The organism is Bacteroidia bacterium (genome assembly GCA_023228875.1).
Classification (GTDB): Bacteria; Bacteroidota; Bacteroidia; order NS11-12g; family UBA955; genus JALOAG01.
In genome coordinates this window covers 115,344-173,014 of record JALOAG010000005.1, presented here as the reverse complement: position 1 = coordinate 173,014, position 57,671 = coordinate 115,344, and the positions used below count along the sequence as shown (strand labels likewise).

Annotated in this window: 45 protein-coding genes, 1 tRNA gene and 1 pseudogene (2 of these 47 cut by a window edge); 17 read left to right on the top strand and 30 right to left on the bottom strand. The window is 36.5% G+C overall.

The window, feature by feature from the left end:
- Positions 1 to 399 carry the 3' portion of a hypothetical protein gene (locus M0R38_07340; protein MCK9481555.1) on the top strand. It extends 180 nt beyond the left edge of the window, so only the last 399 of its 579 coding nucleotides appear in the window; its start codon lies beyond the left edge, outside the window; it ends in the stop codon at positions 397 to 399.
- A gap of 10 nt (positions 400 to 409) precedes the next feature.
- Here the strand turns inward: M0R38_07340 and M0R38_07335 are convergent, their stop codons facing one another.
- From M0R38_07335 to M0R38_07325, 3 genes are read right to left on the bottom strand one after another with little or no spacing between them, the layout of a single operon-like run.
- Complete coding sequence (locus tag M0R38_07335) at positions 410 to 2,728, bottom strand: hypothetical protein (protein MCK9481554.1); 2,319 nt, start codon at positions 2,726 to 2,728, stop codon at positions 410 to 412.
- Entirely contained in the window at positions 2,725 to 3,021 is a 297-nt protein-coding gene (locus M0R38_07330; protein MCK9481553.1) for an antibiotic biosynthesis monooxygenase, read from the bottom strand. Before M0R38_07330 ends, M0R38_07335 begins: the two co-directional genes overlap by 4 nt.
- A 2-nt stretch (positions 3,022 to 3,023) precedes the next feature.
- A complete protein-coding gene (locus tag M0R38_07325) occupies positions 3,024 to 3,779 on the bottom strand; it encodes an SAM-dependent chlorinase/fluorinase (protein MCK9481552.1) in 756 nt (251 codons plus the stop codon).
- A gap of 61 nt (positions 3,780 to 3,840) precedes the next feature.
- Here M0R38_07325 and M0R38_07320 point away from each other — a divergent pair, with 61 nt between their 5' ends.
- The 3 genes from M0R38_07320 to M0R38_07310 are packed head-to-tail and all read left to right on the top strand — an operon-like array spanning position 3,841 to position 6,397.
- Positions 3,841 to 4,830 carry a PhoH family protein gene (locus M0R38_07320; GenBank protein ID MCK9481551.1) on the top strand — a complete coding sequence of 330 codons (990 nt, stop codon included), beginning with the start codon at positions 3,841 to 3,843 and terminating at the stop codon, positions 4,828 to 4,830.
- A gap of 57 nt (positions 4,831 to 4,887) precedes the next feature.
- Positions 4,888 to 5,853, top strand: a complete 966-nt coding sequence (locus tag M0R38_07315) for a phosphoribosylaminoimidazolesuccinocarboxamide synthase (GenBank protein ID MCK9481550.1) — start codon at positions 4,888 to 4,890, stop codon at positions 5,851 to 5,853.
- A 49-nt stretch (positions 5,854 to 5,902) separates the two neighbouring features.
- Positions 5,903 to 6,397, top strand: a complete 495-nt coding sequence (locus M0R38_07310; GenBank protein ID MCK9481549.1) for a YkgJ family cysteine cluster protein — start codon at positions 5,903 to 5,905, stop codon at positions 6,395 to 6,397.
- 2 nt (positions 6,398 to 6,399) lie between these two features.
- On the opposite strand, the gene accC is transcribed toward M0R38_07310, so the two are convergent.
- Together accC and M0R38_07300 are read right to left on the bottom strand one after the other, a co-directional pair.
- A complete protein-coding gene (accC, locus tag M0R38_07305; protein MCK9481548.1) occupies positions 6,400 to 7,890 on the bottom strand; it encodes an acetyl-CoA carboxylase biotin carboxylase subunit in 1,491 nt (496 codons plus the stop codon).
- Positions 7,890 to 8,351, bottom strand: a complete 462-nt coding sequence (locus M0R38_07300) for a hypothetical protein (protein MCK9481547.1) — start codon at positions 8,349 to 8,351, stop codon at positions 7,890 to 7,892. The genes accC and M0R38_07300 overlap by 1 nt, the downstream gene beginning before the upstream one ends.
- 50 nt (positions 8,352 to 8,401) lie before the next feature.
- Here M0R38_07300 and M0R38_07295 point away from each other — a divergent pair, with 50 nt between their 5' ends.
- Positions 8,402 to 9,064 carry a hypothetical protein gene (locus M0R38_07295; protein MCK9481546.1) on the top strand — a complete coding sequence of 221 codons (663 nt, stop codon included), beginning with the start codon at positions 8,402 to 8,404 and terminating at the stop codon, positions 9,062 to 9,064.
- A 9-nt stretch (positions 9,065 to 9,073) separates the two neighbouring features.
- Here M0R38_07295 and M0R38_07290 read toward each other — a convergent pair whose 3' ends face one another.
- Together M0R38_07290 and M0R38_07285 are read right to left on the bottom strand one after the other, a co-directional pair.
- Positions 9,074 to 11,947, bottom strand: coding sequence for a gliding motility-associated C-terminal domain-containing protein (locus M0R38_07290; protein MCK9481545.1), 2,874 nt, complete (start codon positions 11,945 to 11,947; stop codon positions 9,074 to 9,076).
- Positions 11,948 to 11,954: 7 nt separating this feature from the next.
- A complete protein-coding gene (locus tag M0R38_07285) occupies positions 11,955 to 12,659 on the bottom strand; it encodes an FkbM family methyltransferase (protein ID MCK9481544.1) in 705 nt (234 codons plus the stop codon).
- Positions 12,660 to 12,751: 92 nt separating this feature from the next.
- Between M0R38_07285 and M0R38_07280 the strand changes: the two genes are divergently transcribed.
- The gene (locus M0R38_07280) at positions 12,752 to 13,645 is read left to right on the top strand and encodes a hypothetical protein (GenBank protein MCK9481543.1); all 894 of its coding nucleotides are present in this window, start codon (positions 12,752 to 12,754) and stop codon (positions 13,643 to 13,645) included.
- Positions 13,646 to 13,776: 131 nt separating this feature from the next.
- On the top strand, positions 13,777 to 15,681 hold the full coding sequence (gene dnaK / locus M0R38_07275; GenBank protein ID MCK9481542.1) for a molecular chaperone DnaK: 1,905 nt from the start codon (positions 13,777 to 13,779) through the stop codon (positions 15,679 to 15,681).
- 169 nt (positions 15,682 to 15,850) lie between these two features.
- Here the strand turns inward: dnaK and M0R38_07270 are convergent, their stop codons facing one another.
- Positions 15,851 to 18,463 (bottom strand): hypothetical protein, encoded by a 2,613-nt coding sequence (locus M0R38_07270; protein ID MCK9481541.1) that lies wholly within the window; start codon positions 18,461 to 18,463, stop codon positions 15,851 to 15,853.
- Between the two features lie 88 nt (positions 18,464 to 18,551).
- Here M0R38_07270 and M0R38_07265 point away from each other — a divergent pair, with 88 nt between their 5' ends.
- From M0R38_07265 to M0R38_07235, 7 genes are all read left to right on the top strand, one after another.
- Positions 18,552 to 19,349 (top strand): N-acetylmuramoyl-L-alanine amidase, encoded by a 798-nt coding sequence (locus tag M0R38_07265; protein MCK9481540.1) that lies wholly within the window; start codon positions 18,552 to 18,554, stop codon positions 19,347 to 19,349.
- Positions 19,350 to 19,403: 54 nt separating this feature from the next.
- The gene (locus M0R38_07260) at positions 19,404 to 20,372 is read left to right on the top strand and encodes an MlaD family protein (GenBank protein MCK9481539.1); all 969 of its coding nucleotides are present in this window, start codon (positions 19,404 to 19,406) and stop codon (positions 20,370 to 20,372) included.
- An 82-nt stretch (positions 20,373 to 20,454) separates the two neighbouring features.
- Positions 20,455 to 21,309 carry a flavin reductase family protein gene (locus tag M0R38_07255; GenBank protein ID MCK9481538.1) on the top strand — a complete coding sequence of 285 codons (855 nt, stop codon included), beginning with the start codon at positions 20,455 to 20,457 and terminating at the stop codon, positions 21,307 to 21,309.
- A 38-nt stretch (positions 21,310 to 21,347) separates the two neighbouring features.
- Positions 21,348 to 22,451 carry an anhydro-N-acetylmuramic acid kinase gene (locus tag M0R38_07250; GenBank protein ID MCK9481537.1) on the top strand — a complete coding sequence of 368 codons (1,104 nt, stop codon included), beginning with the start codon at positions 21,348 to 21,350 and terminating at the stop codon, positions 22,449 to 22,451.
- Between the two features lie 32 nt (positions 22,452 to 22,483).
- Positions 22,484 to 23,026, top strand: coding sequence for a hypothetical protein (locus M0R38_07245; protein MCK9481536.1), 543 nt, complete (start codon positions 22,484 to 22,486; stop codon positions 23,024 to 23,026).
- Positions 23,023 to 24,312, top strand: a complete 1,290-nt coding sequence (locus tag M0R38_07240; GenBank protein ID MCK9481535.1) for a hypothetical protein — start codon at positions 23,023 to 23,025, stop codon at positions 24,310 to 24,312. The genes M0R38_07245 and M0R38_07240 overlap by 4 nt, the downstream gene beginning before the upstream one ends.
- 27 nt (positions 24,313 to 24,339) lie before the next feature.
- Positions 24,340 to 24,413, top strand: a tRNA-Pro gene (locus M0R38_07235).
- Between the two features lie 656 nt (positions 24,414 to 25,069).
- Here the strand turns inward: M0R38_07235 and M0R38_07230 are convergent.
- The 9 genes from M0R38_07230 to rmuC form a co-directional block, all read right to left on the bottom strand.
- Positions 25,070 to 26,482, bottom strand: coding sequence for an MBL fold metallo-hydrolase (locus M0R38_07230; GenBank protein MCK9481534.1), 1,413 nt, complete (start codon positions 26,480 to 26,482; stop codon positions 25,070 to 25,072).
- Positions 26,483 to 26,549: 67 nt separating this feature from the next.
- Positions 26,550 to 27,740: an S-adenosylmethionine:tRNA ribosyltransferase-isomerase gene (locus M0R38_07225; protein MCK9481533.1), complete on the bottom strand. Its 1,191-nt coding sequence runs from the start codon at positions 27,738 to 27,740 to the stop codon at positions 26,550 to 26,552.
- A gap of 69 nt (positions 27,741 to 27,809) precedes the next feature.
- Complete coding sequence (locus M0R38_07220; GenBank protein MCK9481532.1) at positions 27,810 to 28,448, bottom strand: histidine phosphatase family protein; 639 nt, start codon at positions 28,446 to 28,448, stop codon at positions 27,810 to 27,812.
- Positions 28,449 to 28,538: 90 nt separating this feature from the next.
- The gene (locus M0R38_07215) at positions 28,539 to 29,261 is read right to left on the bottom strand and encodes a 3'-5' exonuclease (protein MCK9481531.1); all 723 of its coding nucleotides are present in this window, start codon (positions 29,259 to 29,261) and stop codon (positions 28,539 to 28,541) included.
- Positions 29,262 to 29,367: 106 nt separating this feature from the next.
- Complete coding sequence (locus M0R38_07210) at positions 29,368 to 30,249, bottom strand: DUF3108 domain-containing protein (GenBank protein MCK9481530.1); 882 nt, start codon at positions 30,247 to 30,249, stop codon at positions 29,368 to 29,370.
- A gap of 127 nt (positions 30,250 to 30,376) precedes the next feature.
- Positions 30,377 to 32,968, bottom strand: coding sequence for an ATP-dependent chaperone ClpB (gene clpB, locus M0R38_07205; protein MCK9481529.1), 2,592 nt, complete (start codon positions 32,966 to 32,968; stop codon positions 30,377 to 30,379).
- Positions 32,969 to 33,099: 131 nt separating this feature from the next.
- Complete coding sequence (locus M0R38_07200; GenBank protein ID MCK9481528.1) at positions 33,100 to 33,969, bottom strand: glycosyltransferase family 2 protein; 870 nt, start codon at positions 33,967 to 33,969, stop codon at positions 33,100 to 33,102.
- Positions 33,970 to 33,972: 3 nt separating this feature from the next.
- Positions 33,973 to 35,019 (bottom strand): asparaginase, encoded by a 1,047-nt coding sequence (locus M0R38_07195; GenBank protein ID MCK9481527.1) that lies wholly within the window; start codon positions 35,017 to 35,019, stop codon positions 33,973 to 33,975.
- A gap of 192 nt (positions 35,020 to 35,211) precedes the next feature.
- On the bottom strand, positions 35,212 to 36,549 hold the full coding sequence (gene rmuC / locus M0R38_07190; GenBank protein ID MCK9481526.1) for a DNA recombination protein RmuC: 1,338 nt from the start codon (positions 36,547 to 36,549) through the stop codon (positions 35,212 to 35,214).
- Between the two features lie 378 nt (positions 36,550 to 36,927).
- Between rmuC and yidC the strand changes: the two genes are divergently transcribed.
- From yidC to M0R38_07175, 3 genes are read left to right on the top strand one after another with little or no spacing between them, the layout of a single operon-like run.
- On the top strand, positions 36,928 to 38,766 hold the full coding sequence (yidC, locus tag M0R38_07185) for a membrane protein insertase YidC (protein MCK9481525.1): 1,839 nt from the start codon (positions 36,928 to 36,930) through the stop codon (positions 38,764 to 38,766).
- Positions 38,767 to 38,774: 8 nt separating this feature from the next.
- On the top strand, positions 38,775 to 39,320 hold the full coding sequence (locus M0R38_07180; protein MCK9481524.1) for a DUF4296 domain-containing protein: 546 nt from the start codon (positions 38,775 to 38,777) through the stop codon (positions 39,318 to 39,320).
- Positions 39,317 to 41,731, top strand: a complete 2,415-nt coding sequence (locus M0R38_07175) for a Smr/MutS family protein (GenBank protein ID MCK9481523.1) — start codon at positions 39,317 to 39,319, stop codon at positions 41,729 to 41,731. Before M0R38_07180 ends, M0R38_07175 begins: the two co-directional genes overlap by 4 nt.
- Positions 41,732 to 42,106: 375 nt before the next feature.
- Here M0R38_07175 and M0R38_07170 read toward each other — a convergent pair.
- From M0R38_07170 to M0R38_07110, 13 genes and pseudogenes are all read right to left on the bottom strand, one after another.
- Positions 42,107 to 42,723 (bottom strand): annotated as a pseudogene (locus tag M0R38_07170) (M48 family metallopeptidase).
- A gap of 109 nt (positions 42,724 to 42,832) precedes the next feature.
- Positions 42,833 to 44,839 (bottom strand): thiamine pyrophosphate-dependent enzyme, encoded by a 2,007-nt coding sequence (locus M0R38_07165; protein ID MCK9481522.1) that lies wholly within the window; start codon positions 44,837 to 44,839, stop codon positions 42,833 to 42,835.
- A 121-nt stretch (positions 44,840 to 44,960) separates the two neighbouring features.
- Complete coding sequence (gene murQ, locus M0R38_07160; protein ID MCK9481521.1) at positions 44,961 to 45,758, bottom strand: N-acetylmuramic acid 6-phosphate etherase; 798 nt, start codon at positions 45,756 to 45,758, stop codon at positions 44,961 to 44,963.
- Positions 45,759 to 45,811: 53 nt separating this feature from the next.
- Positions 45,812 to 46,528 (bottom strand): energy transducer TonB, encoded by a 717-nt coding sequence (locus M0R38_07155; GenBank protein MCK9481520.1) that lies wholly within the window; start codon positions 46,526 to 46,528, stop codon positions 45,812 to 45,814.
- 96 nt (positions 46,529 to 46,624) lie between these two features.
- Complete coding sequence (locus M0R38_07150) at positions 46,625 to 47,020, bottom strand: VanZ family protein (GenBank protein ID MCK9481519.1); 396 nt, start codon at positions 47,018 to 47,020, stop codon at positions 46,625 to 46,627.
- Positions 47,021 to 47,044: 24 nt separating this feature from the next.
- A complete protein-coding gene (gcvH, locus tag M0R38_07145) occupies positions 47,045 to 47,425 on the bottom strand; it encodes a glycine cleavage system protein GcvH (GenBank protein ID MCK9481518.1) in 381 nt (126 codons plus the stop codon).
- A gap of 59 nt (positions 47,426 to 47,484) precedes the next feature.
- The gene (accD, locus tag M0R38_07140) at positions 47,485 to 48,366 is read right to left on the bottom strand and encodes an acetyl-CoA carboxylase, carboxyltransferase subunit beta (protein ID MCK9481517.1); all 882 of its coding nucleotides are present in this window, start codon (positions 48,364 to 48,366) and stop codon (positions 47,485 to 47,487) included.
- A gap of 49 nt (positions 48,367 to 48,415) precedes the next feature.
- Positions 48,416 to 49,474 carry a class I fructose-bisphosphate aldolase gene (locus M0R38_07135; protein ID MCK9481516.1) on the bottom strand — a complete coding sequence of 353 codons (1,059 nt, stop codon included), beginning with the start codon at positions 49,472 to 49,474 and terminating at the stop codon, positions 48,416 to 48,418.
- 45 nt (positions 49,475 to 49,519) lie between these two features.
- A complete protein-coding gene (locus M0R38_07130) occupies positions 49,520 to 50,881 on the bottom strand; it encodes a dipeptidase (protein ID MCK9481515.1) in 1,362 nt (453 codons plus the stop codon).
- Positions 50,882 to 51,082: 201 nt separating this feature from the next.
- Positions 51,083 to 52,099: an HmuY family protein gene (locus M0R38_07125; GenBank protein MCK9481514.1), complete on the bottom strand. Its 1,017-nt coding sequence runs from the start codon at positions 52,097 to 52,099 to the stop codon at positions 51,083 to 51,085.
- The gene (locus M0R38_07120) at positions 52,100 to 54,118 is read right to left on the bottom strand and encodes a TonB-dependent receptor (protein ID MCK9481513.1); all 2,019 of its coding nucleotides are present in this window, start codon (positions 54,116 to 54,118) and stop codon (positions 52,100 to 52,102) included.
- A gap of 44 nt (positions 54,119 to 54,162) precedes the next feature.
- Positions 54,163 to 55,464: a T9SS type A sorting domain-containing protein gene (locus M0R38_07115; protein ID MCK9481512.1), complete on the bottom strand. Its 1,302-nt coding sequence runs from the start codon at positions 55,462 to 55,464 to the stop codon at positions 54,163 to 54,165.
- A 188-nt stretch (positions 55,465 to 55,652) separates the two neighbouring features.
- On the bottom strand, positions 55,653 to 57,671 hold the 3' portion of the coding sequence (locus M0R38_07110) for a carboxy terminal-processing peptidase (GenBank protein MCK9481511.1). The gene runs 93 nt beyond the window's last position; 2,019 of the gene's 2,112 nt are visible here — the last part of the coding sequence; its start codon lies off the right edge, out of view; it ends in the stop codon at positions 55,653 to 55,655.

The window sequence follows — 57,671 nt, the reverse complement described above, 5'->3', positions numbered from 1 at the left end:
AAGGCAATTGTCAACAAGAAAAAAGAATACTTGCTGAACAACACCCCCACTTGGAGCGCCTATCAACAATTTCTCGATTCTACTGCCAAACAAAAATATTCAGAAACTACTTTCCGATATAAGTTTTTGCTTTTCAAATCAGGACTCAACAAGCAATTTAAAAGGCTATTTAAGGATGCCAAGAATTCAAATATTAATCTTAAAAAGAGTGAACCAATACATTTCTTTTTAGAACAAGGAATTCATCCTGATTTTGACCGAGAGTTCTGCTACTTAAATTTAGAAATGAAAAGAAATGCAAAAGACAAAATTCGCATCCGAATTTTATTGTTAAAAATGGATGGCAATTGGTATTTTGCTGATGAACTCAGGCTGATTATAATTAAGAAAAAGAATTAAAAAAATTACCTTACTTCAAGTCAGGAGAAAACAGTACTACATTGTATGAGTATGTCTTTCCGTTTTTGAGTTTAATGGAAACAGTAAATTTTTGATCTTTCTCACTTTTATCTAATTCAAATTCCGGTGCAAATACTATTGTTGGCATTCCATACCCCTTTACTAATGGCTCTACCTTCACATTAACACTTTTGCCTGCACTATTAAACACCTTTACATCTGCTCCTTCCAAGTTATCAAAAATTGAAAAAGACCACTTAGAAAAACATAACATCTTGGGCGTATATCCGGCATTTGGATATGCAATAAAGTGTTCTTTATAGTATGTTGAATCAGACACATTCGTATTATCCATCACCCATAACACTTGGGATGACGCGCCTGCACCAAACCCCATATTTACAGCCAAGGGATACTGCAACCATCTGCGATTTCCTTGACTTGAGTTCTTATCTCCCATCAATGCTGTGATTGCCAAGGCAGGGTTATATTCTTTCACTAACAAACTCCTGTCTGCGCCTTCCCTTCCCAAATCTGTCAAACATCTAAGTCCATCGGCAGGCGTATGTGTGAGGTTCTTGTTTGCTTCAAATGTCAGTGCCGCAAATTGGCACTTTGTATTGAGATCCTTAGCAAAATAAACAGGCTTTGTTACACCTGAGACTCTTCTAAAATAATTTACTCGTTGTAAGACTCTTTCTAATACTTCATTGGACACGGTACCTGCTTCACAATTTGCTACGTACATATCTGTAACAAATGCAACTTCTCCTACTTTGGGTTCATTACCCCACCCTGCAATGCGAGAACCGTAGTAATTCATCTTAAAATCAAGATTTGCAAGGTTTTTCAACTTGACTTCATTTAGATATTTAGCATCTGCCGGAAATTCTGTCAATGTTTCTCCAAATATTGAATAAGCACGGAAAAAGTAACCATTCACTGCCAATGAATCAATAAAAGCAAACTTTAAATCTCTATAAATCTTTGTTACTTTATTTTTATTCTTGCCTTTCCTAATTTCACCCATCATTTCTTGAGCATAATCTAACCCCATTAAAGGCAATTGCATATATGACCATTTGGAAAGCATTTCAATTAATTGCATCTCATTTTCGCCCTTTCTGTTGGGACGTTTGTATTCAGAAAGCAACATGAGCACTGCAAAATCTTTCTTTCCAGCATTAAACTCCTTGTCAGCCATTGATAAATACTCCTTTCCGCTAACAAAATCTTTCTTTAATTCCTCACTAATCCACTTTTGACTCAACCAAGCAAATATCTCCTTATGATATTTACTTGTTACATAATCTAATACCTTTCTAAATATTTCTGCAGGCGTATCTCCAACGAACACATCAAACTTTTCAATTATATGTCTGTCAGCACGTTGTGCCCTTTGCATCCTGTCTAAAACAAAAATTCCGAGCAAAGAATCTGCATCCGCCACTACATTGTTATTCAGAGAATTTTTGAACAGATAAATATACAATGCATTCTCTTTGATAAGAAAAAATGAATCTGTTGGAAAATCTTGTAATGCTGCGCGAACTTCTGCCAAGTAATTGAGCGATGGAGGCAAATCCTTCACTCGAACTCTGTATAAACCGTATTTATTACCTCTCAAGAAATAATCATCAGGATACATTTCCAATCCCATTGAGATATAGATTCCGGCAGAGTCCCACTTCTTTTCTGCCATATAATATTCAGTCAAAAATCTAAACACTTTAAATTGTATCGGATTAACCTGTAAATTAGCTGAGAAGGTAGAAAAATTTGATTGCGCTACAGAGATAAAATACTCAATTGCTTCCGGTTTCTGCTCTTGATACCAATAACAAGACCCAAGATAAAATAATGCACTCGTATCATTGGGGTTGAATTTTACACTTAACTTAAAATATTGCTCTGCCTTGCTATATCTTTCTTGTTTAAAATACTTTTCACCTTCGGCATTATTCTCTCTTGCCAACTTCACTAAATAATCCTTATATATATTTTCAATCAAGCCTTTTTCATCTTTTTCCAATGCCTTTTGCGCTGCTTTTACTGACTCTTTTAATCCATCACTATATTTCTCAGATGTGGCGGGATTCTTAAACAAATAATACAAAGATTGGGATTTAAGCATTAATGCTTTTACATCTTTACTGTTTTTCTTTAATGCCTTTTCAGAATATCTCAATGCCTTTTCATATCTTTTTTCTTTGAGCGCCTTCTCAGCTTTGATATGCTCTTTTTGTTGAGCAAAAACAAAGAAGGGAACTAAGAACAGAAGCAAAATCACGCTCCTAAGGATAATTGTGAAGTTATAGTTGGTTTTCATAATGTTTCTTTTATAGGTTTGATTGTCCATGCTTGTGCATTTTCTGCAAACAATACTTTTGTCCTTTTCCAAGTGTTAATAAAAAGTTCGCTCTTGCGATAATTTTCCAAAGCAACTACATTATTCCACTCGCTTAGTGTGAACATGATATGCGGCATGTCATCTTCTGAAAATAATTCTACACTGTTACAGCCCTGCATCTTTAGTATATGAGGTCTTGCTTGATGAAATACATTTAAAAATTCATCAATCTTATCAGGCTGAAAGCTCATTTTAACTATCCGTTTTATCATAATTACACATTCCTATTTATAATCACACACTGTGTCCTGTGGAATCCAAACAATTGTTTTGCATTGCCAAATGTAACAGAAATCTCCAAGAATCCTGCCGCATTAAATATGGCTATTAATTCTCCTTGCTCACTTTTATAATAACTTTCAGTTATTCTATTAATTGCATCCATTTCAGTTACTCTAATTACAAACGGGCTGTTTCCAACAAAATCATAGAATTCCTTTTTAGTTAAATTCACAACTGCGTTTCCATACTTGTCAAAATAAGCATAAAAAGCTTGCATTGAATCTTTATTTATACGAGGAATTTTAAACAACTTTTGCGTAGGCAAGTTTATTTCAACAGCACTTGTCACAAAACTCCCGTCAAGGATTGTTTTAGCAATACGTGGATAAAGAGTTTCTAAAAATGTAGGTTCTTCATGTTTACCCAATCCATAATACACAACCTCTTCATTTTTGAGCACTTCAGGCAGAATCCCATTGTCCGGTGCTATATACCAATGATTGTTGCATTTTGCAACAATATGAGAAGTTGTTTGTTCATTTATTCCAATCAAGTGAATCACATTGCCATCAAATGTTTTATGTGTGGCAGCCAGTATAAAGATAGCTTGTTCCAAATTCCAAGATGCAATATCGTGTGAAATATCAACAATCGTAACTTCTCCCAGCGTTGCATACAGAATACCTTTCACTCTTGCTACATAGTGTGACCCGTTTCCAAAATCAGAAATAAGAGTAATGATGTTCACTAAAAAGAAAAGGATTAATTTTGGGGCAAATTTATTGGACACATTAAATAAAGGAGATAGTTTGCAAGAAAAATTAATAACCATTGAGGGCATTGAGCCACAGCGTATTTATGGCAGCAATGACTATGTATTAAACCTCATAAAAGAACTGAGTCCCAACATCAAAATAATCGGACGAGGCAACGAAATCAAAATTAATGGTGATAAAAAGGACATTGAGTCATTCGAAAAAAAACTCAATCTATATTTTTCTTTTTTAAAAAAAGAAATGAATGTGAGCGATTACCACATCCATGAGATATTTGGGGAGCATGACGAAAAATCAGATAACAAAAAGAACACTACATCCAAAACACACTCAAATCATCAACATCCACATGCTGTAATCATACTGTATGGCAATGATGCCAAACCGGTTATTGCAAAAACACACAACCAACAAAAGATGGTGGAGAGCATAGAACACAATGATGTGGTTTTTGCAGTTGGTCCTGCCGGCACGGGAAAAACATATACAGCTGTTGCTCTGGCTGTCAGAGCACTCAAGAACAAAGAGGTTAAGAAGATAATCCTTACCCGACCGGCTGTTGAGGCCGGTGAGAGTCTGGGTTTTTTGCCCGGTGATTTAAAAGAAAAAATTGACCCTTACCTCCGTCCGTTATATGACGCACTGGAAGACATGATTCCTCTGGATAAATTAAAAACTTTTCTAGAAAACAGAACCATTGAGATTGCTCCTCTTGCGTTTATGCGTGGACGAACACTCAACAACTGTTTCATCATCTTGGATGAAGCTCAAAACACCACAGATTTACAACTCAAAATGTTTTTAACCCGTATGGGAAAAGATGCAAAAGTAATTGTAACCGGAGATTTAAGTCAAATCGACCTGCCTCAAAAACAAAAATCAGGGCTCAAACGTGCAATTAAAATCTTGAATGATATTGAGGGCGTTAATATTATTCATTTGAATAACAAAGATGTACTAAGACATAAACTTGTTGTGGAAATTCTTAAAGCTTATGACAAAGAAGGAATTGTTGAAGGATAACAGTAAAGATATAAATTTGCACGCTCAAAAAAATCTAAACAACTAAAATTGACAAAAATGGCAACAGAAATAGATACCGAACTTATGGCAACTAATTTCTTTTTTAGAAACCAAAGTTCATTCTTCAGAGGAAAAGTTAGAGATGTATATACCTTAGCCGACAAATATATCGTGTTGATTGCATGCGACCGTATTTCAGCATTTGACAATGTTCTTCCAAAAGCAATTCCATACAAAGGTCAAATATTAACCCATATTTCTTCTTTCTTCCTTGACAACTGTAGTGCTATCATCCCAACTTGGAAAATATCTACTCCTGACCCAAATGTTACAATAGGATACAAATGTGAAGCCATACCGGTTGAAATGGTGGTGAGAGGATATTTATGCGGACATGCTTGGAGGGTATATAAATCAGGCAAAAGGATTATTTGCGGGGTAAAACTCCCTGAAGGGCTTAAAGAGAATGACAAACTTCCTCACCCTATTATTACACCTACGTTTAAGAACCATGCCGGTCATGATGAAGATGTTACTATGGAAGACATCTTAGAACAAAAGCTTTGCACAAAAAAACAATTAGAAAAAATGTCTGAAGCCTCTCTTAAACTTTATGAAAGAGGAACTCAATTAGCAGCAGAACGCGGACTTATCTTGGTAGATACAAAATACGAATTTGGAATTCATGACAAGAAAGTAATGTTGATTGACGAAGTGCATACACCGGACTCTTCGCGTTTCTTCTATTTGAATAGCTACGAAAAAGCACAAAAAGCAGGTCAACCTCAAAAGCAACTTTCTAAGGAGTTTGTGAGAGAATGGTTGATGGCAAATGGATTCTGGGGTGAAAAGGGACAACTTGTTCCTGAGATGACACCTGAGTTTGTGCAATCTGTTACTGACAGATATGTAGAAATGTATGAAACCTTTATTCAGACAAAGTTTGTTCCAAGAGATTATACCAATATTCAGGATCAAATTGAAAAGGCTATCAATGAAAGCATTGAAAAACTTGAGTTTTAATTGAACATTCCAATTGTTACTTATTGTGTTCAACACAGTTCATTGAGCAATGACTGACCTACCGGATTCCTATCGCAAACTCATAGAGGTTGCACATCAAAAAAAGAAAGAAAACCGGAAATGCTACCGTAACCTAAAGCGCAGAAAAGACTTAGATCTTATTTTCCACCCTTTACACGAGGAAGCATTTGAACATATTCATTGCTTGGATTGTGCTAATTGCTGTAAAACAACTTCACCCATTTTTAGAGATGTGGATATTGATCGGATTGCAAAACATCTTGGAATGCGTCCCTCAGATTTTACAGAAAAATATTTGCACATTGATGAAGATGAAGACTGGGTACTCAACTACGCTCCCTGCCCGTTTCTTGGTGTAGATAATTATTGCACGATTTACGAAGTAAGACCTAAAGCATGCAGAGAATACCCACATACTGACAGAAAGAATATCGCACAAATCCTTGACATCACATATAGGAATACGCTAATTTGCCCTGCAGTTGCAGAGATTACGGAAAAAATAAAAAAGGAGATTAAATAAAGCTATCCTTTACGGTTTTGGTACCATTTACTTGCCTCAGGCGCTTCTTGAGTATCGTATTGAGCAGATTGTGGCATTTGATAAACTTCGACAGCGGCAATAGAAGCTGCTTGCAATAAATCATTAGAAACTTCAGTTGTACTCAATTTATCCGGTGTGAAATTCTTGGCAATAAATGATGTATCAAAATCAGCATTCACAAAATCAGGATGGTTCATTACAAACTCACCAAAAGGCAATGTCGTAGCCACTCCATTAATTTCAAACTCATAGATCGCACGTTTCATTCGCTGTATGGCTAATTCTCTTGTTTCTGCCCACACTACCAATTTTGCAAACATATTATCATAAAAAATCGGAATACTCATCCCCTCTTCCACACAATCATCAACACGCACGCCAGGTCCCTTAGGAATTCTATATACACTTAATTGTCCAGTATCAGGCATGAAGTTCTCATAAGGATCTTCGGCACATACTCTTAATTCTATTGCATGTCCATTGATTTTTAAATCTTCGGGATTAAAAGAGAATCCTAAACCTGCTGCTATTCTAATTTGCTCTCTCACTAAGTCCAGCCCGGTAATCAGTTCGGTTACCGGATGCTCAACTTGCAAACGAGTATTCATTTCTAAAAAATAGAAATTCATATTGGCATCCAACAAAAATTCAACTGTTCCTGCACCTTGATAGTCGCACGCTTTCGTAACATTCACAGCAGCCTCTCCCATTTTTTTTCTAAGTTCCGGTGTCAAAATGCCCGAAGGAGCCTCTTCCACTAATTTCTGATGTCTGCGTTGAATTGAACATTCACGCTCAAACAAATAAATACTGTTGCCGTTTCCATCTGCCAATACCTGTATTTCAATATGTCGAGGTTTCTGCACATATTTCTCAATGAATACAGAATCATCACCAAATGAATTTCGGGCTTCACTTTGTGCCATTTGCAAAGCAGAGAGAAATTCTTCTTTATTATTTACTACCCTCATTCCTTTACCGCCACCTCCTGCTGAGGCTTTAATCAAGACAGGAAAACCAATTTCTATTGCAGTTTGTTCTGCTGCAATTGGGTCTGTAATAGCAGTATTGATACCCGGTACTAAAGGCACACCAAACTTAGCCACTGCCTGCTTACTGGCAATTTTACTTCCCATTAGTTCCATGCTTTCTGCTGATGGACCAATGAATGTAATCCCTGCCTCTTTTAATGCTCGAGCAAAGCCGGCATTTTCACTTAGAAATCCATATCCGGGATGTACGGCTTCTGCACCGGACTTTTTACATACATCTATTATTTTATCAATTCTTAAATACGATTCCGAAGAGGTGGCTGCACCTATACAGTAACATTCATCTGCCATCCTCACATGGAGTGCGTCTGCATCTGCTTCTGAATATACGGCAACAGTTCTAATTCCCATCTCGCGGCAAGTCCTAATGACACGCACCGCAATCTCTCCTCGATTTGCAATTAAGATTTTTGAAAACATTATTGAATGTTTGGTTTAACAAAGTCCAATGAATATGCTACTTTTTCTGATCTGCTGATATTATCATAACCGAAAATACCACCTGAAGCAAGGGCAACATAGACTCCGACATTTTTCAAACTTCTGAAAAGTGCATGGGCAAATGATTTATCTATGTCTTCTAAAACAGTCTTTACTTCTAATAATTTCTCTTTTACAAATACCTGATCTGCTTCCACATCTCCAATTAATTCATTCAACAAATCAGCCATTCTTGAAGCAGGATTTTTGATTTCTTGGTATAAAACACTCACATCATGTGATTCAGAAAAAGCCTTTATTTCTAAAGTCTGAATTGCTTTAATCTGTTCTTTTTGAGTAAAATGTCCGTCTGCGAGTCCAACCCACATGGTTACCCAAAAAGGTGCATCTTTGAGAATAGCTTGGTGCGTGTCTGATAAATTTTCGAAGGGAGTAATCATAAAAGTATTTCTATTATTTTGCAAGGCGCAAATTAAGGCAAAAAATCACATTGAAAACCCTTGAAAATTATACTAAATGGCTTTCCCTTGAAATTTCTCTCGAACTTAATTCGCGCAGACTTATACTTACGTCTGTTATGCAGGCTTTTGCGTTTGTTCTTGTATTTTATTACGGCATGGAGCATCCGCAAGGGCAAGATTGGTCGGTCTTTTACTGGCTCATCACGTTGATGGCGTCTGTGAGCGGGCTGAGTCGTAGTTTCTTGCAGACTCAAAAAGGGTTAAATTTGTATATTTATCAAATCATTGCACCAAAAGATTTCTTTGTGTTGCGCACTTTCAGCAATTTTATTTATATCCTAATGGTTAGTTTATTTGGAGCGATATTTTTGATTTTGTTATATGGTTTTACGCCTATTCCATTACTTCCGCTATTTACTTTGTCCATAGTGTGTTCTCTTGGTTTTGCAGCTATTTTCACTTTTACAGGCGCCATTGCATCGGCAAGTAATAATGCTGCCGTCTTATTGCCATTACTTTCTATACCATTGTTAATTCCGTTATTGATGGTTGTATTTACAGCTTCCAATGAGTTATTGACTGCTAATGCCGATTTAACTAATATTTTACAAGAATTGGCATTGATTACGGTTTTAGATATTCTTTACCTTTTGTCAGGACTCTTTCTCTTTCCGCATTTGTGGGGTGAATAGTGTGCGATTTTATCTCAACAAAGTAACCGTGCCGGAGGTAACAATAGCTTTATCTTCAAGGCTTATGTATCGCACAACATACATGTACACCCCTTCCTGACACGGAATGTCACTGTTGGTTCCGTCCCAACCAATATTTCGAGCATCTTCCGTTTTAAATATCAGACCTCCCCAGCGATTATAAACTTCTAATGTAATTTCAAATTTTACCCCTGTTGCTACTACTTTAAAGATATCATTATTCCCGTCATTGTTTGGAGAAAAAGCACTTGGAACATACACTCCTTCTTCGGAGTTATACACATCCAGTCTTTTGACAGAAGAATCTATGCAAGTAGAATCGATATTGTATGCAATCAGTGTTATATACAATCTTTCCTCACGTTCATAAATATGGTCAGGGTTAATGGCTGGCGAATGGTCAGAGAAATCTCCAAAATTCCATTCATAAGCAGCAGCAAAAGAACTCTTATTAATAAAGTGAATATTGCGTCCTGTACGCGCTATGGCAGGGAAAAAATCAAAATCCGCACGGGGTGTTTGTCTAACTAAAACAGCTGTTTGCAAGGTGTCTGAAAATTCACAAATATCACGGCTCACACTTAGTTTGTATATCCCTGACATGGCAGTGGTGGTATTTGGAATTAGTATGTCTTTCAATGTTGAACTAAAACCTGACGGACCTTTCCATTTGACTGCCAAACTACTATCTATATTAAGTACTTTGAGATTCAGTGGCTCTCCAGAACAAATAGGGCTATTTGACCTAATGGATACATTGCTCAAATCAGGATAAGGGATAACGTCAATATAAATCAAATCACTCTCGTTCTTGCATCCATTGCTGTCAATCAAGGTGAGTTTATACCAACCCGATTGTCCGGTTCTAATGCTGTCTAAATCAATCATATTTCGAAGGTTTGACGAGAACCCATGTTCGCCTTTCCATGAAAACTGTGTGCTTAGTGGCACAGTCGTTTTATTGCTGATGACAACATGGTCAAATTCGCAATACTTGGTAGCAGTAGAAGTAATAGAGGGCTTGTCGGGTAAGGGCAACAGAGACACTTTGATTTGTGCGGTATCGCTCAAACAACCGTTGCTGACTGAACGGTATTGTACGGAATACACAGCTTCGTCTGACTGAAATGTGGGATAAAAAACCAATGAATCGTCAATGCCAATAGCTCTTTTTGCACCTTTATCCCACGATACAGTATGAGCAAATCCGGGTTTATTTGTGATTTTTAAGATTAGTTTTTCTCCCAAACAAACGGGGAGATTGGAACTCACTGTGGGTTTGATGGGTTTGGAGGCGATAGTTATATAAACAGAATCTTTGCCGGAACCGCAAGCAGGGGCGGAAGTTGTGAATACATAGTAGCCTGCATGAACAGGCGATACATTGGGAATAACAATATTGAGTTGATTGGAAGTAAAGCCATTGGGACCTGTCCAACTAACGGTATTGGGGTCAAGAGTTTGACCATATAAACGGATTGTGTCGCCCTCGCAAAGTGCGGCTTTTTCGGCTGAAATATCTACTTCATTATTTTCGCCCTCAAAATTTGAGAAATAAGCATAGCGAGAACCACCTGCGGAATTTCTACCATTTAGTAATGCAAACTGAAAAGGGTGTGTTGTATTTCTGATTAAACTTCCTGCATTAGAAGGTACTGTGGAAGTATTGAAAGATTTTTTAGCGTATTTGTAAAGTCCTCCTGTATTGGGGACATTTGAAAAATCAGCAGGTATAAACAGAGTGCTGTTACCGTTTAACACAAAACTCCCCTCGCCACCGTTTTTTACTATCACAAACAAAAACAAATCATCAGCGGAAGGGCGTGTAAAACCATATTGCTTGATACATGAAAAGAACAAAGCTGGAATAACCGCTAACGAACCCTCACACCCCGTTCCCGTCAAATGAATTACATACGTTTTTTTTGTTGTTTGGATATAAATACAGTTGATAGTGAGATTGTATGTAAAGGTTTGTCCCTCATTCAAAGTTGCTACCGAAGTTCCGTTAATGACGACATTTGTATTGTCTTCCGTTGCCAAAATTGAAACTATGTCAAAGGGATTTAGATTTCCTTTTACCACAATATATTCTGTACCAGTATAATCAACAGGAACAAGTTGGTCGCCCGCCAAGTCCTGACAAGATGATATTAAAACCAAATCGTCTTTAATAGTTATCGCAATCGGTTTGTTTGATATTACCTTAGAACCACTCGGTTTTAAATTGCCTTGTTGAGAAGATGATCTTGCAGAAAATGTTTGCCCCTTGTTTAATACAACTGTAAGTGGGTTTCCTGCTGTTGCTCCCACAATATTTTGACTTGGTGTTATGGTAACAAATGTATTGTCTTCTGTTGCTACTATGTCAAAAGCAGCATAAGAACCGCTTGTACCGTTAGGATATACAGTTTGAAAAGGGATATAAAACTTAGTACCTAATGCCTTTTGTCCTTTTAGTGTGAAAATATCTGGGCTACAATATGTGCAAAAAGATTGGATAGAACTTACTACTTCATAGTAGACGCTCACAGGTTGTGTTGCTCTAATCCTTATTCCTTTGTTTAATACCTGATTGGGCTGGATATTTTCTAAATCGTTTATATAAGTCGTAACATCTTGTGTTAGAGTGTTATTTGCACCGATGTTGATCACATAAGGGGTTAATAGAGGATTAGCGGGAAAATCAATAGTAACGGTACTTGCAAAATTCTCAGTCGATATTCTGAAAACAATAGGTCTGTCAAAATCATATCCATAATTCAGAACCTCGGGTGCAACAAACCAAAAAAGGGTGTCAAATTGAGAGTATACCTTATTGATGTTAAGTATCAAAACAGCCAATAAAAGTATCTTCTTCATGTTGGTTTTATTTTTCGATTTTATTACTCACAAACACTAATGTCCTGTGGGTTTTTGCATAAATCTTGTAATCCTGCTTTTTAAGGAAATTCCAAACCTCTGATGATTGCAGATTTTCAAAGTCAAAATCCAAATCTTCCACCAACAACATATTGGGTTTATACTTCTCCCAATTATTGCTTTTCATTACCTCTAAATCCAATCCCTCAACATCTATGGACATTAAATCAATTTTCTGATTCTTGGGCAAATATTTGTCAAGTGCCGTTTCCAATCTCATTATGGGTATTTTTATAACTTTTATAAGTTTGTAAGGACTTTCTTTATCCCGGTCTTCTGAAACAGCTTTGTCAAAACTATTAATCGCTGGTTCATCAAACACATAAAAGTCTTTTTCACACTCTTCATTTCCAATTCCTATGTGGACTGTTTTATCTCTTCTTCGGAAGAGTTTAAACGCCCTACCGCTTGATACATTAGGTTCAAAGTTTAACCCTTTCCAACCGCTTTTATACAACAAATGAGTATTTGAAAACCTGATGGGATGATGTGCACCAATATCTACATAAAATCCTTTTCTTTTCATTCCTATATCTTCAAAATATGTTTGAATTATGGCATCCTCTCCCTCTTGAGAATACCATCTTTTAATCTTATAGTAGTGAATCGGCAAGATTCGTAACAACTTCTTTTTTAAATTCTTAAACATCATAATTTGCTTTTACAAAGTTAAAGTAAATTTCTTATACTATAAACACTATCGTAAAAAATCAGTTGTATCTTGCCGCCCCTAAAACGCCCGCTATGGCTGACTACATTGCTCCTGTCCTACTCATTGCATTTAACCGTCCTGCACAGACGACACGGGTTTTTGACCAAATCAAAAAAGCCAAACCGGCTCAACTCTTTGTCGCTGTTGACGGTCCCAGAAATACACAAGAAGCCAAAACGGTTGAACAAGTCAAAGCTATATTCAATATAGACTGGGAATGTGAACTGCACACCCTTTATCGCACTCAGAATTTAGGATGCAAACTCGCTGTGTCTTCTGCCATTACTTGGTTTTTTGAGCACACGGAACAAGGTATAATTTTAGAAGATGATTGCCTGCCCAATGATGATTTCTTTGTATTTTGCTCCAATATGCTAAAACTCTATGAAAAGGATGTGACGGTAGGACATGTGTCAGGTTTCACATTGGTTGAGTTTGACAAGCAAATTCAACAAAATCATATTCTAATCAGTTATTCTCATATTTGGGGCTGGGCAACTTGGAAAAGAGTATGGGACAATTACACCACCACTCCTTTGAAAGATTACAAATTTCGTTTCGATTTAGTACCGGGCAATCTCAACAACAAACTACTCTGGTACAGAAACCTGCTGCTTACACATAAAAACAAAATTGACACTTGGGATTTCCAAAACCAATATTTGAATTGGGTACAAGGACTTAAATCGGTCTCTCCATCAGACAATTTGGTTGTCAACATTGGCTTTGGAGACAACTCTACACATACCAAAGCTTCTGACCAAAAGTTTCTGCTTGAATCACATCCGCTCAGAAATCACCACAATATTTTATTACACTCTCCTGCCCTTACCCAATCAATAGAAGACACGATTACCAAAAAAGTCTTTACCAGAAATCCTATTACCAACATGATTCGGTTTGTATATGCGGTTCTGACACGATAATTCGCTTAATAAGTCTTAATTTTCTGCCAAATGTGCCATTCTGACAAGTAAGCATCATTTCTGACAGCCAAAAAGTCTATTCTGACTTGATGGCATAATGGTTGAGAAACAGATGAAAAATCAAATAGCAAATGAGCAAAATAATTGGAATTGACTTAGGAACTACAAACTCTTGTGTTTCTGTTATGGAAGGAAACGAGCCCGTTGTAATCCCCAATTCAGAAGGTAAAAGAACCACACCTTCTGTGATTGGATTTTTGAAAGACGGTGAGAGAAAAGTGGGTGACCCTGCCAAACGTCAGGCTATCACAAACCCACAAAACACCATTTTTTCCATTAAAAGATTTATGGGTAATACCTATGATCAAGTAGGTAAAGAGATTGCAAGGGTGCCTTACAAAGTTGTAAAAGGTGAAAACAACACTCCTCGTATTGAAATTGGAGACAGAAAATATTCTGCTCAAGAAATTTCAGCAATCATTCTTCAAAAAATGAAGAAGACCGCAGAGGATTACCTTGGAACTACTGTTTCAGAAGCTGTTATCACCGTACCTGCATATTTTAACGATGCTCAAAGACAAGCTACGAAAGAAGCAGGAGAAATTGCAGGATTAAAAGTTCGCAGGATTATTAACGAGCCTACTGCTGCCGCTCTTTCTTACGGATTAGATAAAAGACATAAAGACATGAAGATTGCAGTGTTTGACTGCGGAGGAGGTACACATGACGTGTCTATTCTTGAGCTTGGCGATGGAGTGTTTGAAGTAAAGTCAACTGACGGAGATACCCACTTAGGAGGAGATGATTTTGACCACAGAATTATTGATTGGTTAGTTGAAGAATTTAAAAAAGACAATCCTGGCATTGACATCTCTAAAGACCCAACAGCTATGCAACGTCTTAAAGAAGCCGCTGAGAAAGCCAAGATTGAGTTATCATCCTCTGCTGCTACTGAGATAAATCTTCCATATATCACCGCCATTGACGGAGTTGCAAAACACCTTGTAACAAATCTAACAAGAGCTAAATTTGAGCAATTAGTGGATGATTTGATTCAAAGAACAATCGAACCTTGTAAATCAGCACTCAAAAATGCAGGTTACACAACCGCTGATATTGACGAAGTGATTTTGGTAGGAGGTTCTACTCGTATCCCTGCAATTCAACAAGCAGTAGAGAAATTCTTTGGCAAAGCACCATCAAAAGGTGTGAATCCTGATGAGGTGGTAGCTATCGGTGCTGCAATTCAAGGTGGAGTGCTAGCCGGTGATGTGAAAGATGTATTGCTTCTTGACGTAACCCCTCTTTCACTTGGAATTGAAACAATGGGAGGCATTTTCACCAAATTAATTGATGCCAACACTACTATTCCAACTAAGAAAAGTGAAGTATTCTCTACCGCAGCAGATAATCAGCCACAAGTAGAAATCCATGTATTGCAAGGTGAACGCTCTATGGCACGTGATAACAAGAGCATTGGCAGATTTACTTTAGATGGAATACCACCATCTCCAAGAGGTGTGCCTCAAATCGAAGTTACATTTGATATTGATGCAAACGGAATTCTAAACGTTCACGCACGCGACAAAGGAACCAACAAAGAACAACACATTCGCATTGAAGGGTCATCAGGTTTGAGCAAAGAGGAAATCGAGCGTATGAAAAAAGAAGCTGAAGCAAATGCAGAAGCAGACAAAAAAGCGAAAGAAGAAATTGATAAACTCAATGTTGCAGACACGCTTATCTTTACTTCTGAAAAGAATCTTAAAGAGTATGGAGACAAGATTCCGGCCGAAAAGAAAGGTACTATTGAATCTGCACTTGCTGAATTGAAAAAAGCACATTCGGAAAAGAATCTAACAGCTCTTGACTCTGCATCAGAGGCGCTGAACAAAGCTTGGGAAGCCGCTTCACAAGACATGTACAATGCTCAACAGAACAATGCAAGCCCTAACACTGAAAATCCACAAGCCAACACCGACAACAAAGGTGGTGCAGACAATGTACAAGATGTGGACTTTGAAGAAGTGAAGTAAACGGTTTAGTATTGTCTTTATGTGCAAGATAAAATCGAATTACAAAGGAACCATTCCAAAACAGAAGAAAGCAAATGCTTTCTTCTGTTTTTTTTATATACCCTGATAAAAATGTTGGTCAAAAATTACATGCGCAAGATTTACAATATAAGGTTAATCAAAACAAACCCTATTTATCAAACCAGAAACCGCGCTTGTTCAGTTTTAAATCTTGCAACAGACTTGATTTTGCACGTAAAGTAAAGAAAAAGCTTTTTCTCTCTCCCAGTGGTATCCAATTAAAATTAAACTGCCAACAATGTAAGTCGCGAATAAAATCAATTGAAGTATAAGCAATTTCTTTACGAGTTACATCATATCCGGAAGTTACTGATATCTTCCAATTTTCAGTCAGACTTACATCTCCGGAAAAGTTAAAAATATTTGAGATGTTTTTTGTATTGCCATAATTCTCTTGATACCTCAACGAATAATTGACATTCAGATTCCAAGGTACGTTAAAATCCACATAATTATAGGGATACATTGCAATATTGCGCCATTCTTGATCTGTCAACATGGCTCCATTGGGAGGAGTATATACAGGTTGTCCATTTTTAAATGCCTCCGGATTGAGTGAAAATGAGGCAACAAGGCTTGCATTATTCCAATGTCCCGGATTCCCGTTTTTTAATATTTGTAATTTATCTATCCTACGGTTGTTTTCTCTTGCATACAAATCCAAATCTCCATTGAGTTGAATAGAAAGTTTTTTAAACAATGTGGTTCTGGCATTAAAACGCAAATTGCTAAACCTAAAGCTGTCCGCTAAAAAATTATAATTTCCATTGATGTCAAATGATTCAATGAGTTTGACATAGCTGAAATCAGAAGAAGTATCCGTTTTGATAATCCTCTTCATTTCAAGATTGTTTATAATAGATAATCCTATCATACCTCTCCTGCCCTGTCCCGGTCCTCCTTTTACACCATTTTCAAAAATGGAATATCTGTTCATATGTCCCAATGAATCAACTTGCACATCGCGGTAATAATTAAACCTAGCATTAGAGAAATCAGGGCTGTAATTAAAATTCAACGAAGGGGTTATGACATGTCGAATTGCCTCAATTTTAGGATTTCTTTTAAACTTAAAAGTACCAAATACACGTGTATTAATACTTGCATTAGCCGAAAAACTTGAAGCTCTTGCAAATCCATCTACATCACGCATTTCCACCTTATTGGTAGTTGAATTATAGTCTTTTCTGATAGTCTTAAAATACCAATATTCCTCATAATTAAATGAAGGGTTTAATGTAAAATAATTTTTCAAAAATTTCACAGAAGTACTGATAGGAATAGAGTGGCTGATTCCATTGCGGAAATCATTTAAGACAGTAGAGCTTGTGAGCAAGGAATCGTATGTGTTTAATCGGTTAGCAAAATTTGTATTATAACTAAGTCCAATGGTTTCGTACCAGCGTGGTTTTCCAATTGCATTTTTACGTTTAAAAGGTGTCAGACGTGCAACATCAAAGTTAATGTTTGGCAAATCAATATTAAAATCTCTTGTCTGAGTGTTCTGACTGTGATTAAGCCCTATTCTTAAATTGTACTTACCGGACTTCATCATTTTAGAATAAGAAACAGAAGACCGATATTGACTGGCTACAATTTGATTGGCATCAAAAGAGTTGTTTAAATTATATTGATTGCTCACAATATCGACATCTGCGCTAAAACCTGTTCCAGGTTTGGCTTTTGCATCTTGATTATGTACCCATCTTATTTTATAATCAGGAGAAACCCTATAATCTTGCAATCCTTTTTCACCAAAGATATTATAAGCATAGCCTAAGTTCAATGAACCATTGTATTTATAGCGTTTTGCATAACGAGTGTGAGAATGTACCCCCCAGCTTCCTCTAAAATAAAAATCTCCTGTTAGTGCCTGGTCTAAATAATCACTTAAATGAAAATAATAACCTCCGTTTGAAAGATAATAACCACGCGACTGGCTCAAACCGTATTGAGGAATCAATATTCCGGAAGTCTGTCCTTTTTTGGTAGGAAAAAGTCCAAATGGCAGGTATGTGGGCAAAGGGACATCCTCTACAACTAAATTAGCCGGACCAAAAACAATCTTATTATTAGGAATTATCTTGAGTTTTCTTGCATTCAGATAGAAATGCGGATGGTCTAAGTCGCAAGTTGTATATTTACCTAAATCAGTAAAAATCACACCTGAACTATCTCTAAACACACGGTTACACAAAACGTATCCTTCGCCTTCCTGCATACGTACACCCTGCATTCTCCCACGCTTTGTTGCAAAATTATAATGCATTGTGTCTGCCCCTACTTCTCTTTCATCATCTTTAAAAGCAGGCAGGTCAACATAATTACCCTGACTATCCAACCTACCCCTTGCTTTGAGTTCTTTAATTTCAAAATTTATTTCAATATAAGCCGCAGCAAGTGCCATTTCGCCATAATTAACTTTCGCTTCGCCATATAAATAAACCCGTTTATTCCTCAAATCCAATATTACTGAATCTTTGGCTTGATAAGCCACTTTTGTTTCAAGGGCATCTTTAGAGACTCTCATCTCACCTTGTTTACGGGTGCTGTCTATAATGATAGACGAATTTTGTTGCACCCCAATCACAGTAGAATCCTTTAAATTTCTATTCCATGTTGAGACATTTTGGCTAAAAGACCCAAAACCGGATAACATAAACACTGCTGTTATCCACAGGTACAGATGTATAGAAAATGGCTTAAAGTTTAGGTGGTTCAAAACTGAGGCACTAAAATTGCGTTTCAAAATTGAAGGCGCAAAGCTAAGACAAAAATTCAGGCTTAAACCACCAATCAAGGAAGTAATAATGAAAAAAACACTGAGTTGGATTTTGTTGGCAAGTGCAGTTATACATGCTGCATTTCTTGACGTTAGCTACAACAAACAAGATAAAAAATTCACCGTAATCATTGACCCCGGACACGGAGGAAAAGACCCGGGAGGACAGAGTGCAGGATTCAATGAGAAAGATGTAGTGCTTGCTGTCGGCAAGAAATTAGGTAAATTGATTAGCGACAGTTTGAATAATGTAAACATAGTCTTCACTCGCGAGAAAGATGTTTTTATTGAACTATCTGAACGATCTAAAATTGCTAACAAAGCAAATGGTGATTTATTTATTTCCATTCACAGCAATGCCAATGACAATAGTGCAGCAGAAGGCACAGAGACTTTTGTAATGGGAACCCACAAGAACGAAGGATGGCTTGCTGTTGCAAAACGCGAAAACGCCTCTATACTTTTAGAAGCTGACTACCAACACAATGAGAGCTATGGAGGATTTGACCCCAACTCTCCTGTCGGACATATCATTTTCTCACTTTATCAAAATGCATTTATTACCAAAAGTCTTGAAATTGCAGAGGATGTTGAAAATGAATTTCAAAACCACACTTCTCTCAAAAGCAGAGGGGTTAAACAAGCCGGTTTTCTTGTTCTATGGAAAACATCTATGCCCAGCGTATTGGTTGAGATTGGTTTTTTAACTAATCCAAAAGATAGAGCTTCAATGACTTCTGAACATGGACAAGAAAAAATCGCACTTGCTATCTTTCAAGCATTCAAAAAATATTACGCAAACAACCAAGCTAAAAGTAGCAAATAAAAAATTTAAACCACTACTTTTGCAAGCCTTTTCAAAAAGCAAAAAAACAGAAAATTGAAAGTATCAAACGAAAGTAAAATTGGAGCACTGACCGCAGTTGCAATCACCTTCCTGATATTGGGATATAACTATATGGCTAATGAGGGGGATTTTTTCAAACCTAAAACTTATTACGTTGCAGTATATGACCAAACACCCGGATTAAGAAAAGGGCAGAGCGTACTTCTCAATGGATATAAAGTGGGATATATCAACTCCTTGACTCGCGATACTAAAAAAAATAAGATTGTTACAATCCTCAAAATTGTTGAGCCTCTTGACATTCCCATTAATTCAACCGCTGAAATCGTTTCAGATGGTTTGTTAGGCGGAAAATCAATTAAACTGATTTTAAATGATCATTACAACACTTACTTAGAATCCGGTGATACCCTTCTATCCAGTACTGAAGTGTCACTGTTGGATGAGTTTACTCAATCAGTGGATCCTATAGCAAAAAAGATTGAAAGAATAGTTGACTACTTAGATTCTGTGGTAGTCAAAACAGGTCAATTACAGGCAGCCATTACTAAAACAACAGATGTGATGACCGCAATTGAAAATTTAGCTAATAAAAGTTCGAACATGATTACTGCCAATCATGAAAATATCACCAAGACTCTTGACAACATTAAGTTATTGACTGCTGAGTTAGCTGCAAAACGCAATGAACTTGCTCAAACTTTACAGAATTTGGGTGAATTCACCTCTACACTTGCTAAATCTGATATTCTGGCTAGATTAGATGCGACCTTGGCAAACGTAGAATCCATCACCAAAAAGATTGACAACGGAGAGGGTTCAGCAGGTAAATTAGTGAATGATACTCAATTGTATGACAAACTAACTGCGACCTTAGCAGACTTAAACAAGTTGTTAATTGACATCAACAAATACCCCGAAAAATACGTCCCGATGCCTTGGGGTAAAAAACAAAGAAAAGACGCAAAGAAAAAGAGTAGCCAAGAAAGTTACAATCAATAGCGATTACGCTATAACCGAATTCTTTTCTCATTTAACCTTTTGTTATAGAAATCTTGATTCTATAAATATCTTTGCACACTCTATGTTTACTATCAATACCAAAGAACAACCAATTCCTTTAGTTCACAAATATTTACTGGGAGCTGTCGGTCCTCGTCCAATATGCTTTGCTAGTACAATAGACAAAGATGGGAATAGAAATTTAGCACCGTTCAGTTTCTTTAATGTTTTTAGTGCAAATCCACCCATAGCAGTTTTTTCTCCTGCACGCAGTGGCAGAACTGCTGAAACTAAACATACACACGACAATGTAAAAGAAGTTCCTGAAGTGGTCATTAATGTTGTAACATACGACATGCTACATCAAATTACGCTGGCTGGATGTCCTTATCCTAAAGGCACAGATGAATTTGCAAAAGCCGGATTTACCCCCATTCCTTCTGAACTTATTAAACCCTATAGAGTCAAAGAAAGCCCTGTTCAAATGGAATGTGAAGTCTTGGAAGTAAAAGAACTGGGTACCGGTGGCGCAGCAGGCAATCTGATTATTTGTGAAGTAAAATTGATTCACATTCACGAAGATGTTTTGGATGCCAATAAAATGATTGACCAAAGCAAAATAGATTTAATTGCCAGAATGGGTGGTAATTGGTATTGCAGAGCACATGGGGAAGCAATTTTTGAACTTGAACGTCATATTGTTACCTGCGGTATAGGGATTGACGCTTTGCCTGCAAAAATTAGGAACAGCAATAGGCTTACAGGAAATCACCTTGGTCAATTAGGCAACTTAGAGTTTATGCCCTCTGTTGAAGATATCAAGTTAGCTGCTGAGACATACAAACACTGCAAGGATATTGAAGCTACTGCTATAGAATTGCTTCATCAAGGTAAAACATTGGACGCTATGGCGCTTTTGATGACAAATGAAAATTAGTTTTTAGTAAAAGAATAGTATTAATAAATTGTAAAGAGATGAAAATATTTAAAATTATCGGTTTGATGAGCGGAAGCTCAATGGATGGTACAGATATCGCTTATTGTGAATTTTCGAATAACAACAACAAATGGCACTTTGAAATAAAGCACGCAGAAACTATTCCTTATGAAGAAAAATGGCGTATCAGACTGTCACAACTGAGAAGACAAAATGCACTTACCTATGTAAAAACAGATGTATTTTACGGTCATTACCTTGGTGAATTAGTAAAACAGTTTATACATAATTACAGCTTATCCGATGTTGATTTCGTTGCATCACATGGACATACTGCTTTTCATCTTCCGGAAATTAAAATTACTGCACAAATAGGCGATGGAGCCAGTCTATCCGCCATTTGCGGACTTCCAGTTGTTAACGATTTCAGAAGAGCAGATTTAGCCAAAGGAGGCGAAGGCGCTCCTTTAGTTACCATTGGCGACCAATTATTGTTTGGTGAATATGACTTCTGTCTTAACTTAGGTGGATTTGCCAATATTTCCGGCAATGATACTACAGGCAATAGAGCGTCTTTTGATATATGTCCTTGCAATATTCCTTTGAATAGAATTGCTCGAGACAAAGGAAAATCATTTGATGAAGATGGTGCCATTGCAGAAAAAGGGAATATTAATTACGAACTATTGGGTTCGCTCAATGCTATTGAATATTACAAACAGCATTATCCCAAAAGCTTAAACAGGGATTGGATTAACCAAGAATTCTGGGGTATTATTCGCGATTTTGCAGATTTAAGTTCAGAAAGCAAAATGAAAACAATGGTTGATCATATTGCAGTACAAATTGCATCAGCCATCAATTTACTCGCAAATAATAACGGAAATGGAAAAAGAGTCTTGATAACAGGAGGCGGAGCTCTTAACAAGGTATTGGTTGAACACATTCGTACTCACACAGAGGCAGAAATAATATTGCCGGATGCAAATTTGATTCATTATAAAGAAGCTCTTGTTTTTGCATTTTTGGGATTACTCAGAGTTCAAAATCAAGTCAATATATTAAAATCAGGTACTGGAGCAACTGCTGACAGTATAGGAGGTGGATTGCATGGAGATTTTTCGCGATTGATTGGTGAATAGTTTCACTATCTTTGTTGAACAATTCAACTTCTATGAAAAAAATCTTACTCATACTGTTTCTCATACCTGCATTACTGGCTCAGAACGGTTGTAAAAAAAGAGATAAGAAACTCTTTACCATTCCCATTAATATGAGTTTCAACACTCCTTATGCAACTATAGAAATTACAGATATTGACTCTCAAATTGCTCTTGAAACCTATAGATTTCCAACTGGAATTGATGCTTATTTGATTCCCAAAAACTCTGCTAAAGAATTAATAGAAGATGTGTTTCTTGATAAAATGGATATGACAATCGTAATGAATGATTCAACTACCTTTGATATATTAAAAAAAATTGATGTCTATTTAAAAGCAGATGGACTAAAGGAGACTTTGGGTGCCTATATGCACGATGTTCCTCAGCAACAATTAAGCACAATTTCTCTTACCCCAAGCGGTAATAATCTTAAAGAATATTTAAAGAAAGACGAAATTTATCTGGTAATCAAAATGGTATTACGTGCACCTTTACCCAAAGGCACTTTGATGACCATCAAAACAAAATACAAAGGCACGGCAGGGGTTTTATGAGTGTTCTTGAAAGACGATTAAACAAATTTATAACCAAACAACCCGAAGTTGTTTTAGAATGGAAAGACCCTTTATCTGAGGCAGTAGGATACATAGTAATTCATACAATTAAAAATGGCGCTGCTAAAGCCAAGGTGATTATTAGAAAAGGAATTACACAATCTGAGCTCATCGAAATCGCTAAATATATAGAAGTGCGAAACACCATCAGTGGACCTCCTGTGGGAGGTGCAGCTATTGGGTTAGACTTTGACCGAAATGATACACGATATCAATCCATATTTGACCGATTCTTTAAAGTGCTTGCACCCATTGTCAAAAGTTATTGTGGGTTAGATGCCGGTGAAAACATTTCATCTGATGAGATTGAAGCACAGTCAAACAAAATGGGATTACTGCATCCTTGGGAAGGAATAGTAGCCGGTTACCTTTCTTATAGCCCTGACAATAAATTCAGAAGCACCATTCGCGTTATGCAAGGGTTTCAACCTTATTCGGAGGAAGAAAAATTAGCTGCAATCAGCAGACTCCAACAAAGACATTCGATTCCGCTTAAGGATGAAAGATTTTTCCCCACTCCATTGCAGCAACTGACAGTAGATGAAATATTAATTGGTTGGGGTATTGCAGAATCAATAAGGCACTATTACATGATTTATGGCGGATTTATTCATAACAAATTTGTATTAATACAGGGCTGGAACTCCGTGAGTGCAACTACCGCTTTCTTCCTTTGCAAATATGGAGCATTGATTGCCGGCATTATTGACGAAAAAGGAGGAATAATAAGTGAAAAAGGTTTAGGAATTGAAGACATCATCAACCTCTTTGTACACAATGAAAAGAAAGAATTGAATGCACTCCCACGGCTTGATTTAACCCAAGGTCATCAACAGTTTTGGGATATTCCTGCTGAGATTTTCGTTGCACACTCTCCCACCCTTACTATTTCACAAGAACAAGCAGAACTACTTGTAAAGTCAGGGATTGAGGTGATGGCTCTTGCATCTGAACATCCATTTGCAGACACTAAACCCTATATGGGTGAAATCGCAACATATTTAGACAGTAAAACTTCTTTAATACATCCAATCATTGCTGCATCAGGCAAAGATAGACTCAGTGCATACTTATTAAAAAAGGAAGGGCAATTAGTGGATATAGAAACAATTAAAGATTGTTCCGAGATTATCCGACAAAGCATCATGCGTTTGCACCAGTTTAACCCTAAACGCACAGGAATATTTGCAAAAGCACTTGAATTGTCCTTGACAGATTTGGTATAATCTCTATATTTGCAAACCCAAAAAGTTCGGGATGTGGCTCAGCCCGGTAGAGCACTCGCATGGGGTGTGAGGGGTCGCTGGTTCGAATCCAGTCATCCCGACTGAACAATAAAAAGCTGTCTTTACAGACAGCTTTTTTTATTTCTGTTTCATCCTGAAACTGCAAGACAATCCATAGTACCTAGCAAATTATGAGTGAAGCTTTGACAAGGGTTATTTTGAAACGTTTTCAGTTGCTTTTTTTCGTAACTTAACCTCTACATTTGGGTTTAGCTATGTTATGTCGTTGATAAACTCACTTTTCAACTTTGGCGAGATCATAATAGAGTCTTATTTTCCAAATGAAATTTCAAGTCTGTCAATTGAAGTTGCCGTAGCACATAGAGGATTACGAGTTTCTACAATTCTTTTTATTGTATATATCTATGGTCTTGTTGAATAAAAAGCCACACTTGACTATTAATCTGTTTCCGTTTATTGTATAATATGTTGTCATAAAAATATGGACAACAAATGCAACGATAGGTAAAAGAATTATAGCCCCAAGCCAACTCTGTTTTCTAAGACAACTAAGAAAAATACTGTTCCAAATATTATGAGAAGTGAGATGACTAACTCAAGTCCTATTTTTGATTTATATGTTTTCGTCATTGTTTTCTGCACTTTTTGCATCACAGTTTACTAGTCTTTTGCTTACTAACGTCAGTCCGTCTAATAACTCCCTGAGTTTTTATCACCACTGTTCTATGTATTCTTTTTAGTTCAATTCAAAGACTTTACCTCGTTCAGCCATCTCAGGATGATGCGAGGGAGAAATAGCTTCCTTGAGTGCTTTGGCTGAAGCAGGGTCGGAATGAACAATAACAACTTTACGCGTATTCGAACCTTGAGTTTTATGAATAAAATCTAACAATCCTTTGTGGTCTGGATGTGCAGAAAAGCCATCTGTTTGCTTAATCGTTGCTAATACCGGTCGTTCTTTTTGATTAATAACAACGTGGCTTAACCCTTGCAGAAGCAAATGACCAAATGTTCCCTCAGCACAGTATCCTGCAATCAAGATAGAGGAATGTGGATTTGAGATATTTGTTCTGACATGTTGTTGAATTCTTCCCCCCTCTACCATACCCGCTGCCGAAATAATTACACATGGTTCAGGGTCAAGGCTGATAGATTCACTGTGTTCAGGCGATAGCAATGTATAAAGCAAGTCAAATGCAAAGATGTCGCCATAATTCTTGTGAAAATCCTTAGCTTCATTATTCAACAAATCAATATAGGTTTCATACATTCTGGTAGTTTTGATTGCCAATGGGCTATCAGTAAAAATTTTAATATTGGGCAACCTGCCTGCTACATAGAGTTGATGTAATGTAAAGATAATTGCTTGTGTCCTGCCTACACTAAAAGCAGGAATAATCAACTTTCCACGTTTATTGACACAAGTCTCAACAACTTCATCCAGCAACAAATCCATCGCATTTTTCCCGTCTGCATGCAAGCGCCCTCCATAAGTAGCCTCTGTAACCAGAAAATCAGGTTGAGGCAAAGGAGTGGGATCTATCATTAGTTTTGAGTTATAGTTGCCCAAATCGCCTGTAAATCCAATCGTCTTTTCTTCATTCCCCTCAATTACTTTGACCATTACTGATGCTGCACCTAAAATATGACCTGCATTGTAAAACGTAATTTCAATATCATCTAAAACCCGCTTGCTAACCTGATAGTCTATGGTAACAACTTGCCCCAGCATTTGTTTGATATGTTTATAATTATAAAGCAGCCCTTCCTCAATATTTTTTTTCTTATGCTTTTTAGATTTCTTTTTGACAAAAGTTTTATCAAGCGCAGCCATCTGAATATTGACAGAATCTTCAAGTAAATACAAGCTCAATTCCTTAGTTGGTGCAGTACAATATATATTCCCTTCAAATCCTTGATTCACTAGGTTGGGTAGGTTTCCACTATGATCAATATGAGCATGGGTGAGTATAACCGCATCTATACTTTTTGGGCTAAATGGAAAGCGTCTGTTATGCTCTGTAATATCTTTATTTTTCTTTTCATAATACAGTCCGCAATCAACCAAAATCCTCCTTCCTGAATCTGTTTCTAGAAGATGCATACTACCTGTAACAGTCCCCGCAGCACCCCAACATGTAAGTTTCATTGCCGCAAATATATGTTCTAAAGGTGTTTAATGAATGGGGTTCATTTATCTGACAGGAAAAGTATGTTTACCAAATTAACAAACTGCTGTCACCATAACTCAAGAAACGGTATTGGTTGGACATCGCTTCGGTATAAACTTTTTTCCAATCTTTTCCAATCAACGAAGCCACAAGCATGATGAGCGTTGATGAAGGTTGATGAAAGTTTGTTATTAATCCCTTGCAAAGTTGTGGTTTATACCCGGGAACAATCATTAAACGTGTAGAAGCGCGAATTCTTTGATGAGGGTGCTTTTCTATATAAGAAAGTAATGCTGCTTTGACATCCCGGGAATGAATATTTTTATCGAAGAACTGATAAGGATAAAATTTATCCAGACTAAAAGTATCTATCCCGTCTTTTAATAATGCAACTCCCATCCAGTATAAACTTTCAACCATTCTTAATGAAGTTGTACCAACAGGAATCAAACACTCCGCTCCAAATAAATACTGCACATCTTCTTTATCAAAATAAAATACTTCGTTGTGCATAGGATGCTCAAGCACATTGCTGACTGTAACAGGTAAAAATGTTCCCGCAGAAACATGCAACGTCATTTTATGTGTTATTACTCCATTAACAGCTAACGATTTCAATATTTTATCGGTAAAATGCAATCCCGCTGTAGGTGCAGCAACAGCTCCTTCTTCCTCAGCAAAAACGGTTTGGTAAGTTTGATAATCTGAAGTCTCTGCATCACGGTGCAAATATGGAGGTAGCGGTAGTTTACCTATTGTTTCCAATAATTCAGAAAAAGTAACATCACTCGTCCATCTAAGACTTACAATATTATCTTCTCTATTTACCCACTCCGCATATAAATCAAACTGATTCATTCCAATATGTAAGGTTTGCTCATCTTTCCAACGTTTTTTATTACCGATCAATGCTCTGAATCTTACTATACCCTTGCCCGCAAAGGCGGTACTGTATTCCATTTCATAAGGCTCTAATAAAAACACTTCTATACGGGTACCTGTTTCTTTAAAAAACTCTATACGTGCCGGCACAACTCTGGATTTGTTAAACAACAAAGAGGAACTTGATGGAAGTAAGAAAGGAAGTGTAGAAAAGGTATGATGTGCAATGGCACCTCGTTGATAAAACAACAATTTGGATTCATCTCTTTCACTCAAAGGGAATTTGGCAATTCGCTCATCCGGTAGGTTATATTCAAATTCAGTCAGTGAAATCGGTTGCAGTATCGGATTCATTTTAAAATCACTGCAAAACTAAAATAAATGTATGGGTTTGATAAATAAAAAGCGACCGAAACAAGATTATTAATAATAGCTTGTAATCAATGCTTCAGCTAAATGGTCTGTATTGTTTTTCAATACAATTTCAAAACGCCTTTCCTCTACTTGCTCTAAGACGTATAAGCCAAGGTTGGTATGCGGAAACAAATGCATGTTTTGCTGCGGCTCTCCGGTTAATAGACACATAAAACTCCTCAATGCCCTTCCATGGGAAGAAATGAGGATTCTTTGCGATTCCGACTGCAAAATGTCATCTAAACTTTGCTGTTGCCTGGCTAATAACTGTATTGGTGTTTCGCCATTTTCTACTGCTGTATTGAGGTTTCCTAAACGCCATTGTTTCATTATTTCATCAAACATTTTACGTTGGAATGGCGTACTCTCCTGCCCTTCCAAAATACCCCAATTTATCTCATTTAGTCCAAGATGAATTTTGTGTTGCAGTCCATTTGCAATAAAAGGAGCAACACTTTGAATGGCTCGTTTTAGACCTGATGTATAAACAATGTCAAAACCTTCATCCTTATAATAATCGAAAAAACTCTCGGCTTGTAACAATCCCATAGTGTTCAAGTCGGAGTCGATTCCACTGCCTTGAACAATGTTCCGTTTATTAAAATCCGTTTGTCCGTGTCTAACTATATAAATGGTTTTGGCACTCACTTACTTCCTCAATTTCTAAAACACAATACAGCAAACAACGCAACATCCCCCAATGATAATGAATTAATAATGAAATCAATTAGATTGGAATTACAGTATGACATTCTCATCGGAGACAGGCTTCATCATTTTGAGTTTCATCAAAACCCTTGCTGTTGTAACAATGTCTTTTTTACAGTAGGCAACAATTCGCTCTAAATCATTTTCCTCCCAATATACACTGCCAACCATGCTGCCATCAATATCATCTTTAGGCGAAGGAATATCCAACAAAGCTGCTAAGAGATTTAAAGACGTGTACGCCTTATAATCTCCAAACTTCCAAAGATCCATTGTGTCAATATGCTGCACCTCCCACGGTTTTAATCCGCTCATATCTAGCATTGAAGGCAATTTAATTCTATTCACTAGCATCCTTCTGCACAAATATGGAATATCAAACTCACGTCCATTGTGTGTACAGAAACGGTACATACCATTAGAAAAATGTTTATTTAACATATCAGCAAAATCTTGCAGCAACACAGATTCATCATGTCCTGAAAAATCTTTTACTTTAAAAAACCACTCTCCTTCTTTCAAAGTAAACATACCGCAACAAATGGAAATTACTTTTCCAAACTCACTGTAAATAGCTGCTCTGGAATACAGTGACTCAGGAGTATCTTCTTCGTTAGATTTAATGTTGGAAGCCTTTTTATTCCAAAGTAATTTCCATTTATCTGATAAATCTTCGTAAGACTTCTGTCCCGAAACCGTTTCAATGTCCATCACCAACACTGATTTTAAATCTAAATCTTCGAGTATTCTCATAAGAAGCTGTTTATTGAGCAAATGTATGCAATTACAGGTCTTACATTAAAAGAAAGTCCACTATAAATTTAAGCTCAACAGGATAAACGGGAACATATAACCGACTTTACTTTTTGAGTTTGGCATCAAAGTTATTTCTCAAACCTGAATATGAAGTTAAATCAACTTTGAGTGAACCCACTTGAATATCTGACTGCACCCTAATAGGAATTTTATTTTCATCAGCAGAAATCCAAACAGTCATATCATCTTCGCCTTTAAAGACTCTATCGACTACGAGTCTTGGTTTTAGTTTGTAGCATTTTACCTTACCAATATCAGACTTAATAGTTTCAACTCCCAAATATTTGAAATTCAGATTATAAATTTCATTGTCAAGATACACGTCAATTGGGAAAGACTCTCCAACTTTTGCATTTTTAAATTCAATATTTCGGGCATAATATAGTGCGGAAGCAATATCCTGAGTATAGCTTGGAATATCTAAATTCCCCTTTTTACCATTTAATTTCCCGCTAACATGTCTGTAATACACTAAATCTTGGTCGGTATAGTTGTTTTCAAGTACAGACTTGCTGTATTTCAAAGGTGCAAGCGCATCCTCATCTATCCAAGAATCAAATCTATCTCTTACTTTAAAAGCCCAGTCAAATGCTTTAATTGTACTACCCTGCACTACCACATGAAAGGCTTTGCGCCCTTTTAATTCCTCCGGTCTTGAAAAAAGTTGATTATCTGCAACAACTTCCATTTGAATATTTGCAGCATTAATAATTCCATAGTGAACTCTGAAATTTAACTTCTCACCTTCTTGAAAAGCGGTATTCGGAAGTTTACGGTAAACATAATTACTATTATCCTCAGTTACACCCTCTGATTTAGGTTCTTGAAAGATTGAAGTAATCATTGCTACATTGCCAAACCACATAAAGGAACCTGCAAGTAATAAACCTGCTACGAGCATAGAATTTTTGTTTTTCTTGTTCATGTTAACCTCCATCATACTCATTTGATTTTCAAGTTTTGTGCCAAGAAATTAAACAAAAGATAAATCTTATCCCCCTAAACACATTTGGCACTATCAAACGACAGTGCCAAATATACTCCATAATCAATTAATTTCTATAGATTAATTGATTATCAAAAGAATCTAAAATGACTTTTTTCTCTTTGACAACATCACCACCCAAGATTTTCTTAGACAATTCATTTAATACCTTTTTCTGAATTACTCTTTTGAGCGGTCGTGCGCCATATTGCGGGTCGTAACCTAATTGGCTCAACCAATCTACAGCTTCTTCGGTTGCTTCAAACACAATTCCGTTGTCTGCAAGACGTTTTTGCAGCACATCCAACTGAATTTTCACAATGGCTTCTATTTGATTTCTGCTTAATGGTTCAAACATTACTATTTCATCAATCCTGTTATAGAACTCCGGTCTTATTGTTTTTTTCAATAACTCAAAAACTTCCGCTTTTGTTTTTGCGATCACTTCATCATGATTACCGCTATTCAAATCCTCAAAATTTTCTTGAATAATGTGAGAACCAATATTAGAAGTCATGATAATAATGGTATTTCTAAAATCTGCTCTTCTTCCTTTATTATCTGTCAAACGACCGTCATCCAACACTTGCAGCAAAATATTAAACACATCAGGATGCGCTTTTTCAATCTCATCAAGTAAAATCACAGAATAAGGTTTTCTACGTACTGCTTCTGTCAACTGCCCGCCCTCATCATAACCGACATAACCGGGAGGAGCACCAATCAATCTGCTTACAGTATGCTTCTCTTGGTATTCGCTCATATCAATCCGCACCATAGCATCCTCTGTATCAAACAAGTATTCAGCAAGTGCTTTTGCAAGTTCAGTTTTACCCACCCCTGTGGTTCCCAGAAAAATAAATGAGCCTATCGGTCTTTTTGGATCTTGGAGTCCGGCTCTACTCCTACGTACAGCATCTGCAACTGACTCAATAGCTTCGTCTTGTCCAACCACTCGCTTGTGCAATTCGACTTCCAAGTGCAACAGTTTTTCTCGCTCGCTTTGCATCATTTTTTGTACAGGAATTCCTGTCCATTTTGAAACAACCTCAGCGATTTCCTCAGAAGTAACCTCTTCTTTTACCATTGAAGAATTTTGTTGAATCTCTGCAAGTGTACTTTGTTGCTTCTCAAGTTCTTTTTGAGTTTCTAACATGCGGCCATAACGAATCTCCGCAACCTTGCCATAATCTCCGTTACGTTCAGCTTGTTCTGCCTCTAATTTTAAGTCTTCTATTTTCTTTTTTAATGACTGAATAGAATCTACAACCAACTTCTCTTTTTGCCACTCTGCTGTTAACGCATTTTGTTTTTCGGTGATGTCAGCTAACTCCTTGTTCAACTCTTCAAGTTTTTGTACATCATTTTCGCGTTTAAGAGCTTCACGTTCTATTTCCAACTGCATTTTCTTTCTATTCAGTTCATCCAATTCAACCGGGACAGAGTCTATTTCCATTCTGATTTTAGATGCTGCTTCATCAAGCAAATCAATTGCTTTATCCGGCAGATAACGGTCTGAAATATAGCGATGTGAGAGTTCAACTGCGCTCACAATTGCTTCATCTTTGATACGCACCTTGTGGTGAACTTCATAACGCTCCTTTAAACCTCTAAGAATAGAGACAGCGTCTTCCGGTGTAGGTTCATCGACATAAACTTTCTGAAAACGTCTTTCTAATGCTTTGTCTTGTTCGATAAACTTTTGATATTCATTGAGTGTGGTTGCCCCAATCGCTCTCAACTCTCCTCTTGCCAAAGCGGGTTTCAAGATATTAGCAGCATCCATTGCTCCCTCACTTTTTCCTGCACCAACCAATGTGTGAATTTCATCAATGAACAAGACGATTTCTCCGGCTGCTGATATTACCTCATTAACAACAGATTTTAATCTTTCTTCAAATTCACCTTTATACTTTGCACCTGCTATAAGCGCACCCATATCAAGCGAATAAATCACTTTGGATTTTAGATTTTCGGGCACATCGCCTTTGATAATTCTATGTGCAAGTCCTTCAGCAATAGCCGTCTTGCCGACACCCGGTTCTCCTATAAGTATAGGGTTGTTTTTTGTTCTTCTTGATAAAATCTGTAATACACGTCTGATTTCATCATCTCTTCCAATAACAGGATCTAACTTCCCTTTAGCGGCTTGCGAATTCAGGTTAATGGCATAATTCCCCAGTGCATTGTATTGTTCTTCTGCTGATTGAGATGTTACTTTTGATCCTTTACGTAACTCCGCAATTGCCTTTTCTGCAATAGCTTTAGTCAATCCTGCATCTTTTAACATATCAGAAATATTGCTTTTAACCTCAATCAATGCAAGCAATATGTGCTCGGTTGAAGTATATTCATCTCCCATTTTATTTGAAATCCTGCCTGCTTCCATCAAAACCTTATTCGCATCAGGAGACAAATACAAGTTGCTATCTGCATTACCGGTTGCTAATGAATTTAGAATTGAATCTGCTGTTTGCTCGATTCGGCTGGAGTTTGCACCTGATTTCTGAAAGACAAAATCTAAGATTTCTTTTGCTTCTTGAAAAAGTCCTGTGAGAAGATGCACAGGCTCAATGACTGTATTACGTTTGTTAAACGCCATTTGTTGAGCAGCTTGAACACTTTGTTGCGCTTTTATTGTGAATTTTTCAAAGTTCATATTTGGTTATTTTTTGACTGTTCCAACAAAAGAAAAACCAAACCTATTTTGCAGACAGAATGACTTTAAACACTGCTAAGTTTGAACTATTAACAAGAAAAAATAGACAAAACGTCTGCAAATATTACACTTTAAACCAGTGTGTAATTTCTAAATTCACCCACTCTCCATCCAGTAAGTGCCTCAACCTTCATTAACAATTTGTTTTTAAAGGAAAGTGCTTTCACAGCAGGATCTCTATCAAAAACCCAATTTTGCTTTATAATTCTTTCTTTGTAAACGTGTGGGTGTGTTCCGGTATAACGTTTAATAGAGTCAATGTTTCCATAATCAAACTCAGCAGCAACAGCTACTTTTTCTGTAATAAACTTATCATCATGCCAGAGCCTCCGCGCTTGAATTTGTTTAGCCATTTGCTCTTTAGGATGTTTCACCCAACCATAGTGGAATATCTGCGCTTGAATACGTTTTGAAGGTAACTTTTGTCCATTAATTCTAAAACCTTGCGCATCCATATAGGATTTTATTTGAGGGTTGTTTCTAATAATCCGAACTTCTCTTCTATACCACTTTCGAGAATCTGCAATGAAATCATAAGAGCCATAAAAATGGAGATAATCAAAAACCAACCCTTGCACAGATTGGTTATTCAGCCATTGTTTCATTCCTTTTCTGATATTTTCATAATCATCTTCGTGCACACATTCATCTGCTTGAATATAAAAACACCAATCTGCAAAAGGAGAAATGTGTTTCAATGCTTTATTTGTTTCAACCGCCAACACTCGTCCTCCCTCTCTCAATGAATCATCCCACACTGTTTCTACAATTTTAATCTTATCAGATTGGATTGACCGAATCAATCCCAACGTATCATCTTCTGATTTACCAACGGCTACAATCATTTCATCTACCAAAGGCAGAATGGACAACACAGCCTCACAAACAGGATAACCTCCGTTAACTGCATTTCTTATGATTGTAAAACCGCTTACAAACATCTCTTACACGCTTTGTGGTTTTTTAATTGAAAAACTCACTTCAGGGTTTGCTCTAACCTCGCCAACGACAAACCCTCCAAAGTTTTTAGTTTCATATTGAACAAATCTTTTCAACTTATCTGCTTGCTCTTGTGAAATCAGCCCGGAATCTGATAGCAATGCTTGCGCAATAACATATTGAATTCCCATTTTTCCATCATCCACTTTGATACAGCAACCGAGTCCCTCTCTAAAGATTGACATACAATACACTCCATCTGCTCCTGTTTTGCCTACAACCTTATCGCCTGCAACTTCCATCAATTCTGTGCAATAGCGTTTTGAACCTGCAATCATATAAGGATAGGATGTTACTGCTTTGACTAATAACTCACAAGCTTTTTGTTCTTCGATTGAAAAACCATCAGGATGAATCAAGTTTTTATATGCAACTGCCTGCTTATAGACAGAATATGCAATGATTGGTGCTGAACATCCATCAATCCCTATAGCAGTAGTTAACAAAGGAGTTTCATAAAACCTCGAGCAAGTTTCAGCAATGATTTTTTGAATGGGGTGCTCAGGTGAAATATAATGCTTGTGATCAACGCCCAAGAGCTTACAAAAAAGAAGAAATCCTGTATGTTTTCCCGAGCAATTATTATGAATTTTACCCGGTTTAACTCCACTTTTTATTAGCGATTCCTGATCTTTAAATAATTCGGGCATTTGAGGTCCACACTCTAAATCATCTTCTGTGAATCCCCCTTTTGATAATATATTTCGAACAGTCTCGATATGTTTGTTTTCGCCATTGTGAGAACTACAAATCACAGCGACTTCCTCCAATGTTAACCCAAAATGTTCTGCACCTCCGCGTGCAAAGAAAGGGATATGTTGAAAAAACTTCATTGATGAACGCGGATAACATACTTGTTCAATATCTCCAAGGCTATAAACAACCTCTTTATTTCTATTTACAACACAAACAACTCCTCTATGAAAACTTTCTACAATTTGCCCTCGTATTGACTGAACTAGAATTGGATTCGCGTCCTTGATATTACTCATAAGTTTGAAATTAATGCTAATTCTATAGTTACTTAATGAGCGGCAAAGTTAGGAGTTGGAATAGATTATTTTATATTATTTAGGTTCAGTGGAGTACCTTCTCCTTGCACAAACTAACCACCTTTTCATTTACCCCCCGTCACCCTGAGTGAGTTTTGGCTTTGACAAAATCGTATCGAAGGAGGACTTGTACTACTCCTCGCTCAACTCTTCATCATTTTCAAGTGCTTCATTAAGCAATCCTTGGTCTAATGCCTTAGAAGCCTTAGCACCTAAGTTTTTAAGTTTTTGAACTTTGGACACAAGATTCCCCGATCCAGATGATAATTTATTATAAGAAGCATTATAAGTCTTTTGTACAGTCTCAATTTGGTTGCCAAGCTTTTTCAAATCTTCAACAAAACCATTAAACTTATCATATAAACTTCCTGCTTCCGTTGCGATTCTGGCTGCATTTACATTTTGTTTTTCTAATCTCCACAAACTTGCTACTGTCTTGAGAGTAGCCAATAAGGTACTTGGGCTGACAATAACAATCTTCCTTTCCCATGCGTAATTAAACAAATCAGCATCCGCCTCAATAGCCGCAGCAAATGAAGATTCTATAGGCATAAACAATAACACAAAATCGGGAGAATTAAGACCATCAGCTCTAAAGTAATTTTTGTCAGACAATGCTCTTACATGGTTTTTGACTGAAATGATATGCTCATCAATGGATTTCTGTTGCGAATTGACATCTTCTGCATTTACAAATCTTTCGTATGCAACCAATGAAACCTTTGAATCTATTATTAGATGTTTGTTTTCAGGCAATTTCACAATAAAGTCGGGCTGAATTCGGTGTGCTTCATCATCTTGGGTGGAATACTGCTTTTCGTATTCCTTTCCTTCTCTAAGTCCACTGCTTTCTAAAATGTTTTCCAGCATTAACTCTCCCCAATTACCTTGCTTTTTTCTATCACCCTTTAATGCTCTGGTCAAGTTTTGGGCTTCTGTATTCAGTTTGGTATTCAACTCCACTAATGACTTTACTTCATCTTTCAGTGAGTGCCGCTCTTTTGCTTCTGTTGTATATGTTTTCTCGACTTTCTCTTCAAACTTTGCAATCTGTTCTTTAAGTGGATTAAGAATAATATCAAGATTAGTGCGATTGGTTTCAGTGAATTTCTGCGTTTTTTCTTCAAGAATTTTGTTGGCAAGGTTTTCAAATCTCTCTTTTAACAACTTTTCATTTTGCTCAAATACTTGTTGATGTTCGGTCAATCGCTGTTCTGCGTTTTTGAGACTTTCCTCCAACTGCGCAACACGACCTGTCATGGTCAAGATTTCAGCTTTATCTTTATCTACTTGGGTCTGCAACAGCAATCGTTGATTTTCTTTCTCTTGCAACAATTTTTCTAATCCTGCTTTTACACTTTGTAATTGGACAATCTCATCTGCATTGGCTGTCTGTTTTTTGCTTCTAAGCAACCATCCAACAAGTGCTCCTAATACCAAACCAATTATTAAATAAACCAACATTTCCATAGCCTACAAAAGTAATCTTAAAAATGATGACACATTTGCCACCTAATCAGATTTTAAGAAAGATAAAATAAGTTTACTACCACAAGTCACTGCTGAATTCATTTTTTCATCCATATATTGAAGTACATTTACACGACTCTTTTCACAAACACATTGACTTTATCACACTTTTGGTAGATTCTATCAAATAACACTGTAAGAATGGATTGCATAAAACATTAAAAGAGTTTACACTCCCATCTTAACATTTCTTTATATATTGATTATCAGTATATTAAAAGTATAACACAACACACTGAATCTTGAAATTCATATAAGGCATGTGAGACAGAATTTTCATGATTATTACATTACCTTTGCGCCCTCTAAAAAAGACAGATGGACAGAAATTCGATTATTGGTTTATTACTCATTTTAGGAATATTAATAGGTTATTCCTATCTGAATCAACCCAGTGCAGAACAGATAGCAGAACGCAAGCACATTAGCGACTCAATAGCAGCCGTACAATTGCAGAAAGAACAAGAGGCAAAAGCATTAATGGCTACAAAAGACACCATTGTTACTGAGAGTTTGCCTGATTCACAAGTGCTGCAAGCAAAATTCGGAGAAATTGCAACCAAATTTTTTGGAACTGAAAAAGAAATCACATTAAAAAATGCTGATATGGAGGTTACACTCTCGAACAAAGGAGCGCGTGTAAACAAAGTTTTTTTAACCGAATTTCTGAGAGCAGATACATCACAAGACCAGTCGCTTATTTTATTTAACAAAGACCATTCTCAAGATTATTTTGTTTTCAATACTAAGAATGAAGCTTTCTATACAAACAAAGTGTTTTGGGATGTTGTAAAGCAGGAAAAAAACAGCATTATTTTCAGACTCAATTTTGACCACGATTCTTATATAGAGTCCACATACAAGCTAGATAAAGAAGGTTATGGATTAAACCAAGAGTTTGCAATGGTCAACATGGAGCAATTTATTCAACCCAACTCCTTATTGACTTATTACAGAGAGATAGAAGTTCCGAAACAAGAATTAAAAGCAGAAACTGAAAGGTTAAAATCTACCATTTATTATAGGTATATAGATGAAAAACCTGATTACATCAGCGAGACCAAATACAAAACTGAAAACCTAAAAGCTCCTGTTCAATGGGTATCTTTTAAACAGCAATTCTTTAACACAACAGTTATCCTAAAAGAAGGGTTTCTTAAAGATGGAGAAATTACGGTGGATTCAGCAAGAGACCAGCTTGATAACGTAAAATTATACAAAGCACAACTTGATTTGCCGTTTGAAAACAGAAGAAATGAAGTTTTTAATTTAAGGTATTTCTATGGACCCAACCACTATAAGACTTTAAAGAAGGAGAATATTGAATTAGAAGATATCATCCCCTTGGGCTGGACTCTCTTTCGTTGGGTAAATCAGTTCCTTGTTATACCAACCTTTGATTTCCTAAGTAAATACATTGGCAATTTTGGTATAATCATACTGTTACTCACAATTTTTATCAAATTACTTTTACTACCTCTTGTTTACAAATCTTATCTGTCCACAGCTAAGATGAAATTACTCAAGCCGGAATTGGATGAGATTAAAGAAAAAAACAAGGGTGATATGGCAAAGACCCAAATGGACACAATGAGCCTTTACAAGAAAGCCGGTGTTAGTCCATTAGGAGGATGCTTGCCAATGCTATTGCAATTCCCAATTCTGATTGCAATGTTCAGTTTCTTCCCATCATCTTTTGAACTACGACAGGAGTCCTTCCTTTGGGCAACAGACCTTTCACGATATGATTCTATATTTGACTTTCCGGGCGGCTTTTCACTTCCTTTTTATGGAGACCACGTCAGTCTGTTTACTTTATTAATGACCGCTTCTACCATAATTTACACAAGGCTGAATAACCAACTCACCGCAGCCGGTGCGCAAATGAAAATTATTTCATACCTTATGCCAATCATGTTCTTGGGATTCTTTAACAACTATCCTGCTGCATTGAGTTATTATTATTTCTTAGCCAACATGATTACATTTGGACAACAAGCGTTGTTTAAGCGTTTTGTTGATGAAGACAAACTGCACAAGCAAATTGCTGCTAACAAAAAGAAAAAGGTTTCTGTTAAAAAGAGTTCATTCCAGAAAAGATTGGAGGATTATGCTAAAAAGAAAGGCATTGATCCTTACACCGGCAAAAGAAAATAGCACCAATAATGAATCTTAAAGTTCATTCCATATTTTCAATTGTTTCTAATAAGACTGTCCTATTATTGTTTTATATACTGCTATGTATTTCATGTACAAATAAAAAACAACAGATTCCTACTTCCATTATAGACGGGAAAACAATGAGTCATCTCATTGCTGATATCAAAACTGTTGATGCTGCATTTCAGCTGGGTGTTGCACCACGAGAAGCACTTGAATCACAAACGAGTATTAAAACAGATACTGTAAATAATACAAACGTAAGCAGCTCAAATCAAGCTTTTAAAAAAGTTAAAGAAATAATTGAGCAAGAAATTATTGAACAAGAAAAGACAAAATCTGAATATAAGCCAGTAACAACAAGTAAACGACAATATTTGGGACATATTGGTGCTGATTATGAATTTGTTTTTAAGAAACACAAGGTAACAAGGCAACAGTTTGAAGAAAGTATCAATTTCTACGCCAGTAATCCGGATCTATTTAAGCCCATATTAGAAAAGAGTTTAGAAATACTCACACAATATGAGGTTCAGAATTCCAACAAATGATTTTATATCCTCAACATATTGGGTCATCAATTGGCTTTAATGAGATAAAATCAATTCTGGCAGATTTTGCAAAAACAGAATATGCAAAGAACAGGGCATCCACGCTCACTCCTTCTTCAAACAAGTCAACAATTCTTCACACTCTCAACCAAACCGGAGAAATGCAAAGGTTGATCAAGTCGTATGCTATGCCGGACTTGAGCGTGATTGACGAAATCAAAATCAACTTAAAAGACACAATGACCTTAGGAAGTATGCCTCAAACCTCCTTGTTGTTCAGAATCAAAAGGATACTTTCAGATACCGGTTTGTTTTTTCTGTTTTTTGATGATGTTAAAACTTCTTTCCCTACCCTCCTTTATACAAGAGAGCCCATCATCATACCCGGAAGTCTTTTTGAACTTCTTGATAAAATCATTGATGAAGAAGGCAACCTGAATCCTAATGCCAGTCCTGAACTGCGACATATTTCAGAAAAAATCATCAATAAGGAAAAAGAAGTTCGGAAACTCCTAAATAACCGTTTTGATGTTGCTAAGAAAAATGGTTGGGCAGGTGATACTGAAATCACCATACGAAACGACAGATTAGTACTTCCAATTATTGCTGAACACAAGAAGAAAATTAAAGGATTTGTGCATGATGACTCTGCATCAGGCAAATTTTTATATATAGAACCTCTTGAATGTTTTGAAGAGAACAATCAGCTCAGAGAACTCTATTTAGAGAGAAAAAAGGAAATTGAAAGAATCCTCAGATATGCCGGCAAGGTTCTCAATGATACTGCTGAAGATTTTGTTAACATACTGGGAATGTGGGAGAAATTGGATTTTTATAGAGCTAAAGCCAAACTAAACAACTTATTGGGGGGAAACATTCCTGAATTTGCTCAACAGAGTCAAATTAAATTACATGATGCTGTGCACCCCTTGCTATTGATCAATGCGCGTAAAGATAATTCTGAAGAAAAAATAGTCCGCAATTCCATCAACTTAAACAAACATGAAGCACTGATGCTGATTTCCGGACCAAATGCAGGAGGCAAATCAGTATTGCTCAAAACGGTTGCTTTATTACAAATGATGTTTCAAAGTGGCTTGGGCATTACTGCTTCACCAACTTCTGAACTCTTTGTGTTCGAGAAAATATCTGTAGAAATTTCTGATAACCAATCCCTAGAAAACGCATTAAGCACATACAGTGCTCATCTGGTGGACATGAAATATATTTTAGAAAATGCTAATCACAATACACTTGTAATCATTGATGAATTTGGTACAGGAACAGATCCTGAATTGGCTTCCCCTATTGCAGAAGCAATGTTAGAGATGTTGTGTGAGACAGGTGCATTGGGTATTGTATCTTCTCATTTAGGAGCACTCAAGAAATTACCCAACAAAATCTCAAGACTTGTCAATGCTTCAATGCTATATGACCCAATTGCACTAAAGCCTATGTTTAAACTAATGGTTGGGAAACCGGGAAGTTCTTATGCATTTGAGCTTGCACAAAACCTCAATCTTCCTTCTAAGATGTTAGAAAATGCTAAAAGCAAAATGAAAGCATCTAAAACCTTAGACTATGAAGAACTGAGTATTAGAGCAGAAAAACTTGCTTTTGAATTAGAGGAAGCAAAACGCAATATCTCAAATAAGGCTAAACATTTAGACAAGTTATTGAAGGAATATGAGTTACTCAAAAATCAACTTCAAGAGAACAAAAAAATAATTTTGCAACAAACCCGCGAAAAAGCTGCTGAAGAGTTGTTACAAGCAACTTCATTACTCAAAAAAATCAAGAAAGACAGCAGAAATGAGAAAGTTACAAAGCAAGATATTGCATCTTTCTCACATCAGCTCAATCAAGCAAAAGAGACTCTCAATCAATCATTCATCAAGGTTAAACAAGATAAAACAAGCGTAAAACCCATTGAGACTTTACCAAATGTTGCAATTACAACAGGCGATTTTGTTTTAATTGCAGATAGCAATCAAATTGGAGAAATAATAGAAATTAAAAAGAACAAAGCCTTAGTCTTACTGGGTGATTTACACGCTTGGGTCGATTTAAAAAGGCTTGAAAAATTGAAGAATCAAAATAAGGTAAAGAAATCAAATAAAAATTCCGTACCTCATTATTCTGATGAGATTATGGTAAAACAGACAGGATTCAGCCATACTTTAGATTTAAGAGGTGAAAGAGGTGAAGACGCAATTGCAAAAGTTTCAAAATGGCTTGATGATGCACGTTTGATTAGTGCAGGACAACTCAAAATCCTTCATGGCAAAGGGACAGGGGTGTTAAAAAAATTGATTTGGGATTTTTTAAAAGAACAACCATTCATCAAATCCTATCAATTTGAGCATGCAGATCGAGGTGGCGAAGGCAGTACGTTAGTCGAACTCAAATAAAATTTTCTTTGGCTTTCAATACCAACCCTAAAACATTTCAGCCCGTCTAATAACGTCCTTAGTGTTTAATTTCCACTGCTAAACTAAGCATTTAGTTCAGTGTTAAGCACTTTTAAAAAGTAGAGATAACGCTGCAAAACACCTTCCGTTATTTTATTGTCTCTATCACAATAACTACAACTCCCAAACCCCCAAAAAACAAGTGTGGTTAAAACGCTTCAAATGAAGCCGCTTGTGCTGTTATTTTATTTTATTTAAAGAGTTGTGCAACGGTTACCACTATTGGTAATTGGCGTTCTTGTCGACCGTGTCTGAAAGTCGCTGTATGATTGGGTAATAGCTGTCATTGTCCGAGTGATTATTTGTCTATTCTTCTCATGCTAATAGTTTCTCCAATTTCATTTTCCACTTTACCCAGTCTTTCATTTCTTTGGTTTGTAAAACTAAAAATTTCTGTGTGTGGTTGTGATGTAATAAATGACAAAGTTCGTGTATTATAACATATTCAATACAGCCTTTTGGTGCTTTAATCAATTCAGGATTTAAAATGATTTTTCCTTTTGGTGTGCAACTGCCCCAACGTATCGGCATATTTCTAAGTGAAAAGTTAAAAGTGATAAATGATAAATTGTTTCTTTTAATAAAATTATTGAAAAGATCTTCTGCAAGGGGTTTAATTTTCTCAAAGGATTTTCTTAAATACCATTCAGCTACCAATGATTTGACTTTTGAATTGTCAAGTGTGTGTACTTCCAAAAACTGTCCTTTAAGCTTAACATCTTCACTTTTAACTTATCATTTATCACTTTCAGTCGGTATTGGCTGCCCAGATACAAATGTGTTTCTCCACTTATGTATTTCCGTTGTGGTGTCTATGGTTGAAAGGAAAGAAAGAAGCTTTGTTGTTTAATTATCCAAAGTGCTTTTTTCCTTATTTTCCCTTTCACTTTTTCTATGGTAGTGTCTGTCGGTGCTTTTACCAACACTTCCATTTCTGGCGTTACAGTTATGCCAAGTGATTTTCTGTCAGAATTGTCTGTGGCTGCTCAAAAGCAATGTTACCGAAGAATTTCCCAAAAACTTTTTTGAAGATTTTGAAGTTTAAAACTTCAATAACTCATTCAACACATCATATACTTTGTCTGCATTAGGAAGCATTTCTGCCTCCAACCCCTTATTCATGGGGACTGCAGGCAAATTTGCTGAACCTAACACTTTGATTGGGGCATCTAAAAATTGGAAGCAATGTTCGGAAATTCTTCCGGCTAAGGCTTCTGCAAAAGAATTACGCTGAGTTTCCTCGGTGAGAATTAATACTTTTCCATGTTTTTTTGCTGTTTCAAACATTAACTCTTCATCAATAGGGTTCAGAGTTCTCAAATCCACTATTTCTACTTTCCCTTGTAATCTCTTGGCTGCATTGAGTGCCCAATAAACACCCATACCATAAGTAATTACACAGACAGAATCACCTTTGTTTACAGACTCTTCTGCTGCGGCAAGCACAACCCTACCCTTCCCTAATGGAATAATATAATCCTCATCCGGCTCAGGGGTTTTAGCTAATTCTGTACCGGGAACTTTGCTCCAGTAAAGCCCTTTATGTTCAAAAATCACAACCGGATTTGGGTCATAAAATGCAGCTTTTAATAATCCTTTCATATCTGCGGCATTACTTGGATACACTACCTTTATTCCTTTAATAGGCAGTATGCTTGATTCAACAGTTCCCGAATGATAAGGACCTCCTCCACCATAAGCACCTGTAGGAATTCTAATCACACTTGCAACCGGATATTTTCCATTAGACAAATAACATGATTTAGACAATTCTTCCACTAACTGATTCACTGCAGGCCATATATAATCTGCAAACTGAATTTCAACTATTGGCTTTAATCCTACTGCGCTCATTCCAACAGTAGAACCCACAATATACGCTTCTTGAATTGGTGTATTAAACACACGAGCTTCTCCATGTTTATTTCCCAAAGTGGCAGCCTCTCTGAATACCCCACCTAACCTTTTGCCAACATCCTGTCCATATAACAATGCTTCAGGATGTTTCTTTAAAATTTCATCGCATGCAAACAAAGCAGCATCAACCATCACAACGGGTTCTTTGCCATCAGGTTTCCGCACTCCTTGTTGTTCTGTAACCGGAGTAGGAGCAAATTCATGCAAATATACTGATTCCGGCTCGGGATCAGGTGCAGCAACAGCCTTTGCAAACTCTTCTGCTATATATTCATCTGCTTCCTTTCTGATTGTATCTAAGGTATCTTTGTTTTCTCCCAATTCCATTAAGGTATTCAATAAAAGTGGGAAAGGATCGTGCTTTGCTTGCTCCTCTAAATCATCTCTATACCATTCGCTTCTTACACCTGAAGTATGATGCCCTAATAAAGGAACATTGGCATGAATTAATAATGGTTTGCGATTTTTACGCACCCAATCAATTGCCGATTTCAAATCTTCATAACATTGAACAAAGTCAGAGCCATTGGTTCGCATCCTTTTCAACCCTTTGAATCCTGCTGCAAACTCATACGCATCCATTGCTCTCATTTCTTTTCCGGTTGCAGAAATTCCCCAGTTATTATCTTGCACTAAATACACAATGGGTAATTCTTTGAGCACAGCCATTTGTAATGCTTCTGACACTTCACCTTCTGTCATTGAACCATCTCCAATAGAACACATTACAATAGGTAACTCTCCTGTCGGAAGCAATCCCATTTGTTCTTTGTATTTCAACCCATGCGCCATACCTGTTGCAGGGATAGCCTGCATTCCTGTTGCACTGGATTGATGTGGAATTTTGGGCATTGTTTCTCTTTTAAGTGAGGGATGTGAATAATAACTTCTCCCACCTGAAAATGGGTCATCTTTTTTAGCAATGAGTTGCAACATCAACTCATAAGGTCGCATACCTATGCCTAAAAGAATTGACTCATCTCGATAGTATGGAGCAACATAATCATAATGTTCCAAAAGAAACCCTGCTGCTAATTGTATTGCTTCGTGCCCCTTTGAGGTAGAATGAACATAGGTGGTAATTTGCCTATTGTCTTCATAAATCTTTGCCATTGCTCTCGTCTGACACATCAGTTGATAGGCTTGTAAAAGGATGTCTTTAGTAACGCTCACAGATAATGCTCTTTTTGCTTCAGTCAAATCTCAAAATTTTAAAGGGTGTAAATTTAAACTCTTTTGAGCACACCTTCAACTATTTGTATTGCTCAATTACAGCCCTCACACTCCCCAATTCTTTTAAGGCTGCACGAGCTTGTTCTCTGTTTAATGTTGTCTCTTCCATGATCATACGAATGCCACGTTCAACAAGTTTGTTATTTGCAATTTGCATATCCACCATCTTATTCCCTTTGACTCGGCCTAATTTTATCATGCTGACAGTAGTAATTATGTTTAACACCATCTTTTGAGCTGTGCCGGCTTTCATTCTGGTACTGCCGGTAACGAACTCCGGACCTGTTTCTAATTCAACAGGAAAATCCGAATGAGCTGCAATCACTGAATTTTTATTACAAACAACACACCCTGTTTGAATTTGATTCTTTCTTGCATCTTCTAATCCGCCTGCAACATAAGGTGTTCTTCCGCTTGCAGAAATGCCAATGAGAAAATCATTTGAACCAATATCAAATTGCTGTAAATCCTTCCATGCTTGTTCCGTATTATCTTCAGCAAATTCCACTGCCTTGCGAATTGCGGAATCGCCTCCGGCAATTAAACCTATCACTTTGTTATAATCTACACCATAAGTTGGCGGACATTCACTTGCATCCAATATCCCCAATCGTCCGCTCGTTCCGGCTCCTATATAAAAAAGTCTCCCGCCTGATGCTAATTTAGTTGCAACTGCATCTATCAATTGAATAATTGAAGGAAATTCTTTGGCTACAGCATCTGCTATACCAGCGTCTTCATTGTTAATCCCTGTAACTAACTCAAACGTTGATAATTGTTCTAAATTCTGGTAATGTGAATCTTGTTCGGTATTCATAATAAATAAAAAAGCCTCTTGACAGAGGCTTCAATATTATTATAAAAGAATGATTAATTAAGTGTACAATTAATCGGCAATGTATATCTAACTCTCACTGCTTTGTTGCGCTGAAAACCGGGTTTCCATTTTGGCATCATTCTAACAATACGTACACATTCGTCTTCTAATCCATATCCTAATTGTCGGTTAGCAGGCAACAATGGTCTTACTTCTGTAATATTGCCTTGTTCATCAACAAGAAATGAAATCAAAACACGACCTTCAACATCAAAACGTCTTGCCTCTTCAGGATAGCGAAAATTCTTTTCAATAAATGCTATCATTGCTTTTTGTCCTCCCGGATATTCAGGCATAATTTCTACCACCTCGAAAATAGGTGATTCCTTTACTTCAGCAGGAGGTGGTGCACCCGGTGTCCCTCCGGGAGTCATTCCGTGAAACTGGTATGGAGCTTCAACCACTGTTTCATCTTTAAATTCTGTATCCTGTATTTCTACATCATCGTCTGCCTTATCATCTTCTACAACCTCAATAGAAGTTGGAGGGGGTGGCGGAGGCACATAATAAGCTTGTTGGGTAATTTCAGTTTGCTCAATTACTTCACCGTCATTAACCGGTTTGGTAATCTTAGGTGTGGTATCAACTTTATCATACCAAGTGTATGAAAAAGCTCCTAATGTAATCAGTTGGATAACTAACAGTCCAAAAAGGAAAAACGAAGTGGCTCTCTTTGATACATCCGCCTTAATGCTTTTCTTTAATTCCATAGTTGTTAATTTTTAAGGTTTGCAAATTTATATTTTTATTTGTTGTCAAATCGTTGACTCACTTTTTTAATACACAATGTAGCCAAAAGGTAAATGTCAGAGTTTATAAATCAAAATAAACAACAACAATCCTAATGAAATCCCCGCAATGTCTGCTACTATATCAAGGAAAGAGAACGTTCTGTAAAATGTTAATTCTTGTAATGATTCAGTCAAAAACGCCAATCCGACACCTTCTATTACTGTCCAAGTATTGGCTTTTTTGACAAAGAAATCATTTCGATACCACTTCGCCCACCCTACTCTTGAAAATAAAGCAAAAAAAGAAAAAAGAACTACATGCACCAATTTATCTACAGGAAAAAAACCAAAAAGGAGTGTTGTACCTGTATCACCAATTGGCAACAACAAAATTAAACAAATAAAAAGTCCCCAGAGCAATGCAGGGGACTGGTATTTAAAGAAAGGGATTGTTCTTTTTACAAAAGACATTTTGGTCTAATACACGGGCGTATTTTAATTCCCAGTATGTGATTTATAGGCAGCTACATCCAACAAGTCATTTAATTCTGATGGATTGGTCATTTTAACTTTTACAATCCAACCTTCACCATAAGGATCAGAGTTAATGCTTTCAGGTGCTGAATCAATGTTTGGATTAATTTGAATTACTTCACCTGAAACAGGCATAAATAAATCCGAAACTGTTTTAACAGCTTCAATTGTACCAAATACTGATTCTTTGTCTAATGTCTGCCCTTGCGTAGGAATATCAACAAAAACGATATCTCCTAACTCGCTTTGAGCAAAGTCGGTTACACCAATGGTTGCCACATCACCATCTACTTTCACCCATTCGTGGTCTTTTGTGTACTTTAATTCTGAAGGGAAATTCATGTTTATACTTTTATTAATTTGTTAATTTGATTGCGAAATAAGGCTTTTAATATTTTCTTTTATTCAGTTTTATCCACTTTTTTGGCAGCGGTTTTTTTACAATATATCATCTTCAACAAGTTGCCTATCTTGTCTTTCATTTCAGTTCTTGGAACAATAAAATCTACAAATCCATGTTCCTGCAAAAACTCAGAACTTTGAAATCCTTTTGGTAAATCTCTGCCAATTGTTTCCCTAATAACACGAGGTCCTGCAAAACCAATCAATGCTTCGGGTTCTGCTATATTAAAATCCCCAAGCATGGCAAAAGAAGCAGTAACACCGCCTGTTGTAGGGTCAGTTAAAATAGAAAGATACGGCACTCCTTCTTGATTGAGCAGGGCTAGTTTGGCAGATGTTTTTGCCATTTGCATCAATGAAAAGGCAGCTTCCATCATTCGTGCTCCTCCTGACTTTGAGATAATAATTAAAGGTATTTTATTTTCTCTGGCATAGTCAATTGAGCGTGCTATCTTCTCTCCAACAACAGAACCCATTGAACCCCCAATGAAATTAAAATCCATGCAAGAGATGACTACTTTAGCACCGTTGATTTTACCTACTGCAACCCTGAGAGCATCTTTCAATCCAGTCTTTTCTTGTGTTTCCTTTATACGATTTGTGTAAGGCTTTGTATCAAAAAAATTCAACGGATCGCCTGATACTATGCCTGCATACAATTCTTTATATTTCTGCTCATCAAACAGGATATTAAAATATTCTTCAGAACTAATCTTATGATGATAATGACAAGATGGACAAACATAGCGATTTTCCACCAACTCTTTTGACTGGGTAATTGTTTTACATCTTGGACATTTATTCCACAACCCATCAGGAATATATTTTTTTTCCTTTGACTTAGTGGTGATTCCTTCTTTTACTCTTTTAAACCAACTCATAATTCTATTAGTTTAGTAAAGCATTACATACATTGCAATTTAAGCATCATTATGCAATGGTAACATCCTTGTTAAGATATACATCTTGAATTGCATTCAATAGTTTCACACCTTCATTCATTGGTTTTTGAAATGCTTTTCTACCTGAAATCAGCCCGTGTCCACCTGCTCTCTTGTTAATCACAGCGGTTCTAACAGCATCTGCCAAATCTGATTCTCCTTTGCTTTCCCCTCCTGAATTAATTAAACCAATTTTACCCATATAGCAATTAGCAACTTGATATCTACATAAATCAATTGGGTTATCGGAAGTCAGTTGGGAATATACTTTTTCATGTGTTTTGCCAAATTTAAGCTCATTAAAACCACCATTATTGGTAGGCAATTTTTGTTTAATAATGTCCGCTTGAATGGTAACACCTAAATGATTTGCTTGACCAGTTAAATCTGCGGCAGTATGATAATCAATGCCATCTTTTTTGAAATTATTATTTCTTAAATAACACCAAAGTATCGTAGCCATTCCCAATTCATGCGCGCGTTCAAATGCTTCTGCAATTTCCACTATTTGTCTGGCAGATTCATCTGAACCAAAATAGATTGTTGCACCCACTGCTACCGCTCCCAGATTCCATGCCTCCTCAACAGACCCGAACAAAATTTGGTCAAACTTGTTTGGATATGTCATCAGTTCATTATGATTAATTTTAACAATAAAAGGAATCTTGTGCGCATATTTTCTTGAACAAGAAGCCAAAACGCCAAAAGTAGAAGCCACTGCATTACAGCCTCCTTCAATGGCAAGTTTTACAATATTCTCCGGGTCAAAAAACAAAGGATTGGGTGCAAATGATGCTCCTGCTGAATGTTCTATTCCTTGATCGACAGGGAGTATAGAAACATACCCTGTACCGGATAAGCGACCGGTGCCATACAATGCTTGCAGGCTTCTAAGTACTTGTGGGTTTCTATTACTATATACAAAATTACGATCTACAAAATCAGCTCCAGCTAATGTAAGAGACTCTTTTGAAATTGTTTGTGATTTGTGTGTTAAAAGGGCTTCCGCCTCGGCTCCTAATAAACTTTGAATGTCTGCTGTATTCATGAAATATTTAAGTTTGATTTTGGGGTCGGCAAATGTACTATTTATTTACTTCTCCGAGAAGTATTTATAGAAATAGGGAATTGTCTGAATTCCTTTGTAAAAATTCTCTACACCATAATGTTCATCAGGTGAGTGAATATCATCTGAGTCTAATCCAAAGCCCATCAAGATTGATTTTAATCCTAATACGTTTTCAAACAATGCTACAATGGGAATACTGCCTCCTCCGCGTGTTGGAATCGGCTCTTTACCAAATGTTTCTTTTATCGCTCTTGCTGCTGCTTTATATGCATGAGAATCAGTAGGTGTAACAACTGGTTCCCCTCCGTGATGTGCTTCAACTTTTACTTTGACTGATTTTGGAGCTATACTTAAAAAATGTTTTGTAAATAGCTCGGTAATTTCTCCGGAGCGCTGATTTGGCACCAATCTCATTGAGATTTTAGCAAATGCTTTAGACGGCAGAACTGTTTTACTGCCTTCTCCTATGTAACCACCCCAAATACCATTCACATCCAACGTTGGTCTTACACCTGTTCTTTCTAACGTAGTGTATGAGTCTTCTCCCATAACTTCGTCTATGCCAAGTTCCTTTTTATAATCTTCAATATTAAAAGGAGCTTTATTTAAAGCTACCCTCTCCTCATTCGTTAATTGCAATACTTTATCATAAAATCCAGGTATTGTTATGTGTCGCTTTTCATCATGTAATGAAGCTATCATTGTACATAACACATTGATAGGATTGGCAACTGCGCCACCATATACACCTGAGTGCAGGTCGTGGTCGGGACCCGTAACTTCAACTTGAACGTAGCTTAACCCTCTTAGTCCTGTATCAAGACTCGGTGTATCCAAAGAAATCATTGCAGTATCAGAAATCAACACAATGTCTGCTTTGAGTTTATCTTTATTCTCTTGACAATAAATTCCCAAGTTAGCTGAACCCACTTCTTCCTCTCCTTCTATCATAAATTTCACATTACAAGGCAAAGTGTTGGTTTGCATCATGGTTTCAAATGCTTTTACGTGCATATAAACTTGTCCTTTATCGTCACAAGAGCCTCTGGCAAAGATTTTACCGTCTCTTATTGCAGGTTCAAATGCAGGAGTAGTCCATAAATTATCAGGGTCTGAAGGTTGTACATCATAGTGACCATAAACTAAAATTGTAGGTAAAGATGCATCAAATATTTTATCTGCATATACAATGGGATTTCCTGCAGTGGGTTCGATTGACACATTCTCTGCACCCGCAGCTTTGAACTTTTCTGCCAAATACTCCGCAGCTCTTTTAACATCATTTTTATATTTACTATCTGCACTTACAGAGGGGATTCTAAGCCAATCAAAAAGCTCATCCATGAAACGTTGTTTGTTTGTTTCAATATAATTATTCCAACTCATCGTTATTTGTTATTTTATAATTGAGGGGCTCAAAATTGAAGTTTTTATGTGACATTACCAAAAGCAATCACTGTATTCTATCTCCCAGACATTGTGTTGTGTCCAAGCAATTGACAATTTGGACAATTTAGCATTGGGTATGTGTGTGGAAGTAAAAATAACACAAAGTTACGCACACCTACGGTTAAATCGTTCAAGCAATTAATTTACAACCTGTTGTATTTGAAATTTAGGATAGCCCGTTTGCTTGTTTTCGTTGTAAAAATCCAAGAAACGTATTTTGTAAAAATCGCCTTTGTTGTTTTTAACAATATAAACCATATTTGGATTGATAGTGTATGAGAATGAGACAGAATAATCAAAGGATTTCCATGCATAGCCTATTACATCTTGCGATTTTGTGAAATGCTTTTGGTTACATAATTTCAAATTAATATTTTCAAAGCCAGAAACAGTGTCTAAACTTACAGAGACATTATGCGGATTTAACAAACAACCTGAAACAAGATACGGTAAAGGTTCAGTCGGATTCGGGTCTATATAGAAAATGAAGCGATAACGAGTAAATACAAAATCCCAATCTTCTTTTAAGGGTTCAAAATCAGTATGAATCTGACCATTACGAATATTTAGATATGTGAAATTTCTATTCTTATTTCGTTTAATTTCAACCACTTGTAATGAATCAAGCATTGAGAACTTTCCAAATTCAACTTTGTATTGAACATCATCCGCTTCTAAAACCCTCACAACATAGTATCGTTGAGGTGAAGGCAACGTGCGTCCCATATCAATAATATGAAACGGCATCTTATTTCCGTATAGGTTCTTCCAATCTCCAAAAGCATTACTGTCTATACTTCCATTAGGAAAGTCGTATAACCATTGTTTTATTGGAATCTGTGCAGGTTTAATACTTTCTAACTGACTTACATCCAATGCCTGTGTTCTGGCAACAAAAATATTGCGTCCATAATTGGTTACTATTTTGAACTGATTGCTGACATTGTCAAAAGCCAAATCCCAGTCATTAAGGTTACTAGTTTGATATGACTGATCTTCCATCTTAAAAAATATTTGGTTCTGGAACTCTGAGCCCATAAAAACGGACATCACCTTTGCCTTTGAGGCAGGCAGCACCAAAGGTCTATCCTCCTTGAAACATGAAGTAAGCAACAAAAGCGTGCTAAGAGCTATGAATATAATCTTATCTTTCATTTACAGTGTGTATGAAATCTTTAAGTAAACAGAACGTCCGGGAGAAAGCATCATCGTGCTTCCACTCCCATGAAAGCTATTGAAAGGATTGATATTCGAGATATTCCTTACATTAAGAATATTTTTCACTCCGGTATTAACTTGTAATTTATCCTTCAAAAAGCCCTTGCTCAGAGTGAAATCAACAAAAGTCATCGCATCAGAGAAGAACTCACTTACTGCGCCTTGCTCATTTTGAATATAGTTTACAAACTTGCCATTATGTTTAACAAACATACCGGTTTTAATTCCCGGTTTTTTAAATTCATATGAAGCTGCGAAAGTTATATCAGGTGTTATATAAAAATCTTTACCGGTTTGACTGCTAAACTGATTGCGAATAAACATTCCTCCTAAAGAAAACTCTACAAATAGTTTCTTATAAAATGTCTTTTGTTCTAACATGAATCCTCCTCCTTGAAACTTGCCATAGTTCTCATAAGAATACAATTCTTGTCCTTTATCAATGAGCACGAGCCCTATCATGTCTTGCACTTCATTATAATAAGAGTTAATTCCAAAAGAATAGGCAACGTTTGTATGTGAATTTTTAAATGAAGCACCTAATTGAACATTATGAGAAAATTCCGGTGTCAACTTAGGATTTCCTTTAATATTATGGTTGATATCAACAAAAAGTAAATGCTGTTCTTTTAGAGATGGAGCGCGAAAACCATTACCGTAAGAACCTCTGATTTGCCATTTCCTATTAGGCTCCCACATCATATTTAGCGAAGGCGTTAAAGGAGAAGTAAAAACAGAATTATATGCCACTCTGAGTCCCGGCCTTATTCTAAAGTAACGTGAAAGATTATAATCCAACATTCCAAAAACTGCAATATCATACATGGTTAATCTACTGCCATCAATTCTGTCTGCAATCGCCATATCATAATTGATATCATAGCCCGCAAGATAATTCAAACGACTTTTTTTGATATTACTGAATACGGCTCTTGCCATTGCATTCACAAAGAGGTTGTCAGTATTTTCATCATTGTTTTCAATAAGATTTTGTTCAAGAGAAACCATATCTTTCCTATACACTCTTTTTTCTCTTTTGTAATGCGAAACTCCATTAATCATATCCACCCTTACTTTGGAATTGATATTAAAAATAGTGTTCAAACTGTGTACTCCTCTTGTTGTAATAAAATAATCATCAAATGCATAAGCAACAACAGGGGTTAAGATTACTTTACCTTTGTTTTGCAATGTTTCATACAGATAATCTGAACGGAAGTTCCAAGTAGCTTTTTTAGATTCTCTGAAATATCCAATATTCCCAAACCATTGTTCACGAGGTTTCCAAATGTATGTTCTGTCATTTTTTGCGCTGTTCAAACCGGTAAAAAAGTTTCGGGCAACACTTCCAAAAATCACTGCTTTTTTGCCCAAGGGTTGTGCAATTGAAAATCCTGCATTAAAATTTCCTATACTTTCATTGTAACTAAAAACAGAAGCAGAGGTCTTTTTCAAGACCGGTTTCTTGGTAATTACATTGATGACACCGCCAAGTGCATCTGTACCATAAATGACTGACATTGGACCTTCAACAATTTCAATCCTTTCAACATCTTCTAAATTAATTTGATCAAGGTTTATGTTTCCGTTCTCCCTTCCTGTAATGGGCATTCCATTGACCATAAATTTAATTTGTTGCCCCGACAAATTCTGTAACGAAACCGAACTTCCAAGCATATTATCATTGGAAATTCTGATGTTTGATTGTCTTGAAAGTAAATCACCTAAGTTGACTACCCCCATTTGTTTGATGGTTTCACTTGTCAAGACTCTAAATTTAATAATACTTTTATCTGCTCTTACGCCTTTTCCTTGCCCGGTAATCACAACCGGATTTAAGATCGTATCTTGCATGGGAGTAAGCGAATCTCCCTGAGTAAAACCTCTATCTATATTTGCATATAGCGGATTACTCAGCAGTAATATAACAGCAAGAGAGCCGCACAATTTTTGCACGGCTCGTTTTGCGTTTCTTTTATTAAATATTAACCAATCAGCTATCAATTTGCTTTAAGAATTTTAGAAGTATAAACATCATTATTCATAATCACCTTAATGATGTATAATCCATTAGGGAGGTTTGAAACATCTATTTTATTAGTATGATTCAATTCTTTGTTAATGATTGTTTTTCCTTGTAAGTCAAGAATTTGAATTTGTGCTATACCTTCTACATCGAGGAAAAGTTCGGAACTTACAGGGTTCGGATAAACAAGCAAGTTTGATTTTGATACAATCGCCACTCCATCAATAGGTCCCACTGGTTTTGCTGTTTTTTGGAATTCAAATACCATTCTTGTATTTGCACTTCCTCCATATCTAGTGAAATGTAACAAGTATAAGCTATCACCACCATTGTCAATCACGAATGATAATGAGTCCTTATAAACATACCTGCTACCTAGACTATCAAATACATGCGTTTTCCAGTCTCCGCCAATTGTATTTATCTGTTCTGTAAAATTACGAGTAGCTCCCCAAGCAGAATCCAGCAATTCATTTTCGATTCTTGCAACTTTTACTCCCTTTTTGGAAAGAGTACCGGGATAAGACATCATTTGAGACGGTCCCATTGGGCTGTGCACTAATGTCCAATAATTAGTAAATACTACATCCCAGTCAGCCTTTGATGGCTCCAAGTCCTTTACTGTTTTATTTGTTAAGTCATAATAAACAAAGTATCTGTCAGGATAAGCACTCTTTTTAATTGAATCAGTGTGTTGGTTATTGTTGTCTAAATCAGCATACGTAAAATGATAAGTATTATCACCTACAAGGTCTCCGAAATAAAGTTTTCTGAAAACATTGCCTCTTACGATTAAATAAACACGTCCTAATGATTTAACATCGTGAGAATCTTCATCATAATTTCCCCAACCATATTTAGGACCACCCATACTTGGAGGTATTGTTAAATCTAAACCGGTATTGAATGCACCTATATCCCAAGTAGAATCAGAATCAAGCAGTTCTGTCCAAGTGCTTTTATATCCTGTTGTATCCAGAGCTGAAAAATTTGACACATCAATCGAATCCGGTGCTAAATATACCTTTACACTCTTTCCATTATTTACTCTAATTGTGGTAGCTTGTAAAGTTTGGTTTGGAATAATAGTATTCTGAACAGAAAATGCCAAATCCCAGCCTACTGCATCTGCTACATGTTGGTTTTGAGTTTTAAAAGAATAATAAATCTGCTTAACAGACTTATTCTCCAAGGTAACTGAATCTTCAATCCAGTTTTGCGCATTGATGGACAATCCAAAAACCAATGCAGTTGTTAATATTATAATTCTTTTCATAAGGTAGATAAATAAACTTGGCGCAAAAGTAATTACGGCTGTTAGTATAGCACTATAAAACTTGTCATAAACAAGAAATATGACAATCTCATGACAATGTCACTTTTCACTACAATTTCATTGAATAAAAAAAGCCCTGACTCTTAATTCAGGTCAGGGCGTTTAAAGAATTTTATGGGAAAAAGTTTTTACAAATCCCCCAAAATATTCACAGCTTCATTCAGATAAACATCCTTTTTATAGCTGTTCAACCAATCATTTTTCATCTTTAATTTTACAGAATCAGAACCAATTTGCAATAAATCCTTTTTAAGAGCCAATAATTTATTCTCAACAAGATTTGCTTTGAATTTTTCATCATACTCTTTATTCTGCTTGTCCCACATCTCTTGTTCAGCTTTGTAGTCTGCAAAACGAAGAGAGAATGTAGTACGCTTATTGTTTTGTTCTATTCTCTTGCTGTCTTCGGAAATGAGTTTAAAAATAGGACTTTCTTCAATTCGCTTTTGAGCATTTTTCTTAGCAATATTTATTCTCTTTTCTTGCGAATTCATATCCATTTTGATTGGTAAAGGAGCAATTTCACTCCATTGAAGCGGATATTCCTCTGTTTCTTCTCCCACTTCCACAGAAGAAAAACGATCAGGCATTACCACGTCAGGGATTACTCCAATTAGCTGTGTTGTTCCTCCGTTTACTCTATAGAACTTTTGAATAGTTACTTTTAATGAACCAAATGCATATTTAGATGATGGTGGGGCATATCTATCTAAATCAAGAAAACGTTGTACTGTTCCTTTTCCAAAAGACCTTTTATCGCTACCCAAAATCAATGCTCTTTGATAATCTTGTAATGAAGCAGCCATTATCTCAGAAGCACTTGCACTGTATTTGTTGATTAGGACAACCAATGGTCCTTTATAAGTAATTTTACTTTCTCTGCTGGCATATACACTGGGCGAACCACCTCTATATTTAGCTTGCACAACAGGTCTGTGCCCAATAAACAATCCTGTCATATCAACAACATCTTGCAACGAACCGCCTCCATTATTTCTCAAATCGAATACAATTCCTTTTACTCCCTCATCCATAAGATTTAGAACCGCTTCTTTTACATCTTGAGCACATGTTCTACCGCCACTATTATTCATATCTGTATAAAACTGGGGTAAATAAATATAGCCATACCTATCCTTTCCTAGTTCAATAATCGCGGTTTTTACATATCCTTCCTCCATAATTACCACATCACGTACTATTGAGATATCTATTATTGAACCATCCGGTTTGCGCACAGTAAGAATCACAGTGGTACCTTTTTTCCCTCTGATTAATTGCACCGCATCGCTTAATTCCATATTTCGAACATCTACAGGGGTACTATCTTGTTGTGCAACTTTCAGGATGATATCTCCTGCTTTTAATTCTCCTTGCAAATAACTTGGGCTGCCCGGCACTATCATTTCAACTTTCAATTCTCCATCTCTCTCACTGAGTTGCGCTCCTATTCCCTCCAATCTTCCTGACATTCTAATGTCAAAATCTTCTTTTTCTTTTGGTGGGAAATAGCTTGTATGAGGGTCAAAAACAGAGGTCATGCAGTTGATATATAAGTCTAACTGTTCTTCTCGTGTGAACTTTTTCAACCTCTTAAATAGATTCCTTTGGGTTTTTAAAACCTCTTGACGTGAATAATATTCCAACGAGTCTAATGGCTTTGCAACAAACCCTTCTTCTTTATTGGCTAAAGATTTTTCTTGTGCGGTAACTTTGGAATAATATTTTTCCAGTACATTTAATTTTAAATACTTCCTCCAGTCCTTTGCAAGTTCATCCATTGAGGCAAAATACTTTCTATTATCTTCATCAAAGACATATTTTTCATCTGACTCAAACTCAAATTTATAACTTAAAATTTGTTCATAAATTTCTTCCAATTCTGCAACCCTTTCAGAAAAGGTTTCGGACACCAAATCCAAGAACTCATACGAACCCTGATTTGCTTGGTCATCCAATGAATATCGGTATTTGGCAAAACTGTCAAAATCTGATTTCAAAAAGAACCTTTTATTCTTATCTAATTGGTCTAAATAGAGCCTAAACACCCTAACCGAAAATGTATCATCTATGCGTAAGGGTTGATAATGAGAATTATTGAGTGTTTGTAATACCAACCTTGGCAGAATTTCTTCTCCGCCTTTTTG

Excerpts from the sequence above, each read along its gene's own strand:
- M0R38_07150 (MCK9481519.1), bottom strand. The coding sequence starts at position 47,020 with ATGTCTTTTGTAAAAAGAACAATCCCTTTCTTTAAATACCAGTCCCCT.
- M0R38_07290 (MCK9481545.1), bottom strand. The coding sequence starts at position 11,947 with ATGAAGAAGATACTTTTATTGGCTGTTTTGATACTTAACATCAATAAG.
- M0R38_07285 (MCK9481544.1), bottom strand. The coding sequence starts at position 12,659 with ATGATGTTTAAGAATTTAAAAAAGAAGTTGTTACGAATCTTGCCGATT.
- M0R38_07230 (MCK9481534.1), bottom strand. The coding sequence starts at position 26,482 with ATGAAACTTACATGTTGGGGTGCTGCGGGGACTGTTACAGGTAGTATG.
- M0R38_07165 (MCK9481522.1), bottom strand. The coding sequence starts at position 44,839 with ATGTGTCAGACGAGAGCAATGGCAAAGATTTATGAAGACAATAGGCAA.
- M0R38_07225 (MCK9481533.1), bottom strand. The coding sequence starts at position 27,740 with ATGAATCCGATACTGCAACCGATTTCACTGACTGAATTTGAATATAAC.
- M0R38_07315 (MCK9481550.1), top strand. The coding sequence starts at position 4,888 with ATGGCAACAGAAATAGATACCGAACTTATGGCAACTAATTTCTTTTTT.
- M0R38_07330 (MCK9481553.1), bottom strand. The coding sequence starts at position 3,021 with ATGATAAAACGGATAGTTAAAATGAGCTTTCAGCCTGATAAGATTGAT.
- yidC (MCK9481525.1), top strand. The coding sequence starts at position 36,928 with ATGGACAGAAATTCGATTATTGGTTTATTACTCATTTTAGGAATATTA.
- M0R38_07135 (MCK9481516.1), bottom strand. The coding sequence starts at position 49,474 with ATGAATACAGCAGACATTCAAAGTTTATTAGGAGCCGAGGCGGAAGCC.
- M0R38_07130 (MCK9481515.1), bottom strand. The coding sequence starts at position 50,881 with ATGAGTTGGAATAATTATATTGAAACAAACAAACAACGTTTCATGGAT.
- M0R38_07240 (MCK9481535.1), top strand. The coding sequence starts at position 23,023 with ATGAGTGTTCTTGAAAGACGATTAAACAAATTTATAACCAAACAACCC.
- accC (MCK9481548.1), bottom strand. The coding sequence starts at position 7,890 with ATGTTTTCAAAAATCTTAATTGCAAATCGAGGAGAGATTGCGGTGCGT.
- rmuC (MCK9481526.1), bottom strand. The coding sequence starts at position 36,549 with ATGGAAATGTTGGTTTATTTAATAATTGGTTTGGTATTAGGAGCACTT.
- accD (MCK9481517.1), bottom strand. The coding sequence starts at position 48,366 with ATGAGTTGGTTTAAAAGAGTAAAAGAAGGAATCACCACTAAGTCAAAG.
- M0R38_07250 (MCK9481537.1), top strand. The coding sequence starts at position 21,348 with ATGAAAATATTTAAAATTATCGGTTTGATGAGCGGAAGCTCAATGGAT.
- gcvH (MCK9481518.1), bottom strand. The coding sequence starts at position 47,425 with ATGAATTTCCCTTCAGAATTAAAGTACACAAAAGACCACGAATGGGTG.
- M0R38_07195 (MCK9481527.1), bottom strand. The coding sequence starts at position 35,019 with ATGAGTAATATCAAGGACGCGAATCCAATTCTAGTTCAGTCAATACGA.
- M0R38_07265 (MCK9481540.1), top strand. The coding sequence starts at position 18,552 with ATGAAAAAAACACTGAGTTGGATTTTGTTGGCAAGTGCAGTTATACAT.
- M0R38_07180 (MCK9481524.1), top strand. The coding sequence starts at position 38,775 with ATGAATCTTAAAGTTCATTCCATATTTTCAATTGTTTCTAATAAGACT.
- M0R38_07115 (MCK9481512.1), bottom strand. The coding sequence starts at position 55,464 with ATGAAAAGAATTATAATATTAACAACTGCATTGGTTTTTGGATTGTCC.
- M0R38_07175 (MCK9481523.1), top strand. The coding sequence starts at position 39,317 with ATGATTTTATATCCTCAACATATTGGGTCATCAATTGGCTTTAATGAG.
- M0R38_07200 (MCK9481528.1), bottom strand. The coding sequence starts at position 33,969 with ATGTTTGTAAGCGGTTTTACAATCATAAGAAATGCAGTTAACGGAGGT.
- dnaK (MCK9481542.1), top strand. The coding sequence starts at position 13,777 with ATGAGCAAAATAATTGGAATTGACTTAGGAACTACAAACTCTTGTGTT.
- M0R38_07155 (MCK9481520.1), bottom strand. The coding sequence starts at position 46,528 with ATGGAATTAAAGAAAAGCATTAAGGCGGATGTATCAAAGAGAGCCACT.
- M0R38_07255 (MCK9481538.1), top strand. The coding sequence starts at position 20,455 with ATGTTTACTATCAATACCAAAGAACAACCAATTCCTTTAGTTCACAAA.
- M0R38_07310 (MCK9481549.1), top strand. The coding sequence starts at position 5,903 with ATGACTGACCTACCGGATTCCTATCGCAAACTCATAGAGGTTGCACAT.
- M0R38_07245 (MCK9481536.1), top strand. The coding sequence starts at position 22,484 with ATGAAAAAAATCTTACTCATACTGTTTCTCATACCTGCATTACTGGCT.
- M0R38_07210 (MCK9481530.1), bottom strand. The coding sequence starts at position 30,249 with ATGAACAAGAAAAACAAAAATTCTATGCTCGTAGCAGGTTTATTACTT.
- M0R38_07125 (MCK9481514.1), bottom strand. The coding sequence starts at position 52,099 with ATGAAAGATAAGATTATATTCATAGCTCTTAGCACGCTTTTGTTGCTT.
- murQ (MCK9481521.1), bottom strand. The coding sequence starts at position 45,758 with ATGAATACCGAACAAGATTCACATTACCAGAATTTAGAACAATTATCA.
- M0R38_07300 (MCK9481547.1), bottom strand. The coding sequence starts at position 8,351 with ATGATTACTCCCTTCGAAAATTTATCAGACACGCACCAAGCTATTCTC.
- M0R38_07335 (MCK9481554.1), bottom strand. The coding sequence starts at position 2,728 with ATGAAAACCAACTATAACTTCACAATTATCCTTAGGAGCGTGATTTTG.
- M0R38_07215 (MCK9481531.1), bottom strand. The coding sequence starts at position 29,261 with ATGAGAATACTCGAAGATTTAGATTTAAAATCAGTGTTGGTGATGGAC.
- M0R38_07280 (MCK9481543.1), top strand. The coding sequence starts at position 12,752 with ATGGCTGACTACATTGCTCCTGTCCTACTCATTGCATTTAACCGTCCT.
- clpB (MCK9481529.1), bottom strand. The coding sequence starts at position 32,968 with ATGAACTTTGAAAAATTCACAATAAAAGCGCAACAAAGTGTTCAAGCT.